At 40.5% G+C, this 52,797-nt stretch carries 62 protein-coding genes and 2 pseudogenes; 16 read left to right on the top strand and 48 right to left on the bottom strand.

All coding sequences use genetic code 11. From position 1 onward, the window contains the following. Together HUN22_RS01570 and HUN22_RS01565 are read right to left on the bottom strand one after the other, a co-directional pair. Window positions 1-332 (bottom strand): hypothetical protein (locus tag HUN22_RS01570; RefSeq protein WP_174726242.1); only part of this gene is annotated, 332 nt, incomplete at its 3' end. A 6-nt stretch (window positions 333-338) separates the two neighbouring features. Next, a complete protein-coding gene (locus tag HUN22_RS01565) occupies window positions 339-596 on the bottom strand; it encodes a succinate dehydrogenase assembly factor 2 (RefSeq protein WP_002117064.1) in 258 nt (85 codons plus the stop codon). Between the two features lie 188 nt (window positions 597-784). On the opposite strand from HUN22_RS01565, the gene HUN22_RS01560 reads away from it, so the two are divergent. Then, a complete protein-coding gene (locus HUN22_RS01560; protein ID WP_174726241.1) occupies window positions 785-1,957 on the top strand; it encodes an acyl-CoA dehydrogenase family protein in 1,173 nt (390 codons plus the stop codon). Window positions 1,958-2,007: 50 nt separating this feature from the next. On the opposite strand, the gene HUN22_RS01555 is transcribed toward HUN22_RS01560, so the two are convergent. From HUN22_RS01555 to HUN22_RS01410, 30 genes and pseudogenes are all read right to left on the bottom strand, one after another. Further along, complete coding sequence (locus tag HUN22_RS01555) at window positions 2,008-3,498, bottom strand: flavin-containing monooxygenase (RefSeq protein ID WP_174726240.1); 1,491 nt, start codon at window positions 3,496-3,498, stop codon at window positions 2,008-2,010. A gap of 181 nt (window positions 3,499-3,679) precedes the next feature. Next, window positions 3,680-4,057 carry a 50S ribosomal protein L17 gene (rplQ, locus tag HUN22_RS01550; RefSeq protein WP_002049717.1) on the bottom strand — a complete coding sequence of 126 codons (378 nt, stop codon included), beginning with the start codon at window positions 4,055-4,057 and terminating at the stop codon, window positions 3,680-3,682. Window positions 4,058-4,075: 18 nt separating this feature from the next. Continuing rightward, window positions 4,076-5,083, bottom strand: a complete 1,008-nt coding sequence (locus tag HUN22_RS01545) for a DNA-directed RNA polymerase subunit alpha (RefSeq protein WP_002116730.1) — start codon at window positions 5,081-5,083, stop codon at window positions 4,076-4,078. A 17-nt stretch (window positions 5,084-5,100) separates the two neighbouring features. Next, window positions 5,101-5,727 carry a 30S ribosomal protein S4 gene (gene rpsD, locus HUN22_RS01540; RefSeq protein WP_000135204.1) on the bottom strand — a complete coding sequence of 209 codons (627 nt, stop codon included), beginning with the start codon at window positions 5,725-5,727 and terminating at the stop codon, window positions 5,101-5,103. Window positions 5,728-5,739: 12 nt separating this feature from the next. Then, the gene (gene rpsK / locus HUN22_RS01535) at window positions 5,740-6,126 is read right to left on the bottom strand and encodes a 30S ribosomal protein S11 (RefSeq protein WP_001040166.1); all 387 of its coding nucleotides are present in this window, start codon (window positions 6,124-6,126) and stop codon (window positions 5,740-5,742) included. Window positions 6,127-6,145: 19 nt separating this feature from the next. Next, entirely contained in the window at window positions 6,146-6,502 is a 357-nt protein-coding gene (gene rpsM, locus HUN22_RS01530; RefSeq protein ID WP_000090815.1) for a 30S ribosomal protein S13, read from the bottom strand. Between the two features lie 106 nt (window positions 6,503-6,608). Beyond that, window positions 6,609-6,725, bottom strand: coding sequence for a 50S ribosomal protein L36 (rpmJ, locus tag HUN22_RS01525; RefSeq protein ID WP_000867907.1), 117 nt, complete (start codon window positions 6,723-6,725; stop codon window positions 6,609-6,611). A 20-nt stretch (window positions 6,726-6,745) separates the two neighbouring features. Beyond that, on the bottom strand, window positions 6,746-8,065 hold the full coding sequence (gene secY / locus HUN22_RS01520) for a preprotein translocase subunit SecY (RefSeq protein ID WP_171068081.1): 1,320 nt from the start codon (window positions 8,063-8,065) through the stop codon (window positions 6,746-6,748). 45 nt (window positions 8,066-8,110) lie between these two features. Continuing rightward, window positions 8,111-8,551, bottom strand: coding sequence for a 50S ribosomal protein L15 (gene rplO, locus HUN22_RS01515; protein WP_002116985.1), 441 nt, complete (start codon window positions 8,549-8,551; stop codon window positions 8,111-8,113). 3 nt (window positions 8,552-8,554) lie between these two features. After that, window positions 8,555-8,731, bottom strand: a complete 177-nt coding sequence (rpmD, locus tag HUN22_RS01510; protein WP_000849088.1) for a 50S ribosomal protein L30 — start codon at window positions 8,729-8,731, stop codon at window positions 8,555-8,557. A 6-nt stretch (window positions 8,732-8,737) separates the two neighbouring features. Beyond that, the gene (gene rpsE / locus HUN22_RS01505; protein WP_001141025.1) at window positions 8,738-9,235 is read right to left on the bottom strand and encodes a 30S ribosomal protein S5; all 498 of its coding nucleotides are present in this window, start codon (window positions 9,233-9,235) and stop codon (window positions 8,738-8,740) included. Window positions 9,236-9,237: 2 nt separating this feature from the next. Beyond that, window positions 9,238-9,588 (bottom strand): 50S ribosomal protein L18, encoded by a 351-nt coding sequence (rplR, locus tag HUN22_RS01500; protein WP_002049741.1) that lies wholly within the window; start codon window positions 9,586-9,588, stop codon window positions 9,238-9,240. Between the two features lie 14 nt (window positions 9,589-9,602). Beyond that, window positions 9,603-10,136, bottom strand: coding sequence for a 50S ribosomal protein L6 (rplF, locus tag HUN22_RS01495; RefSeq protein WP_002116801.1), 534 nt, complete (start codon window positions 10,134-10,136; stop codon window positions 9,603-9,605). Between the two features lie 13 nt (window positions 10,137-10,149). Then, window positions 10,150-10,545 carry a 30S ribosomal protein S8 gene (gene rpsH / locus HUN22_RS01490; RefSeq protein WP_002049732.1) on the bottom strand — a complete coding sequence of 132 codons (396 nt, stop codon included), beginning with the start codon at window positions 10,543-10,545 and terminating at the stop codon, window positions 10,150-10,152. 11 nt (window positions 10,546-10,556) lie between these two features. After that, window positions 10,557-10,862 (bottom strand): 30S ribosomal protein S14, encoded by a 306-nt coding sequence (gene rpsN / locus HUN22_RS01485; protein ID WP_002049689.1) that lies wholly within the window; start codon window positions 10,860-10,862, stop codon window positions 10,557-10,559. Window positions 10,863-10,871: 9 nt separating this feature from the next. Next, window positions 10,872-11,408, bottom strand: a complete 537-nt coding sequence (rplE, locus tag HUN22_RS01480; RefSeq protein WP_002116961.1) for a 50S ribosomal protein L5 — start codon at window positions 11,406-11,408, stop codon at window positions 10,872-10,874. Window positions 11,409-11,423: 15 nt separating this feature from the next. Continuing rightward, window positions 11,424-11,741, bottom strand: coding sequence for a 50S ribosomal protein L24 (rplX, locus tag HUN22_RS01475; RefSeq protein ID WP_002116820.1), 318 nt, complete (start codon window positions 11,739-11,741; stop codon window positions 11,424-11,426). Window positions 11,742-11,750: 9 nt separating this feature from the next. Then, on the bottom strand, window positions 11,751-12,119 hold the full coding sequence (rplN, locus tag HUN22_RS01470; RefSeq protein ID WP_001982634.1) for a 50S ribosomal protein L14: 369 nt from the start codon (window positions 12,117-12,119) through the stop codon (window positions 11,751-11,753). Window positions 12,120-12,211: 92 nt separating this feature from the next. Then, complete coding sequence (gene rpsQ, locus HUN22_RS01465) at window positions 12,212-12,469, bottom strand: 30S ribosomal protein S17 (RefSeq protein ID WP_001291845.1); 258 nt, start codon at window positions 12,467-12,469, stop codon at window positions 12,212-12,214. Continuing rightward, window positions 12,466-12,663 carry a 50S ribosomal protein L29 gene (gene rpmC, locus HUN22_RS01460; protein ID WP_000849928.1) on the bottom strand — a complete coding sequence of 66 codons (198 nt, stop codon included), beginning with the start codon at window positions 12,661-12,663 and terminating at the stop codon, window positions 12,466-12,468. The genes rpsQ and rpmC overlap by 4 nt, the downstream gene beginning before the upstream one ends. Further along, a complete protein-coding gene (gene rplP, locus HUN22_RS01455) occupies window positions 12,663-13,076 on the bottom strand; it encodes a 50S ribosomal protein L16 (RefSeq protein WP_002049688.1) in 414 nt (137 codons plus the stop codon). Before rplP ends, rpmC begins: the two co-directional genes overlap by 1 nt. Continuing rightward, window positions 13,016-13,832 (bottom strand): annotated as a pseudogene (gene rpsC, locus HUN22_RS01450) (30S ribosomal protein S3). The gene rplP and the pseudogene rpsC overlap by 61 nt, the downstream one beginning before the upstream one ends. A gap of 1 nt (window position 13,833) precedes the next feature. Next, window positions 13,834-14,163 (bottom strand): 50S ribosomal protein L22, encoded by a 330-nt coding sequence (gene rplV, locus HUN22_RS01445; protein ID WP_001982638.1) that lies wholly within the window; start codon window positions 14,161-14,163, stop codon window positions 13,834-13,836. A gap of 11 nt (window positions 14,164-14,174) precedes the next feature. Beyond that, entirely contained in the window at window positions 14,175-14,450 is a 276-nt protein-coding gene (gene rpsS, locus HUN22_RS01440) for a 30S ribosomal protein S19 (protein WP_001138119.1), read from the bottom strand. A gap of 13 nt (window positions 14,451-14,463) precedes the next feature. Beyond that, complete coding sequence (gene rplB / locus HUN22_RS01435; protein ID WP_002049686.1) at window positions 14,464-15,288, bottom strand: 50S ribosomal protein L2; 825 nt, start codon at window positions 15,286-15,288, stop codon at window positions 14,464-14,466. A gap of 11 nt (window positions 15,289-15,299) precedes the next feature. Beyond that, on the bottom strand, window positions 15,300-15,620 hold the full coding sequence (gene rplW / locus HUN22_RS01430) for a 50S ribosomal protein L23 (RefSeq protein ID WP_002049693.1): 321 nt from the start codon (window positions 15,618-15,620) through the stop codon (window positions 15,300-15,302). After that, complete coding sequence (gene rplD, locus HUN22_RS01425) at window positions 15,617-16,219, bottom strand: 50S ribosomal protein L4 (RefSeq protein WP_002049755.1); 603 nt, start codon at window positions 16,217-16,219, stop codon at window positions 15,617-15,619. The genes rplW and rplD overlap by 4 nt, the downstream gene beginning before the upstream one ends. Before the next feature lie 11 nt (window positions 16,220-16,230). After that, window positions 16,231-16,869 carry a 50S ribosomal protein L3 gene (gene rplC, locus HUN22_RS01420; protein WP_002117051.1) on the bottom strand — a complete coding sequence of 213 codons (639 nt, stop codon included), beginning with the start codon at window positions 16,867-16,869 and terminating at the stop codon, window positions 16,231-16,233. A gap of 58 nt (window positions 16,870-16,927) precedes the next feature. Continuing rightward, window positions 16,928-17,239, bottom strand: coding sequence for a 30S ribosomal protein S10 (gene rpsJ, locus HUN22_RS01415; RefSeq protein ID WP_000070912.1), 312 nt, complete (start codon window positions 17,237-17,239; stop codon window positions 16,928-16,930). Between the two features lie 252 nt (window positions 17,240-17,491). Continuing rightward, window positions 17,492-18,220 carry a type 1 glutamine amidotransferase gene (locus HUN22_RS01410; protein WP_016143562.1) on the bottom strand — a complete coding sequence of 243 codons (729 nt, stop codon included), beginning with the start codon at window positions 18,218-18,220 and terminating at the stop codon, window positions 17,492-17,494. Between the two features lie 168 nt (window positions 18,221-18,388). Between HUN22_RS01410 and HUN22_RS01405 the strand changes: the two genes are divergently transcribed. The 7 genes and pseudogenes from HUN22_RS01405 (at window position 18,389) to HUN22_RS01375 (ending at window position 24,556) form a co-directional block, all read left to right on the top strand. After that, on the top strand, window positions 18,389-19,579 hold the full coding sequence (locus HUN22_RS01405) for a PLP-dependent transferase (RefSeq protein ID WP_174726239.1): 1,191 nt from the start codon (window positions 18,389-18,391) through the stop codon (window positions 19,577-19,579). Window positions 19,580-19,621: 42 nt separating this feature from the next. Then, window positions 19,622-21,169 (top strand): helicase HerA-like domain-containing protein, encoded by a 1,548-nt coding sequence (locus HUN22_RS01400; protein WP_174726238.1) that lies wholly within the window; start codon window positions 19,622-19,624, stop codon window positions 21,167-21,169. A gap of 4 nt (window positions 21,170-21,173) precedes the next feature. After that, a pseudogene (locus HUN22_RS01395) lies at window positions 21,174-21,288 on the top strand (hypothetical protein). A 26-nt stretch (window positions 21,289-21,314) separates the two neighbouring features. Then, window positions 21,315-22,079: a globin domain-containing protein gene (locus HUN22_RS01390; RefSeq protein ID WP_174726237.1), complete on the top strand. Its 765-nt coding sequence runs from the start codon at window positions 21,315-21,317 to the stop codon at window positions 22,077-22,079. Between the two features lie 88 nt (window positions 22,080-22,167). Further along, entirely contained in the window at window positions 22,168-22,605 is a 438-nt protein-coding gene (locus HUN22_RS01385; RefSeq protein WP_057105663.1) for an RrF2 family transcriptional regulator, read from the top strand. A 100-nt stretch (window positions 22,606-22,705) separates the two neighbouring features. Then, window positions 22,706-23,482 (top strand): ribosome biogenesis GTP-binding protein YihA/YsxC, encoded by a 777-nt coding sequence (gene yihA, locus HUN22_RS01380; RefSeq protein ID WP_031949428.1) that lies wholly within the window; start codon window positions 22,706-22,708, stop codon window positions 23,480-23,482. Window positions 23,483-23,605: 123 nt separating this feature from the next. Further along, complete coding sequence (locus HUN22_RS01375) at window positions 23,606-24,556, top strand: metal-dependent hydrolase (protein ID WP_174726236.1); 951 nt, start codon at window positions 23,606-23,608, stop codon at window positions 24,554-24,556. Window positions 24,557-24,604: 48 nt separating this feature from the next. On the opposite strand, the gene HUN22_RS01370 is transcribed toward HUN22_RS01375, so the two are convergent. Together HUN22_RS01370 and HUN22_RS01365 are read right to left on the bottom strand one after the other, a co-directional pair. Continuing rightward, window positions 24,605-25,870: a dicarboxylate/amino acid:cation symporter gene (locus HUN22_RS01370; protein WP_174726243.1), complete on the bottom strand. Its 1,266-nt coding sequence runs from the start codon at window positions 25,868-25,870 to the stop codon at window positions 24,605-24,607. Window positions 25,871-25,979: 109 nt separating this feature from the next. After that, window positions 25,980-26,852, bottom strand: coding sequence for an acyl-CoA thioesterase (locus HUN22_RS01365; protein WP_057105665.1), 873 nt, complete (start codon window positions 26,850-26,852; stop codon window positions 25,980-25,982). Window positions 26,853-27,128: 276 nt separating this feature from the next. Between HUN22_RS01365 and plsB the strand changes: the two genes are divergently transcribed. Continuing rightward, window positions 27,129-29,702 (top strand): glycerol-3-phosphate 1-O-acyltransferase PlsB, encoded by a 2,574-nt coding sequence (gene plsB, locus HUN22_RS01360; RefSeq protein ID WP_174726235.1) that lies wholly within the window; start codon window positions 27,129-27,131, stop codon window positions 29,700-29,702. Window positions 29,703-29,748: 46 nt separating this feature from the next. On the opposite strand, the gene HUN22_RS01355 is transcribed toward plsB, so the two are convergent. Beyond that, window positions 29,749-30,732: a putative solute-binding protein gene (locus HUN22_RS01355; RefSeq protein WP_174726234.1), complete on the bottom strand. Its 984-nt coding sequence runs from the start codon at window positions 30,730-30,732 to the stop codon at window positions 29,749-29,751. Window positions 30,733-30,811: 79 nt separating this feature from the next. Then, entirely contained in the window at window positions 30,812-31,627 is an 816-nt protein-coding gene (locus tag HUN22_RS01350) for an SDR family NAD(P)-dependent oxidoreductase (protein WP_174726233.1), read from the bottom strand. A 20-nt stretch (window positions 31,628-31,647) separates the two neighbouring features. On the opposite strand from HUN22_RS01350, the gene recG reads away from it, so the two are divergent. Beyond that, window positions 31,648-33,693 carry an ATP-dependent DNA helicase RecG gene (gene recG, locus HUN22_RS01345; protein ID WP_005078352.1) on the top strand — a complete coding sequence of 682 codons (2,046 nt, stop codon included), beginning with the start codon at window positions 31,648-31,650 and terminating at the stop codon, window positions 33,691-33,693. Then, window positions 33,686-34,315 carry a ComF family protein gene (locus tag HUN22_RS01340; protein ID WP_174726232.1) on the top strand — a complete coding sequence of 210 codons (630 nt, stop codon included), beginning with the start codon at window positions 33,686-33,688 and terminating at the stop codon, window positions 34,313-34,315. The genes recG and HUN22_RS01340 overlap by 8 nt, the downstream gene beginning before the upstream one ends. Before the next feature lies 1 nt (window position 34,316). Here HUN22_RS01340 and HUN22_RS01335 read toward each other — a convergent pair whose 3' ends face one another. Next, window positions 34,317-34,718 (bottom strand): NUDIX hydrolase, encoded by a 402-nt coding sequence (locus HUN22_RS01335; protein WP_057105669.1) that lies wholly within the window; start codon window positions 34,716-34,718, stop codon window positions 34,317-34,319. Window positions 34,719-34,732: 14 nt separating this feature from the next. Then, window positions 34,733-35,314 carry a TIGR00730 family Rossman fold protein gene (locus tag HUN22_RS01330; protein WP_174726231.1) on the bottom strand — a complete coding sequence of 194 codons (582 nt, stop codon included), beginning with the start codon at window positions 35,312-35,314 and terminating at the stop codon, window positions 34,733-34,735. A gap of 158 nt (window positions 35,315-35,472) precedes the next feature. Between HUN22_RS01330 and HUN22_RS01325 the strand changes: the two genes are divergently transcribed. Beyond that, the gene (locus HUN22_RS01325) at window positions 35,473-36,486 is read left to right on the top strand and encodes a magnesium and cobalt transport protein CorA (protein ID WP_174726230.1); all 1,014 of its coding nucleotides are present in this window, start codon (window positions 35,473-35,475) and stop codon (window positions 36,484-36,486) included. Window positions 36,487-36,558: 72 nt separating this feature from the next. Here HUN22_RS01325 and HUN22_RS01320 read toward each other — a convergent pair whose 3' ends face one another. From HUN22_RS01320 to dxs, 9 genes are all read right to left on the bottom strand, one after another. After that, window positions 36,559-36,846, bottom strand: coding sequence for an STAS domain-containing protein (locus tag HUN22_RS01320; RefSeq protein WP_031949442.1), 288 nt, complete (start codon window positions 36,844-36,846; stop codon window positions 36,559-36,561). An 11-nt stretch (window positions 36,847-36,857) separates the two neighbouring features. Continuing rightward, on the bottom strand, window positions 36,858-37,499 hold the full coding sequence (locus tag HUN22_RS01315) for an MlaC/ttg2D family ABC transporter substrate-binding protein (RefSeq protein ID WP_002116826.1): 642 nt from the start codon (window positions 37,497-37,499) through the stop codon (window positions 36,858-36,860). A gap of 30 nt (window positions 37,500-37,529) precedes the next feature. Continuing rightward, on the bottom strand, window positions 37,530-38,213 hold the full coding sequence (gene mlaD / locus HUN22_RS01310) for an outer membrane lipid asymmetry maintenance protein MlaD (protein ID WP_174726229.1): 684 nt from the start codon (window positions 38,211-38,213) through the stop codon (window positions 37,530-37,532). Next, window positions 38,213-38,989 carry a lipid asymmetry maintenance ABC transporter permease subunit MlaE gene (mlaE, locus tag HUN22_RS01305; protein WP_174726228.1) on the bottom strand — a complete coding sequence of 259 codons (777 nt, stop codon included), beginning with the start codon at window positions 38,987-38,989 and terminating at the stop codon, window positions 38,213-38,215. Before mlaE ends, mlaD begins: the two co-directional genes overlap by 1 nt. After that, window positions 38,986-39,804: an ABC transporter ATP-binding protein gene (locus HUN22_RS01300; RefSeq protein ID WP_087089509.1), complete on the bottom strand. Its 819-nt coding sequence runs from the start codon at window positions 39,802-39,804 to the stop codon at window positions 38,986-38,988. The genes mlaE and HUN22_RS01300 overlap by 4 nt, the downstream gene beginning before the upstream one ends. Before the next feature lie 90 nt (window positions 39,805-39,894). Continuing rightward, window positions 39,895-40,104 (bottom strand): hypothetical protein, encoded by a 210-nt coding sequence (locus HUN22_RS01295; RefSeq protein WP_174726227.1) that lies wholly within the window; start codon window positions 40,102-40,104, stop codon window positions 39,895-39,897. A 106-nt stretch (window positions 40,105-40,210) separates the two neighbouring features. After that, on the bottom strand, window positions 40,211-42,076 hold the full coding sequence (locus HUN22_RS01290) for a DEAD/DEAH box helicase (protein WP_174726226.1): 1,866 nt from the start codon (window positions 42,074-42,076) through the stop codon (window positions 40,211-40,213). A gap of 409 nt (window positions 42,077-42,485) precedes the next feature. Beyond that, complete coding sequence (locus HUN22_RS01285; RefSeq protein ID WP_174726225.1) at window positions 42,486-43,316, bottom strand: inositol monophosphatase family protein; 831 nt, start codon at window positions 43,314-43,316, stop codon at window positions 42,486-42,488. Between the two features lie 120 nt (window positions 43,317-43,436). Further along, complete coding sequence (gene dxs / locus HUN22_RS01280) at window positions 43,437-45,341, bottom strand: 1-deoxy-D-xylulose-5-phosphate synthase (protein ID WP_174726224.1); 1,905 nt, start codon at window positions 45,339-45,341, stop codon at window positions 43,437-43,439. A gap of 303 nt (window positions 45,342-45,644) precedes the next feature. Between dxs and ribA the strand changes: the two genes are divergently transcribed. From ribA to aroE, 3 genes are all read left to right on the top strand, one after another. Next, complete coding sequence (gene ribA, locus HUN22_RS01275) at window positions 45,645-46,247, top strand: GTP cyclohydrolase II (protein ID WP_002116908.1); 603 nt, start codon at window positions 45,645-45,647, stop codon at window positions 46,245-46,247. Window positions 46,248-46,375: 128 nt separating this feature from the next. After that, window positions 46,376-47,326, top strand: coding sequence for an oxygen-dependent coproporphyrinogen oxidase (hemF, locus tag HUN22_RS01270; RefSeq protein ID WP_174726223.1), 951 nt, complete (start codon window positions 46,376-46,378; stop codon window positions 47,324-47,326). 180 nt (window positions 47,327-47,506) lie between these two features. Further along, window positions 47,507-48,295 (top strand): shikimate dehydrogenase, encoded by a 789-nt coding sequence (gene aroE / locus HUN22_RS01265; RefSeq protein ID WP_174726222.1) that lies wholly within the window; start codon window positions 47,507-47,509, stop codon window positions 48,293-48,295. Between the two features lie 47 nt (window positions 48,296-48,342). On the opposite strand, the gene HUN22_RS01260 is transcribed toward aroE, so the two are convergent. After that, a complete protein-coding gene (locus HUN22_RS01260) occupies window positions 48,343-50,703 on the bottom strand; it encodes a hypothetical protein (protein ID WP_174726221.1) in 2,361 nt (786 codons plus the stop codon). Window positions 50,704-50,960: 257 nt separating this feature from the next. On the opposite strand from HUN22_RS01260, the gene HUN22_RS01255 reads away from it, so the two are divergent. After that, a complete protein-coding gene (locus HUN22_RS01255) occupies window positions 50,961-52,784 on the top strand; it encodes an acyl-CoA dehydrogenase C-terminal domain-containing protein (RefSeq protein WP_174726220.1) in 1,824 nt (607 codons plus the stop codon). Window positions 52,785-52,797: the final 13 nt, after the last annotated feature.

Here is a 52,797-nt window from a genome sequence, read left to right as displayed (position 1 = left end):
AACCAAACAATAGCTACTTTCGCAGATGTCCCTTCAAAATAAATTACCATAAACAACTGATAATCAATTATTTTTCTAATTTCAACACGATGAACCGCTTTTTCCGAGTAATATGCAACCGACCATAATTTTTGATCTAAATATTCAATTTGAGATATTTGTGCTTGCTTTAAAAAGAAAATAAAACCAATAAATATAAGAATGACAGCACATAGCCACCAAATAGGTGTTAATAATTGATAAAGCAGGATAGCTAAACCCAAGCCAACAAAAAGCTGAAATATTACCGAGATACGGCTATATTTCAGCTCAAAAATTAATTCTGTTATCAAAACAGTTTAGCCATGTACATACTGTTTTAGTTTATAAATAAATTCACGTAACTCAGTACGTGGAGGCTCAGAAACTTCCATGAACCAATCTAATAAATCTGGATCTTCTTGATCAACCAACTCTGCAAATAATGCTTTTTCTGCTGGATCAGCTTTTAAATAATAGTTTTTTACATACGGGTCAAAATAGACGTCAATTTCTTTTAAGCCGCGGCGTGCTCGATAAATTACTTTACGTTCTTCCAAGGTCATTTCGTCAGACATTTACGTCCCCATCTGCGTTGATAGTGCGCCTAGTTTACCTGATCACATCCTAAAGATCGCTAAAAATATCAAATTGACCAAATTTATCATCTTGTACTCATAATTGAGCATTCATCACATTGTTCGGGAGGAAATGCTTACGTATGTTTAGGGCATAACATCACACCTGAACCAAGGAAGAAATACAAATGCAATCTGGTGCCATCCGTCCTATTCCAAATATGTTACCGAGACGACTATTTAACGAAGAGCATGAAGCTTTCCGCGAGACAGTACGTAAATTCTATGAAAAGGAAGTTGTTCCCAATATTGAAAAATATGAAAAACAGCAACATGTTGATCGAGATCTTTGGAATAAGGCTGGAGAATTAGGTCTTCTTTGCACCACAATGCCAGAGCAATATGGTGGTTCTGGGGTAGATCGCCTATACAGCATGATTCTTATTGAAGAACAAGCGTATGCGATGGACTCAAGTACCGGGTTTTCTTTGCATTCCGATATTGTTGCTAATTACGTTAACAATTTTGGTAATGAAGAGCAAAAACAAAAATGGTTACCGAAAATGGCAACCGGAGAAGTTGTCACTGCTATTGCCATGACAGAACCGGGCACTGGTTCAGATTTACAAGCGGTAAGAACCACAGCGGTTCTTAATGGTGACGAATATGTCATTAATGGTTCTAAAATTTTTATTACAAATGGCTATTTATGCGACATGGCCGTAGTCGTTTGTAAGACTGGTAATAGTGATAAAGGTTCAGCCAACTTATCATTAATTATTGTGGAAGCAGACCGTGCTGGTTTTAGTAAAGGTAAACCTCTCAACAAAATTGGAATGAAAGGCCAAGATACCTGCGAATTATTCTTTGATAACGTTCGTGTTCCTAAAGAGAATCTTTTAGGCATGGAAGGTATGGGCTTTATCATGCTCATGAAAGAATTAGCATGGGAACGAATGTTAGTGGCGATTATATGTCAGGCGGGTGCTGAAGCAGCATTTGCACATACCGTTCAATATACAAAAGATCGTAAGGCATTTGGTAAACCTATTGGCGCATTTCAAAATACGCGCTTCAAACTTGCTGAACTCAGAACAGAGATAGATTTCTGTCGTACTTATTTAGATCGTTGTATGGAATTACAACTTGAAGAAAAATTGAGTGTCGAAGCTGCAGCTGCTGCTAAATATAAAATTTCTGATATGTTCTCGAAAATTGTAGATGAATGTCTTCAGTTACATGGGGGGTATGGCTATATGCTTGAATATCCAATTGCACGTGCATACATTGATCATCGAGCAAATCGAATTTATGCAGGTACAAATGAGATCATGAAAGAGTTAATTTCAAGAACACTTTAATAACTTCATAAGAAAAGGGGCATTACGCCCCTTTTCTTATGTAATACGACTTAAGATACTAATTTTGGTTTACGCTCATTTGCTTCAGCACGCTTATGAAAATGAAGAATACCATCTTCAAACTTTGCATTTTTTAGAGACTTTCTATCTTCTAGATAGTTATTAGTGACCTGCCATGGAGCACGCTTACCTTGTTTAGGTAGTTCATGTGCTGCACGGTTAATATAACCTGAAGACAGTTTACCCATTACGGTATCTTCTTCCATTACCGTCTTATCGCCCGATGGAATCACTTCATCATAACTATTTTTGTCCATATAGTTTAATAAGCGACAAATATATTCGGCAGCGATATCGACTTTGAGTGTCCATGAGGCATTCACATAGCCAATTATCATCGCCATATTTGGTACATCACTGAGCATTATGCCGTTATAAAGCATATGCTCAGATGAATTAATTGGTTTCCCATCAAGAGTCGCTTGAACTCCGCCCATAATCTGAACTTGTAGTCCTGTTGCAGAAACAATGATGTCAGCATCCAGATGTTTGCCAGATTTAAGTAAAACACCTTTTTCGGTAAATTTCTCAATCTGATCAGTTTCTACACTCGCTTTGCCTTCGCGTAAAATCTTAAACAAGTCACCATCTGGCACTACGCATAAACGCTGATCCCAGGGATTGTAGGAAGGCGTAAAGTGCTTCATATCAACCTTACCTTTAAGTTGTACCTCAATTGCTTTTAAAAGCAAACGACGTACCGTTTTAGGATGTTTTTGAGATAACGCATAAATAGCGCGTTGCATACCGATGTTGCGAGCACGGGTAAATTTATAAGCTGCTTCTTCAGACATAAATTTACGCGTTTTTTCATAGATGAAATCGATAGAAGGAACGCTAGCAATATACGTTGGTGAACGTTGCAACATCGTCACATGACCTGCCCCACCTTTAGCCATTGCTGGTACTAAAGTAATCGCTGTTGCACCACTACCAATAATAACCACCTTTTTGCCCGCGTAATCTAAGTTTTCAGGCCAATGCTGAGGGTGAATGAGCTGCCCTTTAAATGCTTCTTGATTTGGGAAAGAAGGTGCATAGCCCTGATCATAGTTGTAGTAACCTGTACACCCTACAACAAAGTTGGCAATCCAAGTCTGCTGTTTTTTATTGCTATCTTCGACTACAACCTGCCATTTTTTTGAGGCTGAATCATAATTAGCAGAAAGTACACGGTGACCAAAATGAATTTTTTCTTTTAATTTATATTCATCAATTACTTCGCCTAAATACCCTTTAATAGAAGCACCATCAGCTAATACATTCGCCTTACACCATGGTTTAAAATTAAAACCAAAGGTAGACATATCTGAGTCTGAGCGAATACCTGGATAACGGAAAAGATCCCATGTTCCACCAAAAGACTCACGACGCTCTAAAATTTCAAATTGGCGTTGTGGAGAGTTTTTTGACAAATGAGCAGCAATTCCTATTCCTGAAATACCTGCGCCAATGATTAAAATATCAACTTGCTTTTCCATTTTATTTTTATACCCATTGTTGAGAATATAAGTTTATTAAAGCACAATTTTGACAATACACAATGTCAAGTTTGACCGTTTATCTACTTTTTTATGTCACTTCAGGACATTTTTATAATTTATTTGGCGACTACAAATAAAAAAGACCGGTATAAAACCGGTCTTTCTTGAATAAAATCAATTATTCAGCTGAAGTGTTAACTTCACGATCTACTAGCTCAACGTAAGCCATCGGTGCTGCATCACCAGCACGGAAGCCCGCTTTAAGAACACGTAGATAACCGCCGTTACGTTCTTTGTAACGAGGGCCGAGTACGGTAAATAATTTACCAACAGTTGCAGCATTACGAGTACGAGCAAATGCTAAACGACGATTTGCTACAGTATCGTTTTTTGCTAGAGTGATTAAAGGCTCAGCAACACGACGTAATTCTTTAGCTTTAGGAACAGTTGTTTTGATCAACTCGTGTTCAAATAAAGAATTAGCCAAGTTTTGGAACATCGCTTTACGATGGCTGCTTGTACGGCCTAATTTCACACCACTATTACGATGACGCATGGTGATAGTCCTACTTAATTAACGGCTACGATAGGCAAAACGGTCGTCCATACGAAGACTAGCTGGTGGCCAGTTTTCAAGACGCATACCGAGTTGTAAACCTTTCGATGCCAAAACATCTTTGATCTCTGTTAACGATTTTTTACCAAGGTTAGGAGTTTTTAACAACTCAACTTCAGTACGTTGAACAAGATCACCAATGTAGTAAATATTTTCTGCTTTCAAACAGTTAGCAGAACGAACAGTAAGCTCTAGATCATCTACTGGGCGAAGCAAGATTGGGTCAACTTCTTCACGAGGCTCTTGAGCAACTGGAGTTTGGTCTTTCTGAAGATCAACAAAAATTGCAATTTGTTGTTGCAAGATTGTTGCCGCTTTACGGATTGCTTCTTCAGGATCAACCGTTCCATTTGTTTCAAGGTCGATTACCAGTTTATCTAAATCGGTACGTTGTTCTACACGCGCATTTTCAACGGTGTAAGAAACACGTTTAATCGGGCTATAAGAAGCATCTAATTGCAAACGACCAACAGGACGTGTTTCACCTTCAGGGAAACGAGAATCAGATGTTTCATAACCACGACCTTGAGCAACTTTCAAGCGCATTTTTAATGAGCCTGAAGCACTTAAAGTACCGATTAAATGTTCTGGATTAACCACTTCAACATTATGAGGTAAACGAAGGTCAGCAGCAGTAATATCGCCAGGACCTTGTTTTTCTAATGTTAAATATGCTTCATTTTGATCGAACAGCTTAATAGACAATCCTTTTAGGTTCAGCAAGAGCTCGACGATGTCCTGCTGCAAGCCTTCTAAAGTACTGTACTCGTGCTCGACACCTTCTATTTCTACTTCAACCACAGCAGCGCCAGGTAAAGAAGACAATAGAATGCGACGTAAAGCATTACCTAGAGTGTGGCCAAAACCACGCTCTAAAGGTTCTAGAATCACTTTTGCCGAGGTCCCGCTTACCGCTTCGACCTTGATCGCTTGCGGAGTTAGAAACTCGTTTGCAGTACGCGTCATTATTGCTACCTCAAGGATTATTTAGAATACAATTCTACAATCAAGCTTTCGTTGATTTCAGCAGGTAAATCAGAACGATCTGGTGCAGCTTTAAACGTACCTTCAAGCTTAGAATGATCAACTTCGATCCAAGCTGGAATACCACGTTGTGCAGCTAACTCAATCGCGTTTTTAATACGCAATTGTTGTTTAGCACCTTCGTGAACCGCAATTACATCACCAGCTTTAACTTGAATAGATGCGATGTTTACACGACGACCATTCAAAGTAATGCTACGGTGACTTACTAACTGACGAGCTTCTGCACGTGTAGAACCAAAACCCATGCGATAAACAACGTTATCAAGACGGCTTTCAAGCAATTTCAACAAGTTCTCACCTGTTGCGCCTTTAACACGAGCTGCTTCTTTATAGTAGTTACTAAATTGACGTTCTAACACACCGTAAATACGACGGACTTTTTGTTTTTCACGTAATTGTAGTGAATACTCAGATTGCTTACCACCGCGTGCCTGACCATGTTGACCAGGTGCTTTGTTAGCTTTTTTAGTTTTGACGTCAAAAGGTTTAACGCCAGATTTAAGTTGCAGGTCTGTCCCTTCGCGGCGAGAGAGTTTGCATTTTGGACCAATATAACGAGCCATGAATGTTTCTCCTTACACGCGACGTTTTTTAGGTGGACGGCAACCGTTGTGAGGAATTGGAGTCACATCGGTAATGCTGTTAATCTTATAACCCACTGCGCCTAATGCACGAACCGCAGACTCACGACCTGGACCAGGACCTTTTACAAGGACATCCAGATTTTTCAAACCGTAATCCAAAGCTGCTTTACCAGCAACTTCAGCAGCTACCTGAGCAGCAAACGGAGTTGATTTACGTGAACCACGGAAGCCTTGTCCACCTGAGGTGGCCCAAGCCAATGCATTACCTTGACGATCAGTAATCGTAACAATGGTGTTATTAAAAGACGCGTGAATGTGTGCAACACCTTCAGAGACGGTACGGGTGACCTTCTTGCGTGTGCGAGTATCTTTAGCCATCTTTTAGCTTCCAGAAATCTTACTTTTTAATCGGTTTGCGCGGACCTTTACGGGTACGTGCGTTAGTTTTGGTGCGTTGACCACGGACAGGCAAGCTGCGACGATGGCGAAGGCCGCGATAGCAACCCAAATCCATTAAACGTTTAATGTTCATGGAAATTTCGCGACGTAAGTCACCTTCGGTAGGAACCTTAGCAACTTCTGCACGAATCGCATCAAGCTGAGCATCGTCCAACTCACGGATCTTAGTAGTTTCAGTAATACCAACTGCAGCTAAGATATTCTTAGCAGTGTGGCGACCGATACCAAAGATATAAGTGAGGGAGATAACAGCATGCTTGTTATCCGGAATGTTTACACCGGCAATACGAGCCATTCACTTTCTCCAAAAAGGCAGTAGAGATAATCAACCGCCCCACAAAAATCTTGAGGGGCGGATATTAACCCAATTCGCCTACTGAAATCAACAGGTCTTGATTAGATTAACCTTGACGCTGCTTATGACGAGGTTCTGCGCTACAAATTACGCGAATAACCCCATTACGACGGATAACTTTACAGCTACCACAAATTTTCTTTACAGAAGCTTGTACTTTCATGATGAAACCTCTAAGTGCGCTTATCCCTTAGGATGAGCAGTCGTTTTTCTCATTAATGTTTGATTGTCATATTGATGAGATGTTAAATGCGCTTGTAGCTGAGCCATAAAGTCCATAACCACGACAACTACGATCAATAATGAGGTACCACCTAAATAGAATGGAATCCCAAAAGAACTTTGTAGAATCATTGGCATTAAACAAATGACCGTAATATAAATCGCACCAATAAACGTCAAACGATTAAGAATATGATCTAAGTAACGAGCAGTTTGCTCACCTGGGCGAATACCAGGCACATAAGCTCCGCTGCGTTTTAGATTTTCTGATACTTCCTTAGGGCTAAATACTAGAGCCGTATAAAAGTAACAGAAAAAGATAATTAACGCACCAAAGAGCACCAAATACAAAGGCTGTCCAGGCGACAATACTAAAGCTAAATCTTGTAAGCTACTTTTAATAAAACCAGCATTTGGATCTGCACTTCCTACCCATTGACCAAGACTCGCTGGGAACAATAGTAAAGAACTTGCAAAAATTGCAGGGATTACACCAGCCATATTAATTTTTAATGGCAAATGCGTCTGCTGTGCTGTAAATATACGACGCCCCTGTTGCTTTTGCGCATAGTTTACTGGAATACGACGTTGTGCTTTTTCAATAAACACAATGGCTGCCAATACACCTAAAGACAAAAGACCAAAGATTACAAGACCAATTAAACTTGTTTGACCATTATCTACAGAAGATACTGATTGCATAATTAAATTAGGCAAACCAGCAACAATCCCTGCAAAAATAATCATTGAGATACCGTTACCAATACCTCTTTCAGTGATTTGCTCACCCAGCCACATTAAGAACATAGTTCCAGCGACAAGTGAAGTAACTGCAGGTATATAAAAGGCAAGGCCAACTGTCAGAGTAATACCCTGACCGATCAAACCTGCGCACATACCAACAGCTTGAACCACTGCAAGTAACAAAGTACCCTGACGCGTATATTGATTAATTTTACGCTTACCTTGCTCACCTTCCTTTTTCAAGGCTTCAAGTGAAGGAATTACTGTTGACATTAACTGCACAATAATTGATGCAGAAATGTAAGGCATAATCCCTAAAGCAAGAATAGACATTCGCTCTAAAGCACCGCCAGAAAACATATTGAATAGCCCAAGAATAGTTCCTTGGTTCGCATGAAATAAATTTTCTAACGCAGCATTATTAATGCCTGGTACTGGAATATGCGCTCCTAGTCGAAAGACCAGCAATGCACCGATTAGAAAACTCATCCGGCGAATAATTTCACGATATTTCACATGAAATGGCTGACCTTTCATCATGTTGACATGACCTGAAGAACTAGGAGACATAGACACTCGAGATTACTCCTCGACTTTACCGCCAGCTGCTTCAATCGCAGCTTTAGCGCCTTTAGTCAATGCAACACCTTGAACAGTGAATGCACGAGTGATTTCACCAGAAAGTACGATACGAGCACGAATTTGGTCACGACGAACAACATTCGCAGCTTTCAAAGTTTCTAGGCTAACGATGTCGCCTTCAACTTTGCTTAACTCAGATAAACGTACTTCAGCAGTTTTTAAAGCGATTTGGCTAGTGAAACCGAATTTAGGTAAACGACGATAAATCGCTGTTTGACCGCCTTCAAAGCCTGGACGAACGCCACCACTTTTACGTGATTTTTGACCTTTGACACCACGGCCACCAGTCTTACCAACGCCAGAACCGATACCACGGCCTAAACGACGGTGTTCACGTTTTGCACCTTCTGCAGGCGCAAGTTCATTTAAACGCAGAGTCATGGCTTATTCCTCTACACTAACCATATAGTAGACTTTGTTGATCATACCGCGGTTAGAAGGCGTATCTTGCACTTCTACAGTATGACCAATACGACGCAGACCTAAACCTTGTAAGCAAAGCTTGTGATTTTTCAAGCGATGTGAAGAAGATTTAGTCTGGGTAACTTTAATCGTTTTCATGATTGATTACCCTTGAATTTCTTCTACTGATTTACCACGTTTCGCAGCGACTTTCTCAGGAGAAGTCATATCACGCAAACCTTTAAAGGTTGCGTTTACTACGTTTGCAGCATTAGTAGAACCATAACATTTAGCAAGTACGTTATGTACACCTGCAGCTTCTAGAACGGCACGCATAGCGCCACCAGCAATTACGCCAGTACCTTCAGAAGCAGGTTGCATATATACACGGCTTGCACCATGACGAGCATTCACAGGGTGTTGTAAAGTAGTACCTGCAAGGTCTACAGTAATCATGTTGCGACGTGCAGCTTCAAGTGCTTTAGAAATAGCAGCTGGAACTTCACGAGCTTTACCACGACCAAAACCAACACGACCATTACCATCACCCACAACAGTTAATGCTGTGAAAGAGAAGATACGACCACCCTTAACAACTTTGGCTACACGATCAACGGCAACCAGCTTTTCAACAAGACCTTCGTTTTGTTCAACTTTAGCCATGATTAGAACTCCAAGCCGTTTTCACGAGCAGCATCAGCCAAGGCTTTGATACGACCATGATATTTAAAACCAGAACGGTCAAATGCAACTTTAGTTACACCAGCTGCTTTCGCACGCTCTGCGATTAAAGCGCCTACTTTAGTAGCTGCATCTACATTACCTGTAGTACCGCTACGTAAAGATGCATCCAAAGTTGAAGCTTGTGCTAAAACTTTGCCACCATCTGCTGAAATAACTTGAGCATAGATGTGACGCGGAGTGCGGTTTACACACAAACGAGTCGCACCCAATGCACGAATGTGCAAGCGTGTGCTTTTCGCACGACGCAAACGGGATTGTTTCTTTTCGTTCATAAGAACCTCGCGCCTTATTTCTTCTTAGCTTCTTTACGAAGAATGACTTCATCCGAATAACGAACACCTTTACCTTTATATGGTTCAGGAGAACGATATGCACGGATTTCTGCCGCTACTTGACCTAACAACTGCTTGTTTGCTGATTTCAAAATGATTTCAGTAGCAGTTGGAGTTTCCGCTGTTACACCTTCAGGTAAAGCGTAGTCAATTGGGTGTGAAAAACCAAGGTTAAGGTTAACAACAGTACCTTTAACCGCAGCTTTATAACCAACACCAACTAGCTGCAACTTACGTTCGAAGCCTTCACTAACCCCTTTTACAAGGTTATTCAATACAGCGCGAGCAGTACCAGCTTGCATCCAAGCATCTTTCGATTCTTTAACTGGAGCAAGTTGAAGTTTACCTTCTTCCTGTTTTAGCTCGACCAGCGCATGCAGGTTGAAAGACAATGTACCTTTGCTGCCTTTCACTTCGACCTGCCGGCCGTTCTGAGTAACTGCTACACCATTAGGTACAGTTACTGGGGCTTTAGCCACACGAGACATGAGGAATCACCTATTAAGAAACAAAAGCAATAACTTCACCACCAACGCCCGCAGCACGTGCAGCGCGATCAGTCATGATGCCTTTGCTTGTAGAAACAATTGCAATACCTAAACCTTGCTTAACGCTTGGAAGTTTATCTTTACCACGGTATTGGCGAAGGCCTGGACGGCTTACGCGTTTAACCATTTCGATAACTGGTTTGCCTTCGAAATATTTTAAAGTAATTGTCAAAGTAGATTTTGTCTCTTCTTGAGCAACTTCTACATTTGAAATATAACCTTCTTGTTGAAGTACGTTTGCAATTGCAACTTTCAACTTAGAAGAAGGCATAGAAACAGTTTGTTTCTTAGCCATTTGTGCGTTACGAACACGTGTTAGCATGTCGGCAACGGTATCTTGCATACTCATTTAGTCGCTCCTTACCAGCTTGCCTTAACAACGCCTGGTACATCACCTTGCATTACTGTGTCACGTAATTTGTTACGGCTTAAACCGAACTTACGGAAGTAACCATGAGGACGACCAGTTAAACCACAACGGTTACGAAGACGTACCGGAGATGCATTACGTGGCAATGCTTGTAACTTTAACATCGCTTCGAAACGCTCTTCTTCACTTGCGTTTACGTTTGCAATTGTAGCTTTTAATTCAGCACGTTTTGCAGCGTATTTAGCAACTGTTTTTTCGCGTTTCAATTCGCGATTAATCATACCTTTCTTAGCCATATCGACCTCTTATTTGAACGGGAAGCCGAATGCACGCATAAGCGCACGGCCTTCGTCATCGGTGCGAGCAGTCGTAGTAATAGTAATATCCATACCACGAATACGATCAATCTTATCGAAATCGATTTCAGGGAAAACGATTTGCTCTTTCAAACCCATTGAGTAGTTACCACGACCATCAAATGATTTCGAAGAGAAACCACGGAAGTCACGGATACGAGGGATTGCGATCGAGATCAAACGGTCCAAGAATTCGTACATTTGGTCGCCACGTAAAGTAACTTTACAACCAATCGGCCAACCATCACGGATTTTGAAACCAGCGATAGATTTACGAGCAAGTGTAATTACTGGTTTTTGACCAGCAATTAATTGCATGTCGACTACAGCGCCATCTAATAATTTCTTATCAGTTGCAGCTGCGCCTACACCCATATTTAGGGTAATTTTTGTGATGCGTGGAATTTCCATCACGTTCTTAATGCTAAGTTCTTCTTGTAACTTCGCTTTAAGTTCTTCGTTGTAACGTGCTTTAAGTCTGGCCATTGCCTTTTCAACCTATTACTTCGCTACCGCCACTGATTCACCATTTGATTTATAAACGCGAGTTTTCACGCCATCAATCACTTGGTAACCAACACGGTCAGCCTTCTGGGTTGTAGCATTTAAAATTGCCACGTTTGAAATATGAAGCGAAGCTTCTTGAGTAACGATACCGCCTTCAGCGCCAGTTACACGATTCGGCTTTTGATGCTTCTTCACTAAGTTAAGGCCTTCAACCTTAACGCGGTCTTCAGAAACAGACAATACAGTACCCTGTTTGCCTTTTTCTTTACCTGCGATCACGATAACTTGATCGCCTTTTTTAATCTTAGCCATGATTGCCTCTTATAGAACTTCAGGAGCCAATGAAATGATTTTCATGAACTGTTCAGTACGAAGTTCACGAGTCACTGGTCCGAAGATACGAGTAGCAATCGGAGCTTTGTTGTTGTTCAGGATAACTGCAGCATTATCATCAAAACGGATCACAGAACCATCTGGACGACGAATGCCGAATTTAGTACGAACTACAACCGCATTCATCACGTCACCTTTTTTAACACGTGCGCGTGGGATTGCTTCTTTTACAGTAACTTTAATAATGTCGCCAACAGAAGCATAACGACGATGTGAACCACCAAGTACTTTAATACATTGTACGCGGCGAGCACCACTGTTGTCTGCTACGTCGAGCATAGTTTCGGTTTGAATCATTGCCCTACTCCAAAACCGAGCATCACCGGTCACAATTTCGAAAGGCTCAAAGAGTACTCGAAATTGACCGATGATGCAACAAGAACGTCGAATTACTCAGCAGCTGCTTCAACTACTTCCACTAAAGTCCAAGCTTTAGTTTTAGAAATTGGGCGGCTTTCTTTAATGGTCACAACATCACCAATTTTAGCAACGTTGTTTTCATCATGAGCGTGTAACTTAGTTGAACGGCGAATTGACTTGCCATACAACGGGTGTTGAACGCGGCGTTCGATAAGAACAACAATAGACTTGTCCATTTTGTCGCTTACTACTTTGCCGGTTAACGTGCGGACTGTTTTTTCACTCATTGTCCGTTCCCCTGTTTTTCGGTAAGGAGTGTCTTAATACGAGCAATTGTCTTACGAGCAACTTGCACTTCATGCGATTTACCCAACTGACCAGTTGCTTTCGCCATACGAAGACGGAATTGATTAAGCTGTTGCTCATCAAGCAAAGCTTTCAACTCTTCTACCGATTTTTCACGTAGATCTTTAGTTTTCATTACATTACCGTCCGAGTCACGATAGTGGTTTTAAACGGAAGTTTAGCAGCAGCTAAAGCAAATGCTTCACGCGCTAATTCTTCGTTCACACCTTCAATTTCGTACAGGATCTTACCTGGTTGGATCTGGCAAACCCAGTACTCCACGCTACCCTTACCTTTACCCATACGCACTTCAAGAGGCTTTTGAGTAATTGGTTTATCCGGGAATACGCGAATAAAGATTTTACCACCACGCTTAATACGGCGGCTAATAGTACGACGTGCAGCTTCAATCTGACGAGCAGTCATACGACCACGTTCAGTTGCTTTAATTGCAATCGAACCAAATGATACTGTACTACCACGATGCGCTAGACCAGTATTACGGCCTTTGTGCACCTTACGGAATTTGGTACGTTTAGGTTGCAACATGGATTATTCTCCCTTGTCAGCAGCACGGTCACCGCGACGACCACGACGCTCTTGACCTTCACCACGACCACGACCACGTTTAGCTGGACGATCTTCAGCAGGAGCAGGGTTCATGACTTGTTTCATGCCACCTAAAATCTCGCCACGGAAAATCCAAACTTTAACACCAATCGTACCGTAAGTTGTTTCTGCACGCATAGTTGCATAGTCAATGTCTGCACGTAACGTATGTAAAGGTACACGACCTTCACGATACCATTCTGTACGAGCAATCTCTGCACCACCTAAACGGCCAGACACTTCAACTTTGATACCTTTAGCACCAGCACGCATAGTGTTTTGAACCGCACGCTTCATAGCACGACGGAACATCACACGCTTTTCTAATTGAGAAGCGATTGCTTCAGCAACTAAACGCGCATCTAAGTCTGGGCGATCAATTTCGTTGATACTTACTTGCGCAGGAACACCCATAATGCTGGTAAGTTCGCGCTGTAATTTCTCAATATCTTCGCCTTTTTTACCGATTACGATACCAGGACGAGCTGTGCTAATTGTTACTTTAGCAGCACCTGATGGACGTTCGATAAGAATATTGCTTACCATCGCATTCTTAAGTTTTTTAGTTAAAAACTCACGAACTTGAAGATCTTTAAGCAAGTATTCAGCGTATTGTTTCGGATTCGCATACCAGTTAGCGTTATGACGTTTCACAACACCTAGGCGGATACCGATTGGATGAACCTTCTGACCCATATCAAACCCCTACCTTAACGGTGATGTGACAAGTACGCTTAGTAATACGATCTGCACGGCCTTTAGCACGTGGCATAATACGCTTAAGGCTCATGCCTTCGTCAACGTAAATCGTAGATACTTTAAGATCGTCAACATCTAAACTGTTATTGTGTTCAGCGTTTGCAATCGCAGATTCCAATGCTTTTTTCACTAAAACAGCAGCTTTTTTATTGCTGAAGTTTAAGATATTTAAAGCATGCGCAACAGATTTGCCGCGAATAAGATCTGCAACCAAACGTGCTTTCTGTGCCGAGATAGCGGCACCGCGTAATTTAGCAGTTACTTCCATCATGACACCTATTAACGTTTAGATTTCTTGTCAACACCGTGACCACGATAGGTACGAGTTGGCGCGAATTCACCGAGTTTATGACCAACCATATGCTCAGTAACAATTACTGGAACGTGGTTACGACCATTATGAACAGAAATTGTTAAACCAACAAAATCTGGAAGGATCATCGAACGACGAGACCAAGTTTTAATCGGCTTGCGAGAGTTACTAGCAACAGCCGCTTCAACCTTAGCGAACAAGTGCGCATCGACGAATGGGCCTTTTTTCAGAGAACGAGGCATTAGTCAGATTCCTTTACTTGACGCGACGGTCGCGAATAATCATCTTAGTCGTACGCTTATTGGTACGTGTCTTGTACCCTTTAGCTTTTTGACCCCATGGGCTTACAGGTTGAATACCTTTGTTACGCCCTTCACCACCACCGTGCGGGTGATCAATTGGGTTCATCGCCATACCACGTACGGTAGGACGAACACCACGCCAGCGCGAAGCACCAGCTTTACCCAATGAACGAAGGTTGTTTTCTTGGTTAGAAACTTCACCAATTACAGCGCGGCATTCAACATGTACTTTACGCATTTCGCCTGAACGAAGACGAATAATTGCGTAAGAACCATCACGACCCAATAACTGAACAGAAGCACCAGCAGAACGCGCTAATTGCGCACCCTTACCAATTTTAAGTTCAACGTTATGAAGTGTAGAACCGATCGGCATATTACGAAGTGGCAAGCAGTTACCTGGACGAATTGGAGCATCGTTACCAGATTGTACTTTATCGCCAGCACGTAAGCCTTTAGGTGCGATGATATAACGACGCTCACCATCAGCATATTTCAATAAAGCAATATGTGCTGTACGGTTTGGATCGTATTCAATACGCTCTACAACAGCTGGAATGCTGTCTTTGTTACGTTTGAAGTCAACAATACGGTAGTGTTGTTTATGACCACCACCAACGTGACGAGTAGTAATGTGACCGTTGTTATTACGACCACCAGTACGTTTTTTAGCTTCAACCAACGGTGCGTAAGGAGCGCCTTTGTGAAGATGGTCATGAACCACTTTCTCTACAAAGCGACGTCCTGGAGACGTTGGCTTACATTTTTGAATCGGCATAATTTTCGTCCTTATTCCGCTGCGCTTTCAGCGGTATCGCCCAAGTCAGCCATTTCAACATCTTGGCCAGCTTTCAGGGTGACGTATGCTTTTTTAACATCAGAACGGCGTCCCAATGTACGACCAAAGCGCTTAGTCTTACCTTTAGTAATAGTTGTGTTAACTTTAACAACTTCTACACCAAAAAGTTTTTCAACTGCTTTTTTGATTTCAAGTTTAGTAGCATTGATGTCTACTTTAAATACTTGAACACCAACAGTATCACCTAATACTTGTGCCTTTTCTGAGAAGACTGGTCCTTTAAGGACTTGATAGATACGTTCGTTGTTCATCCGAGTTCTACCTCAATTTTCTTAGCAGCAGCTACAGACATCACAACTTTATCAAACGCGATCAAGCTTACAGGATCGATTGCAGTTGCATCTACCACATCTACATGCGGAAGGTTGCGTGCTGCAAGATATAAGTTCTCATCTACAGCGTCAGTAACGATTAATGCACGAGCAGCATTTAAGTCGTTAAGCTTTGCAAGCAATTCTTTAGTTTTTGGAGCTGCAACAGCAAACTCTTCAACTAATACAAGACGATCTTGGCGAACAAGTTCAGCTAAGATACATTGCATTGCACCGCGGTACATCTTACGGTTTACTTTTTGAGACCAATCTTGTGGACGAGCAGCAAAAGTTTTACCACCGCCAACCCAGATAGGGCTACGAATAGAACCCGCACGAGCACGACCAGTACCTTTTTGACGGAATGGCTTTTTACCACCGCCAGAAACGTCTGCACGTGATTTCTGAGCACGAGTACCTTGACGACCACCTGCTAAGTAAGCAGTAACAACTTGGTGTACAAGAGCTTCGTTAAATTCACGTCCGAAAGCAACTTCAGACAATTCAACAGCAGAGCCGGAAACAGTTTTCAAATTCACGGTATTTCCCCTCAGGCCTTGATGGTAGGACGTACAATCACGTCGCCGCCAGTTGCACCAGGAATTGCACCTTTAACAACTAAAACAGAACGTTCAGCGTCAATAGATACGATTTCAAGACCTTGTACTGTTACGCGTTCGTCACCTAAGTGACCAGCCATTTTCTTGCCTTTGAACACGCGTCCAGGAGTCTGGTTTTGACCTGTAGAACCTAATACACGGTGAGAAACTGAGTTACCGTGAGTAGCGTCTTGGGTACGGAAGTTCCAACGTTTAACACCACCTTGGAAACCTTTACCTTTTGATTGACCAGTTACGTCAACTACTTGACCAACTGTGAACAAATCAACGCCAATAGTGCCGCCAACTTCACGACCTTCAAGCTCAGCTTCAGTAACACGGAACTCTTTAACCAAACGACCAGCAGCAACACCAGCTTTCGCGAAGTGACCTTTCTGAGCATTAGTTACGCGAGATTCGCGACGTTCACCAGTAGTTACTTGAACAGCTTGATAACCATCAGTTTCAAGTGTTTTGATTTGCGTAATGCGGTTTGGATCGACTTCGATGACTGTAACAGGTACAGAAACACCTGCATCTGTAAAGATGCGAGTCATACCACATTTGCGACCGACTAAACCAATAGCCATGTGCATAAACCTCTAAAAAAGCGGCCTAATTAACTTAGAAGTTAATCAACCGAAAGCCTTAACCCAAAGCGATCTGAACATCAACACCAGCCGCAAGATCTAATTTCATCAATGCATCAACAGTTTTATCTGTAGGTTGAACGATGTCGATCAAACGTTTATAGGTGCGGATTTCGTACTGGTCACGCGCATCTTTGTTAACGTGCGGTGAAGTAAGAACGTTGAAGCGTTCGATGCGAGTAGGCATCGGAATTGGACCACAAACTTGTGCGCCAGTACGCTTAGCGGTTTCTACGATCTCTTGAGCAGATTGATCAATCAGACGATGATCAAAAGACTTCAAACGGATACGAATTCTCTGGTTAGACATACCAGTAAACTCCAAGCCAAACATATAAAGAATCACCCTTGACGCATCTCACCCATTGGTAAGTGTCAAAGGCAGTGAAAATCACTAAGGTCATGATCGATGCCATGACTGTAATGCACATTTACTACTTTCTTCGCAGTAAATGCCCCTCCTTTTGAGGGTCGCCCATTATAACGATTGTTTAAGTCTTATGCAATTCTCTTTTTCTATTTTTTGTTCAAAACGTGCTTTAACCTAGCATTGATAAATCATTTAAGCATTTATGACAAATTCAATCGCTTTATTTAAGAGTTGATTACCTTGTTCAAATTTTTGCGCTTCCGAATATTGTAGTTCACTAGCAGATTGAACATATTCTCCATTAAAAATAGATAGCTCCTCTTCATTTTCAAGCAAGAGTTTTAAAGTCGCAGGTGTCATCTCTGGATGGAATTGAAAGCCCAACACATTTTTCCCAATTTGATACATCTGATTGCGACAAGCTATATTCTCCGCTAAGTGTATGGCACCTTTCGGTATTTCAAATGTTTCACTGTGCCACTGCATCACCTTTATTTTTTCAGGTAATGGGAAACTGTCTTGGGGCAGGTTTGCTACTCTTTGAACTGTCGACCATCCAAGCTCCTGATAGCGGTTTCGACTGACTGCCGCCCCTAATGCATTAGCAATTAACTGCCCACCCAAGCAAAGGCCTATAGCCGGCTTCCCTGCTGCCAAATAACGACGTAACCATCTTTTCTCAATCTTAAGCCATGGATAATTAGCCTCGTCATTTACACTCATGGTACCCCCCATGACCAATAACAAGTCAACTTCATCAATTCGGGGTAAAGCTTCAATTTCAAGTGACCGATCGACAGGAAGTGCAAAAAACTCCGTAGAACTAATAGTCGCATGGTGAGCTTTCAAAAATGAATAACAACTTCCAAAGCCTTCACCAGCGATATGTTGAAAATAATGAACTCTTAAATGCGACTTCATGCGCTTAAACCTATTGTTGTTAGAATGTTGTAGAGGTCTTTGCAAAAATAAAGCCAAGTTTTTGTTTTATGGGTCGACTGTAACGAAACATCTTACAAAACTTTATAAATCTAGCGAATAGTTTAAATTTCTCTTAATCTAACTTTATCATTTAAAACATAACGCACTATGAAAAAGCATAACGATTTCCAGACTCGTCTCATTCATGCCCCAAGAAAGGCTCCACAATTCATTGAAACAGTGCAACCTCCCCTATTTCGCGCATCAACCATTATTTTCAAATCAACTTCGCACCTTTTTGATCGTCATTGGACTGACCCTTATGACTATAGTTATGGGACACATGGCACTCCTACCACCTTCACACTAGGCGACAATATTGCGCAAATTGAGGGTGGTTTGCATTGTTTACTTGCACCGAGTGGTTTATCCGCAATTAATATTGTGAACTCAACGTTTTTGAGCACCAATGATGAAGTATGGGTTCCAGACAATATTTACGGACCAAATCTAGAACATTTAAATTATCTACAAAGTCAGTATGGCATTATAGTTAAAGTATACAACCCCATTGATGCATCAAGCTTTCAGCCAACCGACAGAAGTAAACTACTATGGCTAGAAGCTGCAGGTTCGGTTACTTTAGAATTCCCTGATCTTAAAAATCTAGTCAAAAAAGCTAAAAAACATGGTGTATTGACGGCTCTAGATAACACTTGGGGAGCTGGGCTTGCGTTTAATGCTTTTAATTTTTCTGATGAACATTTATCAGTCGACCTAACCGTTCACGCACTTACCAAATATCCAAGCGGGGGTGGTGACATCTTAATGGGCAGCATTGTAACTCGTGATGAAAAACTGCATCACCGCTTATTCCGTACACACGCCATTTTAGGTATTGCAGTTTCGGGAGACGATGCGGCTCAAGTTCAACGCAGCCTTGCTCATATGTCTTTACGCTATGAACAACAGTCAGCTAATGCACAAATATTACTTAAATGGCTAAAGAACCAACCTCAATTTGCACAAGTTCTACATCCAAGCGATGAGAACGCCCCAGGCCATCAATACTGGCAAGAAATCTGCACCACCGGTCAAAGTGCTGGCTTAGTGAGTGTTATTTTTAAACCTGAATATGACATTACAGCAATACGTCGTTTCTGCGATGCATTAGAGTTATTTAAGCTCGGCTTTAGCTGGGGTGGACCCGTTAGTCTGATTATGCTTTACGATTTAAAAATGATGAGAAAACTTGAGAATACACATTTACAACAAGGATTATTGGTTCGATTCTGTATAGGACTAGAAGATCCGCAAGATTTGATACAAGATATCGAAAATGCACTGAAACAACTGTAAAACGACAACATTATAGTGACTCAAACCGTAGGATAAAAATATATGGGTACACCGATTGTTATTGCTAAAAATATTAATGACACATCAAAAGAAATTGTTTTGCTTTCCCAGTTTGCTAACCGTCATGGACTTATTGCAGGCGCCACAGGTACAGGTAAAACAGTTACGTTAAAAGTTCTAGCAGAGAGTTTCTCTCGAATCGGTGTGCCGGTATTTCTTGCCGATGCTAAAGGCGATGTTTCGAGCCTCGCAAAAGCGGGAGAAGCTTCTGATAAATTTAATGAGCGACTAAAGCTTTTGCAAATTGATAGTGTTCCTTTCGCAGCCAATCCAGTTGTTTTTTGGGATTTATTTGGTCAGCAAGGTCATCCTATCCGAACCACTATTTCTGAAATTGGGCCAATTTTATTAGCACGCATACTAAACTTAAATGATACCCAAGAAGGTGTGCTCTCTGCTGTATTCCGTATTGCAGATGACCAAGGGTTACTTTTAGTCGACTTTAAAGATTTAAAAGCCATGATCACTTTTGTGAGTGAACATGCAGCCGAGTTTAAAGCAGAATATGGCAATTTATCCCCAGCAAGCCTAGGTGCTATTCAACGCAATTTACTAGCCCTTGCCGACCAAGGTGGAGAGCAATTTTTTGGTGAACCTGCTTTAAATATTTTAGATTTTATTCAAACCGATGCAAACGGACATGGCTATATCAATATTCTTGCTGCCGACAAGCTGATGAATACACCAAAGCTATATGCCACTTTCCTTTTATGGATGCTTTCAGAGCTATTTGAACAGCTACCAGAAGTCGGTGATATGGATAAGCCTAAACTCGTGTTTTTCTTTGATGAAGCTCACTTGTTATTTGATAATGCCAGTCAAGCACTCCAAGATAAGATTGAGCAAGTTGTACGTTTAATCCGCTCTAAAGGAGTAGGTATCTACTTTATTACTCAAAACCCACTCGATTTACCTGAAAGTGTTCTGGGGCAACTTGGTAATCGCGTTCAACATGCATTACGTGCATTCACCCCTAAAGATCAAAAAGCGGTAAAAACTGCAGCAGATACTTTCCGGGCCAATCCAAACTTTAAAGTTGATGAAGCGATTACCGAACTTGGTGTTGGTGAGGCACTCATTAGCTGCTTAGATGAGCAAGGTACGCCACAGATTGTAGAACGTGGCTGGGTTATGCCTCCCTACTCTTCATTTACACCTATCACTACAGAAGAGCGTCAGACTCTAATCTCGCAAAGTATTATTGCTGGAGTTTATGAACAAGCTGTAGATCGTGATAGTGCCTATGAAATGCTACAAAATAAAGTTGCTGAACGTGAACAGCAGCAACAAAATGCTGAACTTGCTAAACAACAAGCAAAAGAACAAGAAACTTTAGCAAAACAGCAAGCTAAAGAGCAGGAACGTTTGGCACGTGAACAACTTAAAGAGGAAGAACGAGCAGCCCGTGAAAGAGCCAAGCTCACCCAAGACATTGTCGGAACTTTTGCAAAAAGTGCTGCACGAAGCTTAGGAGGAAGTACGGGACAAAAACTCGTAAGAGGCTTGCTCGGCTCTTTATTCGGTAAATAAAAATATTAAAAAAAATTGCTTTAATTTTAGGGGGATTTTATATCCCCTATTTTTTTTATGGTTTTTATGAAAAAGTTATTGCCATTAATTTTTTAAAGATGTATTTTAAATACATTTAATATAGCCAGATAAATAAGGTCTAGCCATGACTCCACAACAAATTGAACTTGTTAAATCTACTGTCCCAGTTTTACGTGAACACGGTGTTACGCTGACTACATACTTTTATAAGCGCATGCTTAATAACAATCCCGAATTAAAAAATGTTTTTAATTTAGATGACCAAACCAGCTTACGTCAGCCGCGCGCACTTGCAGCTGCTGTACTTGCTTATGCAGAAAATATTGAAAACCCCACTGTTCTAGCTAAAGCTGTTGAACGCATCACTACTAAACACGTGAGCTTAGATATTCAACCTGACCAATATGCAATTGTTGGTGACAACCTACTTCATTCAATTAGTGAAGTACTCAATGTGCCATTTGAATCAGAACTTATCGAGGCGTGGAAGCAAGCATACTTACAGTTGGCAGATATCTTGATTGGTGTTGAAAAACAAAAATATGAACAACTTAAGAGCTTAAAAGGTGGATGGGCTGGCTGGCGTTCATTTGAAATTACTCAAATTGATCCTTTGGAATCTGGCAAACGCTTCACTTTAAAAGCAACCGACCATGAGGACATACTGACTAGCCCAGCAAATGCCTTTATTTCAGTTAAAGTACAAGTTCCCGAGCAACAGCTTGAACAACCGAAAGCTTTTAAATTTACAGAAGCTCAAGAAAATAATTCGTATCACTTTGAAGTGCAGTCTGAAGAAAATCATACTGAGTTTTCGGTTGCTAATATTTTACTTGAACATTACAGAGTGGGTGATCAAGTGCAGGTTTCAGCTCCTTTAACGCTGTAATGTAAAAACCTCTAGCCTGAAAGTTTTCTTATTTAAACTTTCAGGCTAAGATGATCATCCTTTTTATTCTCTTCCATTTTTGGTGATCATGCAGCTTAATAAATTTACCGATTATGCATTACGAATATTAATGTATGTTGCACGCCCCAGTGATGCACCCTACACGATTGCAGAAATCGCGAAAGATTTGCATGTTTCACAAAACCATTTAGTTAAAGTTGTTCATTTCATGGGCAAGCAGGAATGGATTATTACCATTCGTGGAAAAGGTGGAGGAATTCGCTTAAATCCAGATGCACTTAACTCAAATTTAGGCTCAATTGTTCGAATATTACAGGGCGACAATCAAATCGTTGAATGCAATACACCACCTTGCGTATTACGCAGTCACTGTGGTTTAAAAGGTATTTTAGATCAGGCTTTAGAGAGCTTTTATCAAAGCCTAGACCAATACACACTCGGAGAAGTTTTGCAGCAATCAAAATCTGCTCCTGCCAACTCCCCTATTGCATTTTTACAAATCTGACCTCTACTGATTTTGATAAGTTGATTTATTGAAAATTAGCAAGAATACCCAAGCTCCTTTATACTAGGCGCGAGCCCTCTCATTTAAAAAGTTATTTTTTATGCGTCGTAGTGAAAAATCGAAAGACACCAAAGCCAGACTCGCACCCAAGCAAAAGATCAGCTATGAAAAAGCCCCAGATCCGGCGATCACAGCCTACGCTGTGCAATCACTAAACTGGTTACGCCAAGCTGAGTTTCTAATGAGTGCACCTAAATTGGCACTTTGTGTTGAAGATAGTGGCTACGAGATTGCTTTTGCAGGACGCTCAAATGCTGGTAAGTCCAGTGCCATTAATGCCTTGACCAATAAAAAACAGCTCGCACGTGCCTCTAAAAAACCTGGCCGTACTCAGATGATTAACTTCTTCAGCCTAGGTAATCCTGATCAGCGTTTAGTCGACCTTCCCGGCTATGGCTATGCAGCTGTACCTGAAGACATGAAACGAGTATGGCAAAAAGAGCTAGAGAACTATTTAATCCATCGTAAAAGCTTACAAGGCTTAGTATTACTTATGGATATTCGCCATCCTCTACAGCACTTCGATATGATGATGCTAGAGTGGGCTTATTCACGTCATCTTTTTGTTCATATCCTTCTAACAAAAGCGGACAAACTTAATCGTGGTCCAGCAAACAAAGTACTCTTAGAAGTTAAGCAACAGCTGAAAAAAATGAAGCTTGATTTCTCGATTCAACTTTTCTCATCACTTAATAAATTAGGTTTAGAAGAACTAGCCAGTGTTATGGCTGGACGACTACATTTTACGCTTGATCAAGAGCCGGAATTTGATGTCGATGCGATTCCTGAAGCCACAGATGAGGATGCAGAAAGCTAAATTGTCATAGCAGATACAATTTCTTCATTAAATTTATACTCAATTGTCCCCTATTGCTAAACACAAACGTAGGGGCTTTTTTTATACTCGTTATAACTTCATCGAGTTAAAAATCAGGACTAAATGATGAAATTGTTATCTTTTTTGAAGAACAAGGCTTTAGGTTCTTCTATTGACTATAAAATTCTTCCACGTAAAGTAAAATTTGACTGGAAAGATACCCCTGTTGACTGGATTCCAAATCAGCCTTTCGCAAGTTATTTTATTAATGAAATTAATAACATTTTACCTGCCGGAGAATTCTGGTTTTGCCGTTTGTACAATAAAGTTTTACCGCAAATTAAAGACGAAAAACTTAAACAGGATGTACAAGCATTTATCCGCCAAGAAGCTATGCATGCCAATGCCCACAGCTCTGCAAACAAAGAATATTTAAGCGCACGTAATATTGATATCCAGAGAAATCTGGACATTATGAATTATCTATTTACCACCGCCTTAGCAGATAAACCTTTTGATAAAGAAGTCCCTCAATTTCTACAAGAGCAATGGGATCTTTTCCGTTTAGGCGTTATTGCAACTGTTGAGCATATGACCTGTGTGTTAGGGAAATATGCACTCTACAACAAACGTTGGGAAGAATTAGGTGCTGACCCTGAAATGGTCGATTTAGTTAAATGGCATGGTTCAGAAGAAATTGAACACCGTACCGTAGCTTTTGATTTATACCGCCATTTGGGTGGTGGATATATTCCACGCTACTATTTAAGCCTTGTAGTGATTGTACTGGTGCTTGGATTATGGGTAGATGGCGCTGCGCATATTATGAAACAAGATCCACGTTTTGCTGATGCTGCTAAATCCAGATTTTTCCCAGTATGGGTTGCTGTAGAGTGGTATAAAATTAGCCGAAAAGACAATCAGGTTTTACCAAATCCATTTTGGCTGATTGCCCAACAAATTGATTACCTCATGCCTTGGTATGATCCAGTTAAAGAAGGCAGCACTGAAGATGCGGTAAGTTATTTATCCCAATCTCCAGCAGCAAAAAGAGCAGAGCTTCAAGCCGCTTAAAATAAAAAAGCAGGATTTAAAATCCTGCTTTTTTTAATCTATAGATAGTTAGACACTGATATCTTTATCTTTCGTATAACGGTCTACAACCACACTAATCATCATATCGCCCTGCACATTTACCACTGTTCTGACTGTATCTAACAAACGGTCAATCGGAAGTAAAATTGCAATTGCCTCAGCTGGCAAACCCACAGATTGTAAAACCATAATCATAGTGACCATGCCCGCGCTAGGTATTCCTGGCGCACCGAGTGATGCAATCATTGCTGTTAAGCACACGATAATTTGTTGTGTCAGGTTTAAATCTAGCCCCACCAAATTTGCCACAAACAATGCAGCTGCCGCTTCATATAGTGCCGTACCATCCATATTAAGCTGCGTGCCTAAAGGAATTACGAACCCCGCTGTTTGAGGACGAACGCCTAAGTTTTCCTGTGCGCATTTCATACTAAGTGGCATCGTGGCAGAGCTAGAACTGGTTGCAAATGCAGTAATTAGCGCTGTACGTGTTCCTTTGAAAAAAGTCCAAGGACTCATACGGCCAAAAATCCAAAGTAATAGCGGCAAAACAACAGCACCATGAAAAATGGTAGTCCCCGTCACTACAACAGCAAACTCAGCCAAACGGCTTAGTACTGAAATATCTTCCGTTGCCATTAACTTTGCTAATAACGCAAAAATACCCAAAGGTGCTAGCTTCATTACCCAGCCGACTAGCATCATCATTATTTCAAAAAACTGATGACTTAATAAGCGAACACTTTTGAAACGCTCACCGCCATGGACTAAAGCCACACCAACAAATAGGGCAAATACCACAACAGCTAAAACGTTACCGTCGCTAAAGGCTTTAAATGGGTTGATTAATGTATTTTGAATAAAATTAGTGAAAAAACTTGCAGGGTTTAAACTATCAGGTGCCTGATAATTTTGCATAGATGTTTGGAAAATAGAGATATCTATACCGCGCCCTACTTCAAATAGATGAGCACAACTTATACCCAAAATTAAAGCCAATGTTGTTGTGGTCAAACAACATAAAAAGGTAATTTTCCAGACTGGACCTAACTGCCCTCCCGCCTGCAAATTCGACACCCCCACAACAATCGAACTAAAAATTAAGGGCACCAACAACATTTTAAGCAGCCCAATAAAGACACTACTTAATATGCCCAACCCATATAAACTATGTTTTACAAACGCAGTATCGGGATATAGCGTTAATATAAAACCAAAGGCTAGGCCCAAAATGGCAGCAATAAGAATTTGTGTGTTTAAGTTCATATCAGCATTATTTTTTTCAGTTAGCAGTCCTTTTGCAAATATGACATGAGCTCGCTTTTCATACGAGCAATTTTTTGTCACATCGCTTCAATTAAAAATAAAAAAGCCATCTGATGAGATGGCTTTATAAATAAATTTATTGTGTTTCAATTTCCCGCAAACGAATTAAACCCTCTTGTACGGTACTACATACCAGCTGACCATTTTGCCACATACGGCCAAAGTTTAAGCCACGAGAAGCTGCGCTGACTGTTGCTTCCATATCATAAAGCATCCATTCATCAGCACGCAGCGGGCGGTGAAAATAGATGGCATGATCAATACTTGCACACTGTAAACTTGGAGAAATATAGCTGAGCCCATGTGGTCTTAACGCTGTTGTCATTAAGGTAAAGTCTGAATAAAACGCAACAATCGCTTGATGCAAGGCAATATCATCTAATTGTTTTGGAATACGGTCATGGGTCCGAATATAGTGAGCATTATAAGGAGCTTCAGGTTGCGGCTGAAACGGGTTTACCGGATCAATTGGGCGGATTTCCACATGACGCTCACGCATAAAGCTAGCACGAACATTTTCAGGTACGAAGTTTAGAATACCTTCTTTGAGTTCACTTTCAGATTTAAGGGCTTCTGGTGCAGGGTATTCTGGTTCTTGATGTTGATAATTCAAGCCTTCTTCGGGGTTAGCAAAAGAAACCATCGCCGAAAATATAACTCGTCCGTGTTGAATGGCACGAACCTGACGGCTTACGAAACTCTTCCCATCCCTTAAACGGTCGACTTCATAGATAATTGGGGCATTAATATCACCACCATATAAAAAATATGCATGTAAAGAATGCGCTGGACGATCGGTTGTATAAGATGCCGCACGTAAAGCCTGACCCAAAACCTGTCCACCAAAGACACGTTTACCGACAAGATTACGGCTTATGCCACGGTAAATATTTTCTTCTAGCTTTTCTAAAGTGAGAAGATCGACAAGTTCTTGGGTTAACGCATTCATGAGAGATACCTTCATATTTCAGGTAAAAAATCGTATTAAAGTACAGATGTGTAGAATCTATTGTGCCATAAAAAACTATTTGAACATGGAACAATCAGTCAACTTATAGCGAACATTGCTGATATAACAGCTAAAAATACGATTTTTAACGATAAAATATGCCAAAAGCATTATAATTTATAAGCTATTAGCATATTGTTTTTTTCAATAAATGCCTCAAAATAATTACCCTCCGCATTTGGTGCTGGGATTTGTCTTTAAGAAGTAGGAGTTCTTATGTCCAAGAGTGGGTTTGGTCAAATGTATCGTCGGCTTTCGAGTAAACTACTTGACCTCGTGGTAACACCACATGTTCTTGGGGAAGTTCCTACTGAACCAGTATCAGAAACAACAGAAACAGAAGCAAAGACTGATCGCCAAAAAGTGGTGTGCTATGTCTTACAAAACCATTCTCGAAGCAATGCTTTAGTGGTTGATGGAGAAACGCGCCGTTTAAATTTAAAACCTGCGTTAGACCCATTAGTTGTTGGCACTCATCAGGAAAAAGCATCAGTTTTATTTTTACAGCACAATGATGAAAATAATTTACTGAATCCCCCTCCTCATGCTTTTCCACCACGTTTATTAAAACTTATTGAAGTTTTACAAGAAAATCCTGAACTTGATATAGAGCTTGTTCCGGTTACCGTTTTATGGGGCCGTTCGCCAGATAAAGAAGATTCTTGGTTTAAGTTATTATTTTCAGACACGTGGGCAACACCTAGCACAGTAAAACAACTGGTTAATATTGGTTTGCATGGCCGTCAGTCTTATTTAGAATTTCATGAGCCGCAATCGCTTCGTGAATTGGTTGAATATGCACAGCAGCATTATCCGAACCTTTCACCAGCAACCTATATTGTAAGTACGTTAAATGATTATTTAGACCGTCAGCGTGAAGTGGTGTTAGGCCCCGATTTGTCGGATCGCCGTAATGTCATGCAGTCAGTCGTAAAATCTCGTGATGTACAAGAAGCAATCCGCCGTGAAAGTATTCGCGGAAAAGTGAGCATGCTTGAAGCTGAACGCCGTGCGATTGGTTATGTGAATGAAATCGTATCGGATTATTCACACTCAGCAGTACGCTTTGCCGACCTTGCCTTAACACGCTTATGGACCCAGCTTTATGACGGCGTAGAAGTACATAACTTTAGTACCGTTCGTGAACTAGCGAAAGATTATGAAGTTGTCTATACACCGTGCCATCGCAGTCACATTGACTATTTATTATTGTCTTATGTCATCTATAAGCGTGGCTTGATGGTTCCGTATATTGCTGCGGGTGACAACTTAAACTTACCATTTGTTGGGCAGCTTTTACGTGGAGGCGGTGCATTCTTTATTCGCCGCTCTTTCCGTGGAAATGGTCTATATACCACTGTATTTAAAGAATACTTATATAGCATCTTGTCACGTAACACACCACTTGAATACTTTATTGAAGGTGGACGCTCACGTACAGGACGTCTATTACCGCCTAAAACCGGTATGCTTGCCATGACGGTTCACAGCCATTTACGTGGCCGTGCTAAACCGATCGTTTTCTTACCAACTTATATTGGTTATGAACGACTCATGGAAGGCTCAACTTACGTAGGCGAAATGCAAGGTAAGCCAAAAGAGGCCGAATCTATTTTTGGTATTGTGAAAACCTTACGGAAAATTGAACGCATTTTTGGTAAAGTCCACGTAAACTTTGGTGAACCCGTTTTCCTTGATGATCTGCTTAAGCAACATAATGCAGAAAATGTCTATATCGAGAAAAATGACGATCCAATTCCTCAAGCTGTTTCAGATGCAGTAAATAGCTCTGCACATGCAATTTTAGAAAATATTAACCGAGCTGTGGTGATTAACCCTGTCTCTTTACTTTCTATTATTTTGCTTGCAACACCAAAGCATACGCTTGATGAAGAAATTTGTATTAAGCAGCTTGAAGCTTACCGCAACTTGGCATCAAACTTCCCATATGATCAACGTATGGAAGTAACGCCTCTTTCTGGTAAAGAAATTATTGCGTATGGTTTAAAACTTAAACTCATTAAACGCGTTCAGCATGCACTGGGCGATATTATTGCGATTGAAGATAATCAAGCTGTTCTTCTGACTTACTTCCGTAATAACATCTTGCACGCCTTTGTTTTACCTTCACTAGTGGCATCACTTGTTGAACATAATGGTAAAATCAGTCGTTCAGATTTAGCTAATGTCATCTATACACTCTACCCATTCTTGAAAGCTGAGTTATTCCTAAAATGGAAGAGTAGCGAACTTAAAGCACAAGTTGAACAATATGCAAATGCACTTGTTCAATCAAACCTTATTCAACAAGATGATGAAGGTAATTTGATTAGCTCAGCACCAAATACTGAGGAGCATAATCAGCTTGTTGTTTTAGCTACGCCAGTTAAGCAGAGTCTTGAGCGTTACTACATGACACTTGCGCTCATCACTCAACGTGGTTCGGGTAATATTTCTGCTAAACAAGTTGAAGAATTAAGTCATTTATTAGGACAACGTTTGTCAGTTCTCTATGAATTTAATTCACCAGAGTTCTTCGACAAAGCTTTATTCCAAAGCTTCTTAAAAGTACTTACACAGCAAAATTACATTCGTACTAACGATCAAGGCCAAATTGAGTTTGATGATAATTTCCGTCAAATGGCTGCTGGCGCACAGTTGGTACTGGATGAAGTAACCTTACAAATGTTGCAGCACATCACAACCTTTACCGACGAAGAATTAAAAGATGCTCTTGAAGCAATGGCATCTCAACAAGCTAAACGCCGTTTAAAACGTAAAAAAGCTTAAACTCTTCAGTCAAAATAAAAGGCAACTTCGGTTGCCTTTTATTTTATTAGCGAATTGGGCATTCAAAATAACGTGGATCATCCATACACCGCAGACGCTTCATAAGCTGAACAAAATAAGCATCATAATAGCCTGAAAGAACATACTGATTACGAATTTTAGCAACCATTACGTCATAACTTTGCTTCTCATAAAAAGAGACATCCACCCAATAATAAGCAGGTAAATGATTTTCCCATTGTGTCGCACGGTTAGCCAGCAATTGGCTATTTTGAACAAACCATCCTCGAATTTTTCGGCCAAAATTAGCAGGATAAGCTTGTGGTTTAATAATTAAATTGACCCCGAAATATGCCAAAGGAAAATTGATGACTTGAGTATCTGGTCCAAATTCTTTTTGTAGGTTATATGGCAACAATCCATACACTGGTACAGGAATAATATCGATTTTATTTTGCTTAAATTGCACAATCGCGTTAGATAAATCCACATAAACTGGCTGAGCGCCCACACTTCGTACCAACGCTTGTTGTGGTGGATTGTTAGGTAGCACCCCAATACGTTGATTTCTTAGTTGAGCAACTCTAGATATTTTCTTGTCTTTTAGAACCATGTAAGCCGTTCCAATGGGAATCATCCCTACAGCTTCATAATTCTTAGAAACTAACCTTTTTTCAATTGTGGGATGATTTAAAAGCTGCAAGAAGCTCTTGGCCGTACGATTATTAGGAATAAGCCCTATACCCGCTGTACTTCCCATAAACTGGTTATAACGATAAGTGTTAAAATTGGATGCAGCTAGACCTGAACATTTACCATCATCAAAAGCTTGTATGGCCTGTTGTTCTTTTTGGTAGGTAACTACTTTAAATTTGACTTGATATTGCTGGGCATATAGCCGAATGTCATTTAAACGACGAGTAATATCCCCTTGGGACCCAATAGGATCATAGGCACACCACACCTGATCCTCGGCCCAACTCGCAACAGCTGTTACGCTCAAAATAAGAGCTAAACAAATTTTTTTCACTTTCAACCTTTTTATCTTTATCGGCAATTTGACTGCCTCATCAGGTATTTCTATTCTTATTTAAAGTTTAATCAAAATTTTATTTAGTGCTATGAACATTTAAACATAATAAATAGTCATTAAAGCAAATTGGGTGCTCTAATTGAAAATCCATTTCAGACAGATGTTTCGCATAAATTCTTTTACCTGAAATTTGGTTTGATTCTAACGTTAACTCTGGTAATCCCAATTGTTTTTGAAACCACACTATAACTTCATGTAAAGGTAATGGTCGATTATTAGTCACAATATAGCTCGCTTGATGATTTTCATAGTCAGCGATAAAAGCCAAAAATCTTGCTAAATCATCAATATGTATTCGATTGCTATAATGTATATTTGGATAGCTTCGATTATTTTCAGCCATTTTCTTTAAACGGGCAATGGAAGTTCCATAAATCCCAGTTGGGCGCACAATTACAGACTGAGTTGGATAATGTTTTTGCCAGAGTAGCTCCATATTACGCAAGATATGGCCTTGTTCATCACTTGGATGAATTTCACTAAAATCATCAATGATCTCCCCTGCATTTTCACCATATACTCGCGTAGACGAGACAATAATTATTTTTTTCATTGGATGTATTTTTAATGCTTCTCGAATCGGTTCAATACTATCAACATAAGTATGTTGGTAGCCCTCAACCGTACTTTCGTTTGGAGAAAGTAGAATATATACAACATCTACAGGTTCAATATTACTTAAATCGAGCGAAAAAATATCTTGAACAAGATGTGTTGCGTAACTATCCGTTTTTACACTACGGCTGATTGTGGTAATTTGATGTTCTTTCTCAAATAGTTGTTTAGCAACACGCTGAGATGTTTTACCATAACCGATAAATAATATATGCATAGAAAACTCGTTGAGGGGACATGACTTCAGTCCATCAGTTACAAGGCGTTGGATCGGCTTCAGCAGCCCTGCTCGAAAAACTAAATATTTTTACCACAGATGATTTACTGTTTCATCTGCCACGTGATTATGAAGACCGAAGTACGATTATTCCAATGAATCAACTTGTGGTTGGGCGGAGCTACTTACTCGAAGGTGAGGTCAAATCGATTGATTTCCCTCCGGGAAAAAGAAAATCTATGGCAGCCTTGGTTCAAGATGAATTCGGTAAAGTCACCTTACGCTTTTATCATATTTATAAAAACCTGACTGATAAAATAAAACCCGGTCATCGCTTACGCATTTTTGGTGAAGTTCGTGTAGGTGCTCGCGGCCTTGAGATGTATCATCCTGAAATTCAGCTCATTCATGAACATACACCTCTACCAAAAACTCAGCTTACAGCAATTTATCCAAGTACGGATGGGCTCACTCAACCTAAACTGCGCGAATACGTTAAACAAGCTTTAAAGCATCATAGTGATGCTTTACCAGAGCTGCTCCCAAAGCAATATACCAATGGCTACGCGCTTAAAGAGGCTTTGTATTACATTCATGAACCTCCTGTGGATGCCAATATGCTCCAATTGGCTCAAGGTTCGCACCCTGCACAGCAACGGCTTATTTTTGAAGAACTGGTTGCACATCAAATTAGTTTACTTAATCGCCGTGCTTATATTCGCCAAATTGCATCACCTGCATTTTCAAGCAGTAAAGTATTAGCTAAAAAGTTATTGGAAGCTTTACCTTTTCAAATGACCAATGCACAAAAACGTGTATCTAAAGAAATTTTAAATGACTTAAAACAACACCAACCTATGCTACGCCTAGTACAAGGTGACGTTGGTGCTGGAAAAACTTTAGTTGCTGCTGTGGCCGCTTGCCATGCTTTAGAAGCAGATTGGCAAGTTGCATTAATGGCCCCGACTGAGATTCTTGCAGAACAACACTATTTAAATTTCAAACGTTGGTTTGAACCTTTAGGCATTACCGTAGCATGGTTATCTGGAAAACAAAAAGGGAAAGCTCGCGCCCAAGCAGAACAACAAATTAAAGAAGGTCATGCAGAACTTATTGTGGGGACTCATGCCTTATTTCAAGACAATGTTGGTTTCGCTAAATTAGGACTCGTGATTATTGATGAACAACATCGCTTTGGTGTAGATCAACGTTTAGCTTTACGCAATAAGGGTGCTGAGCAGTTCACCCCACATCAACTCGTGATGACAGCCACACCTATTCCAAGAACTCTAGCCATGAGTGCATATGGCGATTTGGACACATCAATAATTGATGAGTTACCTCCGGGCCGCACTCCCATTCAAACGGTTACAATACCGCTTGATCGTAGAGAGGAAGTACTCCAACGTATTGCTTCAAATTGCAGAGATGGGAAACAGGCGTATTGGGTATGTACATTAGTTGAGCAGTCTGAGACTTTAGATGCTCAAGCAGCAGAAGCCACCTATCAGGAAATGAAAGAACGCTTCCCTGAGCTCAATATTGGCTTGGTGCATGGCAAAATGAAAGCTGACGAAAAGCAAGCCGTCATGCAAGCATTTAAAAATAATGAATTACAGCTTCTTATCGCAACGACAGTGATTGAAGTTGGAGTCGATGTTCCCAACTCCTCCATTATGGTGATTGAAAATGCTGAACGCTTAGGCCTATCTCAGCTACACCAATTACGTGGTCGTGTAGGTCGAGGGGCTCAAGCCAGCTTTTGCGTACTTTTATACAAAACACCTCTTTCACAAAATGGGCAAGAGAGACTTTCTATTTTAAGAGAAAGTAATGATGGCTTTGTGATTGCAGAAAAAGATCTTGAGTTACGCGGACCGGGTGAATTACTAGGGACTAAACAAACTGGGGATATGGGATTTAGAGTTGCTCGGTTAGAGCGAGATGATCATTTACTGAGTCAAGCTCACTATGTAGCCCAGCAAGTATTAAAAGATTATCCAGAACAGGCAGATGCTCTATTAAAGCGCTGGCTTCCTGAGGCACCTCGCTACGCCTATGTTTAGTTTTTTAAACTTCCAACATCTTATTCAGTTATTTTCACCTTGCTCATTGTGCGAGTTAGGCATGCGAGAAAAATACTCGCTCTGTAAAGACTGTTGGGAACAGCTACCTTGGCTTAAACAAACGATTCAACGTAATAATCAATCTGTTCTTGTGGCCTGTGACTATGCTTATCCAGTTAACCGGATTATTCAGCAGTTTAAATATGAACAAAAATTACATTATCAAATCTTATTAGGGGAAATTTTAAAACAATTAAAATTTCCTAAAGTACAGGCTATTGTACCCATGCCTATTTCCAATCAACGTTTAATTGAACGTGGTTTCAATCAGTCATTATTACTTGCTAATATTTTAAGCAAACACTTAAAAATACCTGTTTGGCAACCAATTCAACGTTTAAACGAACATTCTCAAAAAGGTCTTTCTCGACTAGAACGTTTTGAAAATATAGAACAACAATTTGTACCTCATCATAAAGAGAAACGACGTTATCGCCGTGTTCTCATTATTGATGACGTGATAACTACGGGAAGCTCTGTTCATGCGCTCAGTCAAGCCCTTAAAGAATTAGGCTGTACATCCATTCATACGGCGTGCCTAGCAGCAACGCCGAAGAGTTAAACTATTGCACTGTAGATAAATACTCTTCACACCAAGGAATGACGATTTCTCGGGTCAATGGGGCAAGTTGAGTTTCTGAATCATTTAAATCTATCCACTTCATTTCTGCAATTTCGGCCGCAATTTTAGGAGCCTGATCAAGCTGAACTAGATATAAATGACTCACCAAAATATGATCTGGTTCATTGGCAGCTGCTGTTTCAAAATGACCAATGAATTGCTCAATCACACAAGAGCTACCCACTTCTTCTAAAATTTCTCTTTGCATGGTGATCTCTGGCGCCTCATTAGGTTCCAGCTTGCCACCCACTTGCATAAAAGCTTGTGTATTACGCTTTCGTACTAGCAATAACTGATTTTGCTCATTTAAGATCACTGCGGCAGCGACCGTAATTGTTTTCACCTATTTAACCTCGTTTATGGTTGAACATCTGCATTTGTCCATTTTGGAGCAGGAGCCTGATATTGCTCAAATTGTTGAAGAATATCTTCAATGTTGTCTGAGGCGATCAATTTATCAACGAACCGTGCTTGGCTGAATCCATTATCCACCGTCCCTTGAATCATTTTAAGTAAATCTTCATAAAAGCCCGCTACATTTAAGAAAGCACATGGCTTTTGATGAATCCCTAATTGCGCCCACGTCCATTGTTCAAAGATTTCTTCCAAAGTACCTGCACCGCCCGGCAAAGCAATAAAGCCATCTGAAAGATCCGCCATCTTGGTTTTGCGCTCATGCATATTTTCGACCACATATAATCTGGTTAGGCCCGGATGAGCTAACTCACGATCAACTAAAGCACGAGGGATCACGCCCATGACTTGTCCACCCGCTTGTAAGGCGCTATCAGCAACCACACCCATTAGGCCTGAACGACCACCACCATAAACCAAGGTTTTCCCTTGTTTTGCAATCGCCTCGCCTGTAGCTTGGGCAATTTTTTGGAAAATTGGGTTTGAACCAAGAGATGAACCACAGAAAATACAAATTGATTTCATAGTGTAAAAAACCGTTTTATTGAACTGTCATGCTGACAAACTAAACTATCGATAGAGTTTTTTTTTGCAAAATAGCGTATTGGCAAGTGTTTTTCGGCAAATCCTTGTCTAAAATACACCCATCCATTTCCATCAGACTGCGTGAGGAAAAAAGACACATGCTTGAAGCCTTTTATGCCACAGAACGCGGAAGTCTGGAAGATGCCACCATCAATGGTGGATTTGATCTACATCCCGAATTAGTCTGGCTTGATCTTATTGCACCCTCACAAGAAGAGCAACAATGGGTCTTAGATGCCTATGACCAGAATTTACCAACACTCAAGTCGCTTGAAGACATTTCATCTTCTGCACGATTTTACCGTGATGATGACGGTATTTTGCATATCAGTACTTATTTTTTAACGAAAAATAAAAATTACCAAGTAGATGGTGATGCAGAAGACTCATCACACATTTTAGCAATGGTGCAAACGGTCGCTTTCATTTTACATAAAGATCGCCTATTCACGATGCGCGGAGAAAAATTAGTTGCCTTTCGCGCCTTTCGTGCACGTGCTCGTCGAAATGACTATGACATAGACTATAAAGATCCTACATGGATTTTATTAGGCCTTCTTGAAGCAAAACTCGATGAGCTTGCGGATATCTTAGAAGATATCCACAAAGATTTAGAAAAATATTCTACAGAGGTTCTTAATAACCACCAACGTGAAAAAATTCTAGATCTTGATGACATGATTACACGCCTCGCTCAACAAGAAGACATGCTAGGAAAAGCACAGCTTTGTCTTATTGATTTACGACGTGTACTTACTTTCTTATCACGCCCACGTGCTTTAGGCAGTCATATTTATGACGCAGACATTCGAGAACTGAGTGAAGATGTGCGCTCGCTGGTAGAGCATGATGCCTTCTTATTCCAAAAAGTACGATTCTTACTTGATACGACGTCCGGATTCATTAACACCGAACAGAATGACACGATTCGTCGATTCTCGATTTTACCAAGTATGTTAGCTCCACCTATGCTCATTGCCAGTATTTATGGAATGAACACAGACGTATTACCTTTTGCACATGGTACGACCAGTTTCTTTATTGTTTTGCTCATTATTATGGGCTTCTTTATTGGACCGATCATTTATTTCCGCTGGAAAAAATGGATTTAAGCTTTGTAATAAAATGCTAATTCCGAGCATAAAAAAGCACCTATATTTAGGTGCTTTTTTATATCTTAAACATCAGATCAAATGCAGATCTTCCTGCAAATGGCAAGCTTGAATGATCTTCAGCATTTTCTCGGGTACATTTTTAAAATGCAAACCAGCATTTTTTGGGGTCTCTCGTAACCATTGAACTAAAACAGCCAATGCCAAGGTACTACCATGCTCAAGCTCAGTTAAATCTACCACTAGGGGGAAGCTTTGCTGCTTCTTTATGATAGCCAAACCTGCTTGATACTGTTGTTCCGCATTTTCAAAATCAATTTTTCCCGAAACAACCAATTGTTGGTTGAGATACTGAACCACTCGTCACCTACTTATTTCTTTTTGTTTTGATTAACCGCTGCATCTGCATCAGGTTGGAAAGTTGCAATTGCTTTATTTAAATCACCGCCATTGCGTTTCACTGTTGCAGCAAACTGATTACGGAACTGTAATCCTAAATCAATACCAGAAACATTGATATTACGGATTTTCCATTGAGTACCTTTGTCAGCTAACTGGAAAGAAACAGGAATTTTTTCACCATTGTGATTAAAGTCCAATGTCACTACAGGATTTTTACCCGCAGTTGCCTTGTAAGGACGCATGGTATAGCTTTGATTTGTATATTTAGCAAATGCGCTACCGTAATTTTCAATTAATGTATTACGGAAGTTCGTTTCAAACTGAGCGCGCTGTGCAGCTGTACTATACTGATTCGTCGCATAAGTACCCATCACAATACGAGTGAACGCTTGTGAATCAACATACGGGTCTAAGTTCTGACGTACAATTGATTTTACTAAAGCAGGATTGTTCTGCAACTTAGCATGATCTGCTTTTAAACGAGCGATCAAACCATCAGCAACACGTTTAATAAAATCTGGTGGTGCTTCTGAAGGTGCAGCAAAAGCTGTACCTGCAATCATAGTAGACAAAAGACTTGCTGTCAGGGTTTGTTTAAACAACGTATTCACCTGGAACCACTCCTTCAAATAATCTTTTATTTACTCAACAAATGATGTTTGCGCACTATCACTATTAGCGCTTGCAGGAGCATCTGCTTCTGTTGAGGTTGAACCAGCAGCGACTTTGCTTGCACCACCACCAGTAATAAATTTACTAATTAAATCTTCTAAATCCATAGTTCCTTGGGTATTTGAAATCGTATCGCCACGTTTAAGATAGTTTAAACCACCACCTGGAACGACTTTCAAATATTTCTCACCCAACAAACCATTCGTTGCTACCATTATATAAGCATCTTCATCAATACTTGTGATGGAGTTCATGTTACTGGTCAGTTGCTGTTCCATTGCTTTTTGTTGCTCTGGAGAGGCCTGCGTATAATCAGAACTATAATGCAGTTCATCTAAAGCATTTTTTTGAACTTCTTTTAGTTGTTCAGCATTAAAACTCGTCAATTTTCCATCTAAACCAAAGGTTACCGTAGCCAAACGCGTAACTGGATCAAGGGTAATTGAATCAACACGACCAATTGTGACACCGCTCATCGTTACTTTAGCACGAGGCTTTAAACCATTGACGTTATCAAACTGGGCCTTCATGGTATAACTATCATTTAAGTTGGTACCAACTAGGCCACTAACTTTCATGGCTAAAAAGAACAAGGCAATACCGAAGATAATAACAAAGATACCTACGGCCAGCTCACTACTACGTGATTTCATTAAATCCCTCCGAACATGACCGCAGTCAACACGAAATCAAAACCTAAAACACATAATGAAGAATATACAACTGTTCTCGTCATTGCAGTTGCGATTCCTTCTGGAGTCGGATCACACGCATATCCTTGATATACTGCAATCCATGTGCATAACAAGGCAAATACAATACTTTTGATAATGCCATTTACGACATCATGCCCAAATTGCACGTTGTTTTGCATTCCGCTCCAGAATGAGCCTTCATCGACGCCAAGAAAATCGACACCAACCATTTTACCACCCACAATACCAATCGCAGCAAAAATGACAGTGAGCATCGGTAAACTAACCACTCCCGCCCAAAGACGTGGTGATACGATTTGTTTTAATGGGTCAACACCAATCATTTCCATGCTGGCAAGTTGTTCACTTTGCTTCATTGAACCAATTTCTGCTGTTAATGCAGAACCCGCTCGACCAGCAAATAACAAAGCAGCAACTACAGGTGCCAATTCACGCAGCAATGTTAAAGACACCATGGTGCCGAGCATTGATTCACTGCCAACGTTCACTAAAATTGAATATCCTTGTAAACCAAGTACCAAACCAATAAATAGGCCCGACACTGTAATAATTAACAAAGACATCACCCCGACCCGATGCATTTGGTAAATAAATCGTCCAAAGCCACCAGATGAAGGAAAAGAAAAAACAATTTGTAAGAGCATTAGTGCCGCAACACCAATCCCTCGAATCCGCTCAATAACGAGTCCACCTAACCAGGCAATCGTATTCATGGACGAACCTCGTTATTTAAATAGGCTTGATGACTAAATTGGTATTCAACTGGTCCTTCTGCCGAACCTGTTAAGAATTGGCGCACAAATGGAGAAGCATAATTTTGTAACTCATCAGGTGTACCCTCTCCCTGAATTTTTCCTTCTGCCACCACATAAATGTAGTCAGCAATCGACAATGTCTCTGCGACATCATGCGAAACAATAATTGTTGTTAAATCTAACGCTTCTCGCAATGAACGAATTAAACGTGTCAACACACCTTTTACAATCGGATCCTGACCAGCAAAAGGCTCATCGTACATGATTAAATCTGGATCAAGCGCGATTGCACGTGCTAAAGCAACACGACGGTTCATACCACCTGAGAGTTCTGTAGGCATTAATTGTTCAGAACCACGCAAACCTACTGATTCAAGTTTTAATGCAACCAGTTCAGCAATTAGATTTTCAGGAAGTTTGGTATGTGCTCGAATTGGAAATGCTACATTTTCATAGACGGACATATCCGTAAATAAAGCACCACTCTGGAATAACATTCCCATACGTGCACGGGCCGAAAAAAGTTCCTGACGAGACATTTTGGCAATATCTTTACCGTCGAGCAAAACTTCACCTTGATCAGGAACTAACTGTCCACCGATCAGGCGTAATAATGTTGTTTTACCTGTACCAGAAGGTCCCATAATGGCCGTAATCTGGCCTCGACGTATATTTAAACTAATATTGTCATAAATGACGCGTTCCCCTCGATTAAAACTCAAATTTTTCACTTCAATAAGTGGTTGAGCCGAGAGAGGAGTTTTATTATTCATAATGGCAATCGTTCCTGCACTTTTATGCACGCATACTATAACACTGAAAATTGGCAAACTTGTTGTTATTTTGACAAAAGCGAATCTAACTTATTTTGTAGAAATGGAAGAAGTATGCTCATAAAAAGAGGTCAATTCAGAAGCTTGGAATTGCCCAATAGAACTCCCGGTTATAAAAGCGTAGGCAAAGTAAACCCCATTACACAAAACGAGTGCAATAAAAAGATAAGGCAAACCATGTTGAGCCAAAAAGTTCTTCAATTGTGCCACCACGGTTTCTTTTCGATTACTTTTACGCATTATTTAACAAAAAATTGAACTAATTCACATTTTGTTAGTTTATAACAAAACTGAAAAATAAAAAAGGCCAGTATCTTTACTGGCCTTTTTTCAAACTAAATATTAATTAGCGGTCAAATTTACGACGTGGCGGTTTATCATCAAAACTACGACGTGGACGATCTTCACCACCGAAGCTACGTTTTGGACGATCTTCGCCACCAAACGCCGGACGCTCACCACGTGGTTTATCATCAAAGCTACGACGTGGTTTATCATTAAAGCCACCTTCGCGACGTGGACGATCTGAGTTGAACTCACGACGTGGACGATCTTCGCCACCAAATGATGGACGTTCACCACGTGGTTTGTCATCAAAACTACGACGTGGACGATCTTCACCACCAAAGCTACGTTTTGGACGATCACCAAAACCATTTTCACGACGCGGTTTGTAATCTACGCGGTTACCACGGTTGTCATCATTTGAGTCAAAACGCGGTTTATCGTTGAAACCACCTTCGCGACGCGGACGATCTGAGTTGAACTCACGACGTGGACGATCTTCAAAACCACCTTCACGACGTGGACGATCTGAATTGAACTCGCGACGTGGACGATCTTCACCACCGAATGGGCGTTCACCACGTGGTTTGTCATCAAAGCTACGACGTGGACGGTCATCACGACCACCTTCACGGCGTTTGAAGTTGCTTTCGCCTTCAAAACGACGACCACCGCCAAAACCGCCACCACGACGACCATCACGACCACCGTTGCCGCCACGACCACGACCACCGCCATCACGACCTGAACGAGCAGGAGGTGGAGATGGCTCTAAGCCTTCAATTTCAGAAACACTTAAACGTGCATCTAAATAGTCTTCAAGCGCACGGATTTTACCGCGTTCACGATAAGTCGCTAAAGTAATTGCTTGACCTGTACGACCAGCACGACCAGTACGGCCAATACGGTGTACATAGTCTTCGTGTTTCATTGGTAAACCGAAGTTAATTACGTGAGAAATTGTCGGTACATCAAGACCACGTGCAGCAACGTCTGTCGCTACCAAGATTTTTGCACGACCTTCACGAATACTACGTAAACGACGGTTACGAACTGTTTGTGGCATTGCACCGTGAAGTGCAACTACTGAGTGACCTGCTTCTGCAAGTTCTTCAGCCAACATATCTGTATCTTCTTGAGTGCTTGCGAATACAACTGCTTGATCAAGAGTTTCATCAGCCAACCAGTGAGTCAGAAGTTTCTTCTTATGCTCGAAACCATCTGTCCAGTGTAAAGTTTGGGTGATGTCAGTGTTTGTACTGTGACCTGTTTCAATTGCAATACGCTCAGGTTCATTCATCATGCGCTCAGCAAGACGAATAATACGGTCAGCGAAAGTTGCAGAGAACATTAATGTTTGACGACGGTTACCAGCTAAATCGCTGATCGCTTCTAAATCTTCAGAGAAGCCGAGGTCTAACATACGGTCAGCTTCGTCAACGATTAAAGCTTCAACTTTATCTAACTTTAATTGACGACGGTTTACTAAATCTAATAAACGACCAGGAGTCGCAACAATAACTTGCGCGCCTTTAAGCTGTTGGATTTGCTTACCAAAAGGCATACCACCCATGATTGCAGCAATACGAACACCTTTCATGTGACGTACAAAAGCAATCGCATCTTGGCTAACTTGTTGAGCCAATTCACGTGTTGGGCATAAAACTAAAATATTAGGTTGGGTCACAGCTTTCATACGTTCTTTGAACGGAACAAAAGTTTCTTGACCAGCTAAATTATGTAATGTCGGTAATAAGAATGCCGCAGTTTTACCAGAACCAGTCTGGCTAGATACTAGAAGGTCTTTTCCTTCTAAAGCTGCAGGAATAGATTGTTCTTGCACAGGAGTCGGGGTCGTAAAACCTAAACCTTCAAGCGCTTGTTGTAAGGTTTCATGCAAAGAAAATTCGGCAAAAGTTTTGCTCATAGAGAGTTTCACCCTAGTGGGTGCTCCATTTTTAATAAATACAAAATAGACATCGGCACAAAGCGGCAAAGCAAAGTTAGCTGAAACGTTTTTTCAGCAGCAATCCGAGTAACGACGATGTGGACTAAACGCACGCTTGATTACGGCCGAACCTGAAGAATCGCTGAGCGATCGGGGCGCAAGAAATGGTCCTCTCTATGGACAGCGTGCGCTTACAATGAATAGAACAGAATGTTCAGGTAATGAACGGAAATTTAAGTGCGTGGGCGGATTATAGCAGAAAGAAATTAAAAGTCATATGTTTTAATCAACTTTCTTCATATTTATTGAACTAACTGAAATTTACCAATCACTTAAAAAATAAAACCCTCTGATAAAAGAGGGTTTTATTTATTTATAAATAATTAAATTATTTTGCAGCTTGACCCCAAGCTGGAACTACAGTTTGCATTAAAGGTTTTAATATTTTAAGTGAACTTGCAAGCACTTGACCATTTTCAAGAGACTCATTACCACCGCGTGCGTCAACCACTACACCGCCTGCTTCTTTAATAATAAGCTCACCAGCAGCGATATCCCATGGTTTTAAACCAAGCTCAAAGAAGCCATCAAAACGACCAGCAGCAACATATGCTAAATCTAGGGCAGCTGAACCACCACGACGAATTTGTGCGCCAGCTTGAGTAACCGCCAATAATGAAGCAAAGTGTTGTTCTGCATAAGATACAATCTCACCAGCACGTTTAGCGCGGTAAGGATGGCCTACTGCCAAGAATGTATTTTCTAAACTATCTTTTACATTTACACGAATACGGCGTTGGTTCATCACCGCACCGCGACCGCGACTTGCAGAGAATAATTCGTCACGTACTGGGTCATAGATTACGCCGTGCTGAGTAACGCCTTTATGCTGAACTGCAATAGAAATACAGAAATGAGGGAAACCATTAATAAAGTTTTGCGTGCCATCAAGTGGGTCGATTACCCAGCACCAGTCTGCATCATGGCCTTTGCCTTCTTGCAAACCGAACTCTTCACCTAAGAAGCTATGGTTTTTATAACTTTTACGTAATGTATCAATCGTCAACTGTTCCAAATAACGATCTACACGTGTTACCGGGCCATCAATGCCTTTCTCTTCAACTTGCAAATCGAGTTTATGACGATTTTGATGCGCTTTTAAAAGCTCTTGACCAACTGTTTGAGCCGCACGCGCAGCCATAACCACCATAGGTTCCATTGAACACCCACTACAATACAAATTTGAAGATTTTGACAAAGAATAATGCATAAAAGCGCATACATTTTAGCAAATGAATGCGCTTTAGGGGAAAAAATGTTTCAAAAATTTTATAAAGGCTTAAACCACCTGATTTAGCTTAAGCCAAGCTCGCTCAATTGAGTTCAAAATACCTTTAGCATCTAACCCACAATCTTGTAGCATTTGACCATGTGAAGCTTGCTGCAAGAATAAATCTGGCAGACCTAAATTAATGATAGGTTTCACAATTTGCTCTTTTGCCATGAACTCATTTACTGCACTGCCTGCACCACCCATAATCGCGTGTTCTTCAACAGTTACAAATAATTGTGTATGTTCAGCCAAATCACGAATAATTTTTTCATCAAGTGGTTTCACAAAACGCATATTTACAACACGCACACCAACATCATGTTTTTGTGCAAACTGCTCAGCAGCTTCTATGGCAACCATAACGCGACTACCAAATGCCAAAATCGTAATCTGCTCATCACAACTAGATTTAATTTCAGCAACGATTTCTGCCTTACCTAATTCAATAGCAGTTAACTCTTGCTGAATTTCAACACCTATCCCTGCACCACGTGGGTAACGTACTGCCGCTGGTCCATTATAGACATAAGCAGTATGTAGCATTTGGCGGCATTCATTTTCATCTTTTGGTGCCATGATCACTATGTTCGGGACCGTACGCATGTATGCATAATCATATGCACCAGCATGAGTTGGACCATCTTCACCAACCAAGCCTGCGCGGTCAATTCCGAAAGTTACATCAAGGTTTTGTAATGCAACATCATGAATAAGTTGGTCGTAACCACGCTGCAAGAATGTTGAATAGATTGCAACAACAGGTTTTAACCCTTCACATGCCATTCCCGCTGCTAGTGTTACTGCATGCTGTTCAGCGATTGCAACATCAAAGAAGCGCTTTGGAAATTCTTTAGCAAACTTAACCATGCCCGAGCCTTCGCACATGGCAGGAGTAATCGCTAATAAACGTTCATCTTGTGCAGCTTCGTCACACAACCATTGACCAAATACATCTGAATATTTGGGTGGCGTTTTACCTGCTGAAGTTGCATTAATTTTGCCAATTGCATGATAGGTAATTGGGTCAGCTTCTGCCGGAGTAAAGCCTTTACCTTTTTTGGTATAGACATGGACTAAGCGTGGACCTTTACGTTTTTTCAATGCATTAAATACTTGAACGAGTTGATTTACGTCATGTCCATCAAAAGGACCGAAGTAATCGAAACCAATCGCTTTAAATAAATTATCGGCCGCATCTGTTGCCGATTGATGTAAACGAGAGTTGTACGTCCATTTCGGATGTGGCTGTACATACGCCTCGCCATGTTCATCGACATTAACTAAATGGCCTTTTTCCCAAATTGCAGCTAAATGCTTAGCAAAACCACCGGTACTGCAAGAAATTGACATGTCATTGTCATTAAGCACAACAATTAAATCAGCGTCATGTGCAACAGCATCGTTCATGGCTTCAAATGCCATACCGGCTGTCATTGCACCATCACCAACAATACACACCACATCACATGGGTCGTTTTGATAGCGACGTGCTAAAGACATTCCTAAACCTGCTGAAATTGCAGTTGATGAATGCCCTACACCAAAAGTATCAAAAACTGATTCTTCTCTAGCTGGAAATGCTGCTAAACCGTTTTTAGCACGGATTGTTGTCATTTGCTCACGGCGACCAGTCAAGACTTTATGTGGATACGCCTGATGTCCTACATCCCAAACTAATCGGTCATTTGGAGTATTAAAGCAATAATGCAGCGCAACCGTCAGCTCAACCACGCCGAGGTTAGCACCGAAATGGCCACCACTCTGGCCTGCTGCATATAAAATATATTGACGCAACTCATCAGCCACTTGAACCAATTGGCTATGCTCGAGCTGACGTAATTGTTGAGGATGATCAATTGCATCTAACAATGGCGTAACAGGGCGTTGAGTTGGAATTTCGGTATACAACATATGTGGCAAAGCCTTTATAAGCCTGGCAAATCCTAAGCTGGGTCAAAATGGGTCGATCATACAATCGAATGAAGTCACCTTCAATCAGCCACATTTGCGAACGAGGTCATGCAAAGCAGTCTCTCATACAGTATGGGTATGGTTGGCAGATTATCCTGAATAATCTGACTATTTATCAACTATTATCGTCTTCTTTATACAAAAAAGAAAACCTTAGTGCTCAAAATGATTATGACAATTCGACCAATCTCCCAGCATTACGCTATACTTTAAACCGTTTTCGGTTAAAAGATGAGTTAATCTGTGCCTATAGAGTTCATTGCAACATCAAAACTCCCGACCGCTTTTGGTGAATTCAATATTTCTGTGTTTCAAGATCCAGTATCAGGTGAAGAACATGTGGCACTTTCTAAAGGGTTAGAAAATCCACCCACAGGCCCTGTTTTAGTCCGTGTTCACTCAGAATGCTTAACAGGGGATGCTTTCGCGTCATTAAAATGTGACTGCGGCCCTCAATTACAGGCAACTCAAAAGCTCATTAACGAAGCAGGTCAAGGCGTTATTTTATATTTACGCCAAGAAGGCCGTGGTATTGGGCTTACGAATAAAATTCGTGCGTATGCCTTACAAGATCAAGGTCATGACACGGTAGATGCAAATTTACTTTTAAATTTGCCAGCTGATGCGCGCCGTTATGACATGTGTAGCATTATGCTCGATCACTTAAAAGTAAAAGAAGTTAAGTTAATTACTAACAATCCTTTGAAAATTCAGGCACTCAAGGATCAAGGTATTAATGTGGTTGGTCGTGTTCCGTTAACGGTTGGACGTAATCCTTTTAATGAACAATATTTAAAAACTAAACGTGAACGCATGGATCACCTTTATCAAAAAGATGATTTCTAAAACAAAATTATAAATTTAAAAATAATTGGAAGGGATTTTTAAGACATTTCTTAAAAATCCCTTACTTTTTTTATGGTTTTGTGTTTTGATGTATCTATCTCCTATCTCAATCATCTTTGAGGGTCACTATGCAACATCCGACTTCAACAGATATTCAACGTGTCCGCGAATTTCTCCTCGATTTACAAGCTCGTATCTGTGTTGGTTTAGAACAACAAGAAAAAGCTGGCGGTGGTACGAGTGAATTTATTATTGATGATTGGGAACGTCCAGAAGGTGGTGGCGGTCGTTCACGAGTTTTACAAAATGGCACCGTGATTGAAAAAGGTGGTGTGATGTTTTCTCACATCAACATTAGTAAACTGCCCGCCTCTGCTACAGAAAGACACCCTCAAATTGCTGGTGCTAAAGCTCAAGCGCTTGGTGTGTCATTAGTCATTCACCCCAAAAATCCGAATATTCCGACTTCTCATGCTAATGTACGTTTATTCGTTGCAGAACGTGAAGGCCAAGATCCGATTTGGTGGTTTGGTGGTGGTTTTGACTTAACGCCATTCTATCCAGATGAACAGGATGTTATCGATTGGCATCAAGCCGCACATGATCTATGCCAGCCTTTTGGCGACAATGTCTACGCTGAACATAAAAAATGGTGTGATGATTACTTCTATTTAAAACATCGAGATGAACAGCGTGGCGTTGGAGGTTTATTCTTTGATGATTTAAATTGCTGGGATTTCGAAACCTGCTTTAAATATATTCAAGCTGTAGGTAATGGTTATTTAAATGCCATTCTGCCAATTTTTGAAAAACATCGTGAAAAGCCTTATACCGAAGCTCAACGAGAGTTCCAGCTTTACCGTCGTGGTCGCTATGTCGAATATAATTTAGTCTATGACCGCGGAACATTGTTTGGGTTACAAACAGGTGGACGTATTGAGTCTATTTTAGTCAGCCTGCCTAATCTTGCAGCTTGGTCATATCGTCCAGAATGGGATGAAGACTCACGAGAGAAACGTTTAACTGACTATTACCTGAAACCTCGTGACTGGTTAAATCTAAAAGAAAAAGTCGCTTAATTTTTTGCTTTTTTGGAGATTCTTTGGCTTCCACCCTAGAGAATCTCCTTTTTTATTTTCAATTTTCCGAACCTCATTCAAATATTTTTTCTTATTCAAATTTGGCTTATAGTGAGGCCTGCTGAATATTCAGTACAGACTTTATCTGCCTCATGCCATTTTAAAATTTTGGATATAAGAATGACCAAACAGTTTGCAGTAATTGGCAACCCAATCGAACAATCACGCTCTCCTGAGTTGCATCATGCTTTCGCTCAAAAAACAGGTGTTGACCTAGACTATCAAAAACGTTTCGCGCCTCTTGATGGTTTTGAACCGAGTATGCGTAGTTTCTTTAAAAATGGTGGAAGTGGTATGAACGTTACCGTACCGTTTAAAGAACAGGCATTTGCTTTGTGTGATGTGCTGACTGAACGTGCTCAAATTGCTAAAGCTGTAAATACACTATGGATGGAAAATGGCAAATTGCATGGTGACAATACAGATGGCCAAGGCTTAGTTGCAGCCATTCAAGCTTTGGATTGGAAGCTAGAAAATACAACCATTTTAATTTTAGGGGCTGGTGGTGCAACGCGTGGTGTTATTTATCCGCTTGTGCAGGCTGGCGCTAAAAAGATTGTGATTGCAAACCGAACTCTTACTCGTGCAGAGCAACTCGTAGATGATTTAAAAGCAGCAGTTCCGCAAGCCCAATTACAAGCAATTTCTCTAAATGAGCTAGAAGGGAAATTTGATATTGTAATTAATGCAACTTCTGCAAGCTTGTCTGGTGATGCATTACAACTACCAGAAAATTTAGAGTTCAAATATGCCTATGAGATGGCTTATGGCAAGCCATCTAGCTTCCTTGATCAAGCCAAACAGCGCAATGTACCTTATGCGGAAGGTTTTGGCATGCTAGTTGGTCAAGCCATTGAAGCCTTCTATATCTGGAATGGCGTAAAACCAGAATTAAAAGATTTTCTATAAATCAAAAAAAGAACCTACATATGTAGGTTCTTTTTTTATCTCAGCTATTATTTTTTAGCTGTAACCATCTGCTTATAAACATCTCGGAAAATCTCATAATCAATAAATTCATTATGTTCAGGTTTTAAATTCTGAATTGTTTTTTCCGTAAGTTGCTGTTTGCGAGCAGCGACATAAACTTTCCCTAAAATATCAGCCGTTTCAGACAACAAGTGTTTTTCTTCATCAGAAGTACCATTTTGTTTTTCAAACTCTAATTGATACTGTTTTGAGAAAAGCTGCTCAGGTTGCTTATATTGCTTCTGTAGTTTTTGCCATGCTTCACGTCCAGCTTCACCTTGTATTGTTGTGATCACAATATGGTCCACAGCTCGACCTAAGTCATTATCAAATTGATCTTCTTGTTCAAGGTGATGTTTTTTCTGCAATGCTTCAATACGTTCTAAAGCTTTACCTTGAGGATTATAAGTTTCCTCTTCAGAGAACCAGTAAGCGTAAACCTCGGCAATTTCTTGCAACTGTTGAACTGAATAATAGTTAATATATGACGGTTTTTCGGCAGTCAATTTTGCAATAAACACAGCCTTATACGTTTTTTCATAAGCATGCGTTGCATCATAAGTTTGGTTCGCCAACAGCGCCAGACTCGAATCTAAATCTTGTACATCGCTATGTGCGCCAACTGGATGCTCAGAAACATCACTCTGCCCAAGTTTTTCACTAAATCCTTTTACGAAGTTTTCAAATAAAGAACCTTTGCTTGCCTCTGCAACTGATTTAGCTTGTTTAAGTTGCTGCTGATTAATTGGGGTCGCTTTACCATAATTGAGAATTTGCATGTCTGCTTTAATATTAAAGCGATGGTTAAATTCAGCTGGTGTATATGCAATATCGTAATCTGCGTTGACTAAACGCCCTTTTTCATCCAGTCCAACATCAATCGTAACTGGATTTCTTTGTTTTGGTAAAGCTTGTTCAATTTCTGCCTTATGCTTGATCCATAGAGCTTTGAATGCCTCATCATCAATAAACCGGTTTTGATCATAAGCAGCAAAAGTTTGTTTCAACGCAGCTTGACGAGCTTTAATCTGAGTTTTTTCGGTATTTACAGCGCTCTGATCAAGCACATCAATACCGTAAATTTGACAGTAATTAATATCGCCTAAGGCAACTGGACTTTTTTGAGACTGTAATTCAACACACTGATCTTGTGTAAGTGAAGCCACTTCTTCATCCAGTGCAACTTCTTCATCCTGTGCAACTTGTTCAGCATCTGCTACAGCAACATCTTCGGCTTGAGCCGTATCGGAAGCTTCCTCTTCGGCTGCCACATCTTGAGCTGCACTTTCTTGGCTTTCATCACCATATTCAGAATCTAAAGCATTGCCGAAATGAGCATTAATCAGTGAATAAAGTTGCTGACTAACAGCTGCCGCATCTTCAGAAGAAAATTTCTGCTCCTCAGCACTCCCTGCTTTTTTCTTCGCTTCGGAAGCAGCTAATTCAGTTGCTATAGATTCGGCAATCTTTTCTTCATCAAATCCTAAAACATTTTTTTGCAAATATTTTTCATTTACCTGCCCATAGAGCTCCGATTGTAGTAATAACGCTTCAACCGTATCTTTTAAACGAATTTTCTCTACAATCCCAGCTTTACGCTCAGCGTCACTAACCGATAAACGTTGTAAATTTTGTGGTTCAGCCAAACGATATGACACTGCACCAGAAGCTTTCGCATATTCAACGAATTTCTTCATATCGACATTCGTAAACAGATTTTTATATTTTGAAAAATCGACATACGCCAAGTTATTTTGATTATCTTTATTAACCAGATAAGGCATTAATCCGAAATAATTAACGTAAAATTTATAATCCTTCAAATCAAGCATCATTGGCAATTTTGCCTGTACCAAAAGCGTCGGTTTTTCATATCTTGCCGTGAGATTTAAAGACCCCATTTTTTGACGATAATGAACCGAACCGTCGTAACTAAACTGAAGATCATTTAATAAATTAATTAATACGGCATTTACTTTTTCTGAACGTGATTCACCAGAAATGCCCGAATCCGCTTGCTCATTTGCAATTGCGGCATAAAGCGCCTGCTTCTGTTTTTTATTCAAATTAATTTTTTGTTCACGTAAATATTGATCTACTTTTTTTTGCACTGCAGCATCTAGCTGCACTGTTTTTTCTACATTATTTATTTTTTTTGACTGACTTGGATCAACATTAACTTTAAAATGTCCACGATAGTCATAGCTTGGGTATTCATACATTGCATTCATACCCTGAATGACTTTTTGATCTAAATTAGCAGATGCCACTGATGGACGTAGGCTATGCTGCGCACATGCGGTCAAACCCAAACTAAATAAACATAAACTGAGATATTTTAGATGCATAACCTTTTTTAAAACCTTATCGCTTTATCTTTTTAACAAAACTTGCTAAAAATAAGAAAATTAGTTGTTTTTTCACATAAAAGTATAAGTCCTGAATGTAGCAGAAAATGTACTTTCAGGTGTATTTATTTTCGACAAAATTCGCTTTTCTGACATTTCTTTCGGGTGCGATTAACATTGTATTTTTATCATGCGAGTGAATAATCAAATCATCGATTCAGATAATCCCACAATGATTCAAAATTAGGATTAAAGCCATGCCAGCATATAAAGCCCCGCTACACGATATTCGCTTCTTAATGAATGAAGTATTAGATTACCCTGCTCACTATAAAACTTTATCAAATGGTGAAAGTGCAGATCCAGATACAGTTGATATGATTCTTGAAGGTGCGGCAGATTATTGTGAAAACGTATTGTCGCCACTTAACCAATCTGGTGATGAAGAAGGTTGCCATTTTGACAACGGCGAAGTAACTACTCCTAAAGGCTTTAAAGAAGCTTATGACCAATTCGTAATGGGCGGTTGGCAAGGTCTTTCTTACCCAGAAGAATTTGGTGGTCAAGGCCTTCCAATGTCTTTAAATCTGATTAAATCAGAGATGATGGGTACTGCAAACTGGTCATTTACCATGTACCCTGGTTTAAGTTCTGGTTGTATGAACACTATTTTGCAATTCGGTACTGATGAGCAAAAACAAACATATATGCCTAAGCTTGTTGAAGGTACGTGGAGCGGCACAATGTGCTTAACCGAACCTCAATGTGGTACAGACTTAGGACAGGTAAAAACTAAAGCTGAACCTCAAGCAGATGGTAGTTACAAAATCACTGGTACGAAAATCTTCATTTCTGCTGGTGAACATGATTTAACCGAAAATATTATTCACATCGTACTTGCACGCCTTCCAGATGCACCTGCTGGTACTCGCGGTATCTCATTATTCATCGTACCAAAATTCATGCCTACAGCTGATGGCGGTGTTGGTGAACGTAATACGGTAACTTGTGGTTCAATCGAACACAAAATGGGTATTCGTGCGTCTGCAACAGCTGTACTCAACTTTGATAATGCAACAGGTTATCTAATTGGTGAAGTAAACAAAGGCTTACATGCAATGTTTACCTTCATGAACACAGCACGTATTGGTACTGCGGTTCAAGGTATTGCACACGCTGAGTTATCTTTCCAAGGCGCATTACCATATGCCAAAGATCGTATGTCAATGCGTGCGCTTTCTGGTAAAAAAGATCCAGACAAAGTTGCTGATGCAATCATTCACCATGCAGACGTACGTCGTATGCTATTAACTCAAAAAGCAATCGCTGAAGGCGGTCGTGCAATGATTTACTACGCTGCGCAAATCGCTGACAAAATGACAGATGCGTTAACACGTGGCGATCAAGCTGCTTTTGAAGACTACGATGATAAACTTGGTTTCTATACACCAATTTTGAAAGGTTTCTTAACTGAACTTGGTTTAGAAGCTGCTAACCACGGTATGCAAGTTTACGGCGGCCATGGCTACATTAAAGAATGGGGTATGGAGCAAATCGCCCGTGATGCCCGTATTGCGACCTTGTATGAAGGAACAACTGGTGTTCAAGCACTCGACTTGATTGGTCGTAAAGTGTTGTTAAGTTCAAAAGGTAAAGTAGTTCGTGAATACACTGCTGAAATCTTAAAATTCTGTGCTACACATGCCCGTAATAAGTATTTACGTCGTTTCGCTTGGGACTTAACTAAGCTTTGTGCTCAGTGGAATACTTTAACCGTCCGTATTATGCTTGCTGCACGTAAAGACCGTGACATCGTATCTTCTGCTTCTGTAGATTTCTTGATGTTCTCAGGCTACGTCATGATGGCTTATTTCTGGGCTCAACAAGCTGTGGTTGCTTCTGAAAAATTAGAAGCAGGTAATGGCCAAGAAACTGCTGAATTCTATAAAGCAAAAATCAAAGTTGCTGATTTCTACTTTGACCGTTTATTGCCACGTGCTCAAGGTCATGCAGAATCAATGGTGACGACATCTCGCACACTAACATCATTACCAGTTGAACACTTTAGCTTCGACTACTAATGATTTTTAAGTA

Origin of the sequence: Acinetobacter lactucae (assembly GCF_013344765.1) — a bacterium.
In the GTDB taxonomy this organism is placed as follows: Bacteria; Pseudomonadota; Gammaproteobacteria; order Pseudomonadales; family Moraxellaceae; genus Acinetobacter; species Acinetobacter lactucae_A.
Note: the sequence above shows the minus strand (reverse complement) of the source record. Positions and strands in the feature narration are given on the sequence as shown.

What these genes read in the sequence shown, in the direction of transcription:
- rpsK (WP_001040166.1), bottom strand. Translation starts at nt 6,126, where the DNA reads ATGGCTAAAGATACTCGCACACGCAAGAAGGTCACCCGTACCGTCTCT.
- HUN22_RS01365 (WP_057105665.1), bottom strand. Translation starts at nt 26,852, where the DNA reads ATGAATGCGTTAACCCAAGAACTTGTCGATCTTCTCACTTTAGAAAAG.
- rplO (WP_002116985.1), bottom strand. Translation starts at nt 8,551, where the DNA reads ATGACTCTGCGTTTAAATGAACTTGCGCCTGCAGAAGGTGCAAAACGT.
- rplE (WP_002116961.1), bottom strand. Translation starts at nt 11,408, where the DNA reads ATGGCCAGACTTAAAGCACGTTACAACGAAGAACTTAAAGCGAAGTTA.
- HUN22_RS01560 (WP_174726241.1), top strand. Translation starts at nt 785, where the DNA reads ATGCAATCTGGTGCCATCCGTCCTATTCCAAATATGTTACCGAGACGA.
- HUN22_RS01325 (WP_174726230.1), top strand. Translation starts at nt 35,473, where the DNA reads ATGCTTGAAGCCTTTTATGCCACAGAACGCGGAAGTCTGGAAGATGCC.
- HUN22_RS01330 (WP_174726231.1), bottom strand. Translation starts at nt 35,314, where the DNA reads ATGAAATCAATTTGTATTTTCTGTGGTTCATCTCTTGGTTCAAACCCA.
- HUN22_RS01295 (WP_174726227.1), bottom strand. Translation starts at nt 40,104, where the DNA reads ATGCGTAAAAGTAATCGAAAAGAAACCGTGGTGGCACAATTGAAGAAC.
- aroE (WP_174726222.1), top strand. Translation starts at nt 47,507, where the DNA reads ATGACCAAACAGTTTGCAGTAATTGGCAACCCAATCGAACAATCACGC.
- HUN22_RS01545 (WP_002116730.1), bottom strand. Translation starts at nt 5,083, where the DNA reads ATGACGCGTACTGCAAACGAGTTTCTAACTCCGCAAGCGATCAAGGTC.
- secY (WP_171068081.1), bottom strand. Translation starts at nt 8,065, where the DNA reads ATGAAAGGTCAGCCATTTCATGTGAAATATCGTGAAATTATTCGCCGG.
- HUN22_RS01260 (WP_174726221.1), bottom strand. Translation starts at nt 50,703, where the DNA reads ATGCATCTAAAATATCTCAGTTTATGTTTATTTAGTTTGGGTTTGACC.
- rpsN (WP_002049689.1), bottom strand. Translation starts at nt 10,862, where the DNA reads ATGGCTAAGAAAGGTATGATTAATCGCGAATTGAAACGCGAAAAAACA.
- rplQ (WP_002049717.1), bottom strand. Translation starts at nt 4,057, where the DNA reads ATGCGTCATCGTAATAGTGGTGTGAAATTAGGCCGTACAAGCAGCCAT.
- rpmD (WP_000849088.1), bottom strand. Translation starts at nt 8,731, where the DNA reads ATGAAAACGATTAAAGTTACCCAGACTAAATCTTCTTCACATCGCTTG.
- mlaD (WP_174726229.1), bottom strand. Translation starts at nt 38,213, where the DNA reads ATGAAATCACGTAGTAGTGAGCTGGCCGTAGGTATCTTTGTTATTATC.
- plsB (WP_174726235.1), top strand. Translation starts at nt 27,129, where the DNA reads ATGTCCAAGAGTGGGTTTGGTCAAATGTATCGTCGGCTTTCGAGTAAA.
- rplR (WP_002049741.1), bottom strand. Translation starts at nt 9,588, where the DNA reads ATGAACGAAAAGAAACAATCCCGTTTGCGTCGTGCGAAAAGCACACGC.
- dxs (WP_174726224.1), bottom strand. Translation starts at nt 45,341, where the DNA reads ATGTTGTATACCGAAATTCCAACTCAACGCCCTGTTACGCCATTGTTA.
- rplV (WP_001982638.1), bottom strand. Translation starts at nt 14,163, where the DNA reads ATGGAAGTAACTGCTAAATTACGCGGTGCCGCTATCTCGGCACAGAAA.
- hemF (WP_174726223.1), top strand. Translation starts at nt 46,376, where the DNA reads ATGCAACATCCGACTTCAACAGATATTCAACGTGTCCGCGAATTTCTC.
- rplC (WP_002117051.1), bottom strand. Translation starts at nt 16,869, where the DNA reads ATGGCTATTGGTTTAGTCGGTCGCAAATGTGGTATGACTCGCATCTTT.
- rplN (WP_001982634.1), bottom strand. Translation starts at nt 12,119, where the DNA reads ATGATTCAAACCGAAACTATGCTCGACGTAGCAGACAACAGTGGTGCT.
- HUN22_RS01290 (WP_174726226.1), bottom strand. Translation starts at nt 42,076, where the DNA reads ATGAGCAAAACTTTTGCCGAATTTTCTTTGCATGAAACCTTACAACAA.
- rpmJ (WP_000867907.1), bottom strand. Translation starts at nt 6,725, where the DNA reads ATGAAAGTACAAGCTTCTGTAAAGAAAATTTGTGGTAGCTGTAAAGTT.
- rplP (WP_002049688.1), bottom strand. Translation starts at nt 13,076, where the DNA reads ATGTTGCAACCTAAACGTACCAAATTCCGTAAGGTGCACAAAGGCCGT.
- rpsE (WP_001141025.1), bottom strand. Translation starts at nt 9,235, where the DNA reads ATGGCTAAAGTTGAACAAAACGAAGGTCTTGTTGAAAAGCTGGTTGCC.
- rpsQ (WP_001291845.1), bottom strand. Translation starts at nt 12,469, where the DNA reads ATGAGTGAAAAAACAGTCCGCACGTTAACCGGCAAAGTAGTAAGCGAC.
- HUN22_RS01285 (WP_174726225.1), bottom strand. Translation starts at nt 43,316, where the DNA reads ATGGAACCTATGGTGGTTATGGCTGCGCGTGCGGCTCAAACAGTTGGT.
- rpsJ (WP_000070912.1), bottom strand. Translation starts at nt 17,239, where the DNA reads ATGTCTAACCAGAGAATTCGTATCCGTTTGAAGTCTTTTGATCATCGT.
- rplX (WP_002116820.1), bottom strand. Translation starts at nt 11,741, where the DNA reads ATGGCTAAGATTAAAAAAGGCGATCAAGTTATCGTGATCGCAGGTAAA.
- HUN22_RS01565 (WP_002117064.1), bottom strand. Translation starts at nt 596, where the DNA reads ATGTCTGACGAAATGACCTTGGAAGAACGTAAAGTAATTTATCGAGCA.
- HUN22_RS01390 (WP_174726237.1), top strand. Translation starts at nt 21,315, where the DNA reads ATGACTCCACAACAAATTGAACTTGTTAAATCTACTGTCCCAGTTTTA.
- recG (WP_005078352.1), top strand. Translation starts at nt 31,648, where the DNA reads ATGACTTCAGTCCATCAGTTACAAGGCGTTGGATCGGCTTCAGCAGCC.
- yihA (WP_031949428.1), top strand. Translation starts at nt 22,706, where the DNA reads ATGCGTCGTAGTGAAAAATCGAAAGACACCAAAGCCAGACTCGCACCC.
- HUN22_RS01410 (WP_016143562.1), bottom strand. Translation starts at nt 18,220, where the DNA reads ATGAAGTCGCATTTAAGAGTTCATTATTTTCAACATATCGCTGGTGAA.
- mlaE (WP_174726228.1), bottom strand. Translation starts at nt 38,989, where the DNA reads ATGAATACGATTGCCTGGTTAGGTGGACTCGTTATTGAGCGGATTCGA.
- rpsD (WP_000135204.1), bottom strand. Translation starts at nt 5,727, where the DNA reads ATGGCTCGTTATATTGGTCCAAAATGCAAACTCTCTCGCCGCGAAGGG.
- HUN22_RS01405 (WP_174726239.1), top strand. Translation starts at nt 18,389, where the DNA reads ATGAAAAAGCATAACGATTTCCAGACTCGTCTCATTCATGCCCCAAGA.
- HUN22_RS01555 (WP_174726240.1), bottom strand. Translation starts at nt 3,498, where the DNA reads ATGGAAAAGCAAGTTGATATTTTAATCATTGGCGCAGGTATTTCAGGA.
- HUN22_RS01385 (WP_057105663.1), top strand. Translation starts at nt 22,168, where the DNA reads ATGCAGCTTAATAAATTTACCGATTATGCATTACGAATATTAATGTAT.
- HUN22_RS01400 (WP_174726238.1), top strand. Translation starts at nt 19,622, where the DNA reads ATGGGTACACCGATTGTTATTGCTAAAAATATTAATGACACATCAAAA.
- rpsM (WP_000090815.1), bottom strand. Translation starts at nt 6,502, where the DNA reads ATGGCTCGTATTGCCGGTGTAAACATTCCGGATAACAAGCATGCTGTT.
- HUN22_RS01340 (WP_174726232.1), top strand. Translation starts at nt 33,686, where the DNA reads ATGTTTAGTTTTTTAAACTTCCAACATCTTATTCAGTTATTTTCACCT.
- rpsH (WP_002049732.1), bottom strand. Translation starts at nt 10,545, where the DNA reads ATGAGTATGCAAGATACCGTTGCCGACATGCTAACACGTGTTCGTAAC.
- rplB (WP_002049686.1), bottom strand. Translation starts at nt 15,288, where the DNA reads ATGCCGATTCAAAAATGTAAGCCAACGTCTCCAGGACGTCGCTTTGTA.
- HUN22_RS01375 (WP_174726236.1), top strand. Translation starts at nt 23,606, where the DNA reads ATGATGAAATTGTTATCTTTTTTGAAGAACAAGGCTTTAGGTTCTTCT.
- rplF (WP_002116801.1), bottom strand. Translation starts at nt 10,136, where the DNA reads ATGTCTCGTGTGGCTAAAGCCCCAGTAACTGTACCTAATGGTGTAGCA.
- HUN22_RS01255 (WP_174726220.1), top strand. Translation starts at nt 50,961, where the DNA reads ATGCCAGCATATAAAGCCCCGCTACACGATATTCGCTTCTTAATGAAT.
- rpmC (WP_000849928.1), bottom strand. Translation starts at nt 12,663, where the DNA reads ATGAAAACTAAAGATCTACGTGAAAAATCGGTAGAAGAGTTGAAAGCT.
- rpsS (WP_001138119.1), bottom strand. Translation starts at nt 14,450, where the DNA reads ATGCCTCGTTCTCTGAAAAAAGGCCCATTCGTCGATGCGCACTTGTTC.
- HUN22_RS01300 (WP_087089509.1), bottom strand. Translation starts at nt 39,804, where the DNA reads ATGAATAATAAAACTCCTCTCTCGGCTCAACCACTTATTGAAGTGAAA.
- HUN22_RS01350 (WP_174726233.1), bottom strand. Translation starts at nt 31,627, where the DNA reads ATGCATATATTATTTATCGGTTATGGTAAAACATCTCAGCGTGTTGCT.
- rplW (WP_002049693.1), bottom strand. Translation starts at nt 15,620, where the DNA reads ATGAACAACGAACGTATCTATCAAGTCCTTAAAGGACCAGTCTTCTCA.